Annotated in this window: 44 protein-coding genes, 1 tRNA gene, 3 rRNA genes and 1 riboswitch (1 of these 49 running past the window's edge); of the genes, 12 read left to right on the forward strand and 36 right to left on the reverse strand. The window is 55.2% G+C overall.

The genetic code is table 11. From position 1 onward, the window contains the following. Nucleotides 1-21: 21 nt before the first annotated feature. The 4 genes from aphA to dnaB all read right to left on the reverse strand — a co-directional run bounded on the left by aphA (nt 22) and on the right by dnaB (nt 4,777). A complete protein-coding gene (gene aphA, locus ACREYP_RS20820) occupies nt 22-735 on the reverse strand; it encodes an acid phosphatase AphA (protein ID WP_008455816.1) in 714 nt (237 codons plus the stop codon). 216 nt (nt 736-951) lie between these two features. Then, nucleotides 952-2,145 carry an amino acid aminotransferase gene (locus ACREYP_RS20825; protein WP_336818243.1) on the reverse strand — a complete coding sequence of 398 codons (1,194 nt, stop codon included), beginning with the start codon at nt 2,143-2,145 and terminating at the stop codon, nt 952-954. Nucleotides 2,146-2,203: 58 nt separating this feature from the next. Next, nucleotides 2,204-3,283 carry an alanine racemase gene (alr, locus tag ACREYP_RS20830; RefSeq protein ID WP_008455820.1) on the reverse strand — a complete coding sequence of 360 codons (1,080 nt, stop codon included), beginning with the start codon at nt 3,281-3,283 and terminating at the stop codon, nt 2,204-2,206. 87 nt (nt 3,284-3,370) lie between these two features. Then, entirely contained in the window at nt 3,371-4,777 is a 1,407-nt protein-coding gene (gene dnaB / locus ACREYP_RS20835; protein ID WP_008455821.1) for a replicative DNA helicase, read from the reverse strand. A gap of 79 nt (nt 4,778-4,856) precedes the next feature. Here dnaB and ACREYP_RS20840 point away from each other — a divergent pair, with 79 nt between their 5' ends. Then, nucleotides 4,857-5,840 (forward strand): quinone oxidoreductase, encoded by a 984-nt coding sequence (locus ACREYP_RS20840; RefSeq protein WP_008455823.1) that lies wholly within the window; start codon nt 4,857-4,859, stop codon nt 5,838-5,840. A gap of 208 nt (nt 5,841-6,048) precedes the next feature. On the opposite strand, the gene dusA is transcribed toward ACREYP_RS20840, so the two are convergent. The 3 genes from dusA to ACREYP_RS20855 all read right to left on the reverse strand — a co-directional run bounded on the left by dusA (nt 6,049) and on the right by ACREYP_RS20855 (nt 9,121). Then, entirely contained in the window at nt 6,049-7,053 is a 1,005-nt protein-coding gene (gene dusA / locus ACREYP_RS20845) for a tRNA-dihydrouridine(20/20a) synthase DusA (RefSeq protein ID WP_498881036.1), read from the reverse strand. An 85-nt stretch (nt 7,054-7,138) separates the two neighbouring features. Next, a complete protein-coding gene (locus ACREYP_RS20850) occupies nt 7,139-8,446 on the reverse strand; it encodes a conjugal transfer protein TraF (RefSeq protein WP_498881037.1) in 1,308 nt (435 codons plus the stop codon). A gap of 171 nt (nt 8,447-8,617) precedes the next feature. Further along, on the reverse strand, nt 8,618-9,121 hold the full coding sequence (locus ACREYP_RS20855; protein WP_008455830.1) for a cupin domain-containing protein: 504 nt from the start codon (nt 9,119-9,121) through the stop codon (nt 8,618-8,620). Nucleotides 9,122-9,216: 95 nt separating this feature from the next. On the opposite strand from ACREYP_RS20855, the gene zur reads away from it, so the two are divergent. After that, complete coding sequence (gene zur, locus ACREYP_RS20860) at nt 9,217-9,729, forward strand: zinc uptake transcriptional repressor Zur (protein WP_008455832.1); 513 nt, start codon at nt 9,217-9,219, stop codon at nt 9,727-9,729. Between the two features lie 75 nt (nt 9,730-9,804). Here the strand turns inward: zur and ACREYP_RS20865 are convergent, their stop codons facing one another. The 4 genes from ACREYP_RS20865 to ACREYP_RS20880 form a co-directional block, all read right to left on the reverse strand. Next, nucleotides 9,805-10,014: a CsbD family protein gene (locus tag ACREYP_RS20865; RefSeq protein WP_008455833.1), complete on the reverse strand. Its 210-nt coding sequence runs from the start codon at nt 10,012-10,014 to the stop codon at nt 9,805-9,807. A 235-nt stretch (nt 10,015-10,249) separates the two neighbouring features. Beyond that, on the reverse strand, nt 10,250-11,584 hold the full coding sequence (gene dinF / locus ACREYP_RS20870) for an MATE family efflux transporter (RefSeq protein ID WP_498881038.1): 1,335 nt from the start codon (nt 11,582-11,584) through the stop codon (nt 10,250-10,252). 78 nt (nt 11,585-11,662) lie between these two features. After that, nucleotides 11,663-12,271 (reverse strand): transcriptional repressor LexA, encoded by a 609-nt coding sequence (lexA, locus tag ACREYP_RS20875; protein ID WP_008455837.1) that lies wholly within the window; start codon nt 12,269-12,271, stop codon nt 11,663-11,665. 109 nt (nt 12,272-12,380) lie between these two features. Beyond that, on the reverse strand, nt 12,381-12,749 hold the full coding sequence (locus tag ACREYP_RS20880; RefSeq protein WP_008455840.1) for a diacylglycerol kinase: 369 nt from the start codon (nt 12,747-12,749) through the stop codon (nt 12,381-12,383). Nucleotides 12,750-12,880: 131 nt separating this feature from the next. On the opposite strand from ACREYP_RS20880, the gene plsB reads away from it, so the two are divergent. Beyond that, the gene (gene plsB / locus ACREYP_RS20885; protein ID WP_008455842.1) at nt 12,881-15,310 is read left to right on the forward strand and encodes a glycerol-3-phosphate 1-O-acyltransferase PlsB; all 2,430 of its coding nucleotides are present in this window, start codon (nt 12,881-12,883) and stop codon (nt 15,308-15,310) included. Between the two features lie 60 nt (nt 15,311-15,370). Here the strand turns inward: plsB and ubiA are convergent, their stop codons facing one another. The 5 genes from ubiA to malK all read right to left on the reverse strand — a co-directional run bounded on the left by ubiA (nt 15,371) and on the right by malK (nt 20,472). Beyond that, nucleotides 15,371-16,243, reverse strand: a complete 873-nt coding sequence (gene ubiA / locus ACREYP_RS20890) for a 4-hydroxybenzoate octaprenyltransferase (protein WP_008455843.1) — start codon at nt 16,241-16,243, stop codon at nt 15,371-15,373. Next, entirely contained in the window at nt 16,243-16,752 is a 510-nt protein-coding gene (gene ubiC / locus ACREYP_RS20895; protein WP_008455844.1) for a chorismate lyase, read from the reverse strand. Before ubiC ends, ubiA begins: the two co-directional genes overlap by 1 nt. Before the next feature lie 189 nt (nt 16,753-16,941). Continuing rightward, a complete protein-coding gene (gene malM, locus ACREYP_RS20900) occupies nt 16,942-17,898 on the reverse strand; it encodes a maltose operon protein MalM (RefSeq protein WP_498881039.1) in 957 nt (318 codons plus the stop codon). Nucleotides 17,899-17,997: 99 nt separating this feature from the next. After that, the gene (locus ACREYP_RS20905) at nt 17,998-19,320 is read right to left on the reverse strand and encodes a maltoporin (RefSeq protein WP_498881040.1); all 1,323 of its coding nucleotides are present in this window, start codon (nt 19,318-19,320) and stop codon (nt 17,998-18,000) included. 42 nt (nt 19,321-19,362) lie between these two features. Further along, nucleotides 19,363-20,472: a maltose/maltodextrin ABC transporter ATP-binding protein MalK gene (gene malK, locus ACREYP_RS20910; RefSeq protein WP_008455848.1), complete on the reverse strand. Its 1,110-nt coding sequence runs from the start codon at nt 20,470-20,472 to the stop codon at nt 19,363-19,365. Nucleotides 20,473-20,846: 374 nt separating this feature from the next. Here malK and malE point away from each other — a divergent pair, with 374 nt between their 5' ends. From malE to malG, 3 genes are all read left to right on the forward strand, one after another. Next, nucleotides 20,847-22,037, forward strand: a complete 1,191-nt coding sequence (gene malE, locus ACREYP_RS20915; RefSeq protein WP_008455851.1) for a maltose/maltodextrin ABC transporter substrate-binding protein MalE — start codon at nt 20,847-20,849, stop codon at nt 22,035-22,037. A gap of 198 nt (nt 22,038-22,235) precedes the next feature. Further along, a complete protein-coding gene (gene malF / locus ACREYP_RS20920) occupies nt 22,236-23,780 on the forward strand; it encodes a maltose ABC transporter permease MalF (protein ID WP_336818232.1) in 1,545 nt (514 codons plus the stop codon). Between the two features lie 11 nt (nt 23,781-23,791). Next, entirely contained in the window at nt 23,792-24,682 is an 891-nt protein-coding gene (malG, locus tag ACREYP_RS20925) for a maltose ABC transporter permease MalG (protein WP_008455854.1), read from the forward strand. Nucleotides 24,683-24,783: 101 nt separating this feature from the next. Here the strand turns inward: malG and psiE are convergent, their stop codons facing one another. The 6 genes from psiE to pgi form a co-directional block, all read right to left on the reverse strand. Further along, nucleotides 24,784-25,191 carry a phosphate-starvation-inducible protein PsiE gene (psiE, locus tag ACREYP_RS20930; RefSeq protein WP_008455857.1) on the reverse strand — a complete coding sequence of 136 codons (408 nt, stop codon included), beginning with the start codon at nt 25,189-25,191 and terminating at the stop codon, nt 24,784-24,786. A gap of 85 nt (nt 25,192-25,276) precedes the next feature. Next, nucleotides 25,277-27,373 carry a YjbH domain-containing protein gene (locus tag ACREYP_RS20935; RefSeq protein WP_008455859.1) on the reverse strand — a complete coding sequence of 699 codons (2,097 nt, stop codon included), beginning with the start codon at nt 27,371-27,373 and terminating at the stop codon, nt 25,277-25,279. Then, nucleotides 27,373-28,110, reverse strand: a complete 738-nt coding sequence (locus ACREYP_RS20940) for a capsule biosynthesis GfcC D2 domain-containing protein (protein ID WP_336818231.1) — start codon at nt 28,108-28,110, stop codon at nt 27,373-27,375. The genes ACREYP_RS20935 and ACREYP_RS20940 overlap by 1 nt, the downstream gene beginning before the upstream one ends. Beyond that, nucleotides 28,107-28,745: a YjbF family lipoprotein gene (locus tag ACREYP_RS20945; RefSeq protein WP_336818230.1), complete on the reverse strand. Its 639-nt coding sequence runs from the start codon at nt 28,743-28,745 to the stop codon at nt 28,107-28,109. The genes ACREYP_RS20940 and ACREYP_RS20945 overlap by 4 nt, the downstream gene beginning before the upstream one ends. Nucleotides 28,746-28,807: 62 nt before the next feature. Further along, nucleotides 28,808-29,059: an exopolysaccharide production protein YjbE gene (yjbE, locus tag ACREYP_RS20950; protein ID WP_008455862.1), complete on the reverse strand. Its 252-nt coding sequence runs from the start codon at nt 29,057-29,059 to the stop codon at nt 28,808-28,810. A gap of 367 nt (nt 29,060-29,426) precedes the next feature. Continuing rightward, nucleotides 29,427-31,076, reverse strand: coding sequence for a glucose-6-phosphate isomerase (gene pgi / locus ACREYP_RS20955; RefSeq protein ID WP_008455864.1), 1,650 nt, complete (start codon nt 31,074-31,076; stop codon nt 29,427-29,429). Nucleotides 31,077-31,315: 239 nt separating this feature from the next. Beyond that, nucleotides 31,316-31,535: riboswitch (Lysine riboswitch) on the forward strand. 102 nt (nt 31,536-31,637) lie between these two features. On the opposite strand from pgi, the gene lysC reads away from it, so the two are divergent. From lysC to ACREYP_RS20970, 3 genes are all read left to right on the forward strand, one after another. Then, nucleotides 31,638-32,987 (forward strand): lysine-sensitive aspartokinase 3, encoded by a 1,350-nt coding sequence (lysC, locus tag ACREYP_RS20960; RefSeq protein ID WP_008455866.1) that lies wholly within the window; start codon nt 31,638-31,640, stop codon nt 32,985-32,987. Nucleotides 32,988-33,080: 93 nt separating this feature from the next. Then, nucleotides 33,081-34,013, forward strand: a complete 933-nt coding sequence (gene panS, locus ACREYP_RS20965; RefSeq protein ID WP_498881041.1) for a bile acid:sodium symporter family protein — start codon at nt 33,081-33,083, stop codon at nt 34,011-34,013. A gap of 91 nt (nt 34,014-34,104) precedes the next feature. After that, entirely contained in the window at nt 34,105-34,377 is a 273-nt protein-coding gene (locus ACREYP_RS20970) for a YjbD family protein (RefSeq protein WP_008455871.1), read from the forward strand. Between the two features lies 1 nt (nt 34,378). On the opposite strand, the gene rluF is transcribed toward ACREYP_RS20970, so the two are convergent. The 5 genes from rluF to metH form a co-directional block, all read right to left on the reverse strand. Beyond that, nucleotides 34,379-35,257, reverse strand: a complete 879-nt coding sequence (gene rluF, locus ACREYP_RS20975) for a 23S rRNA pseudouridine(2604) synthase RluF (protein ID WP_008455873.1) — start codon at nt 35,255-35,257, stop codon at nt 34,379-34,381. A 65-nt stretch (nt 35,258-35,322) separates the two neighbouring features. After that, nucleotides 35,323-35,637 carry a CcdB family protein gene (locus ACREYP_RS20980; RefSeq protein WP_008455875.1) on the reverse strand — a complete coding sequence of 105 codons (315 nt, stop codon included), beginning with the start codon at nt 35,635-35,637 and terminating at the stop codon, nt 35,323-35,325. Beyond that, nucleotides 35,637-35,900, reverse strand: coding sequence for a type II toxin-antitoxin system CcdA family antitoxin (locus ACREYP_RS20985; RefSeq protein WP_336818229.1), 264 nt, complete (start codon nt 35,898-35,900; stop codon nt 35,637-35,639). The genes ACREYP_RS20980 and ACREYP_RS20985 overlap by 1 nt, the downstream gene beginning before the upstream one ends. Nucleotides 35,901-35,936: 36 nt before the next feature. Next, entirely contained in the window at nt 35,937-37,568 is a 1,632-nt protein-coding gene (locus ACREYP_RS20990) for a Na/Pi cotransporter family protein (RefSeq protein WP_008455880.1), read from the reverse strand. A 144-nt stretch (nt 37,569-37,712) separates the two neighbouring features. Beyond that, complete coding sequence (gene metH, locus ACREYP_RS20995) at nt 37,713-41,396, reverse strand: methionine synthase (protein ID WP_336818228.1); 3,684 nt, start codon at nt 41,394-41,396, stop codon at nt 37,713-37,715. A gap of 193 nt (nt 41,397-41,589) precedes the next feature. On the opposite strand from metH, the gene iclR reads away from it, so the two are divergent. Beyond that, a complete protein-coding gene (gene iclR / locus ACREYP_RS21000) occupies nt 41,590-42,423 on the forward strand; it encodes a glyoxylate bypass operon transcriptional repressor IclR (RefSeq protein WP_008455884.1) in 834 nt (277 codons plus the stop codon). Here iclR and aceK read toward each other — a convergent pair. The 8 genes from aceK to ACREYP_RS21040 all read right to left on the reverse strand — a co-directional run bounded on the left by aceK (nt 42,420) and on the right by ACREYP_RS21040 (nt 53,808). Further along, on the reverse strand, nt 42,420-44,162 hold the full coding sequence (aceK, locus tag ACREYP_RS21005) for a bifunctional isocitrate dehydrogenase kinase/phosphatase (protein WP_336818227.1): 1,743 nt from the start codon (nt 44,160-44,162) through the stop codon (nt 42,420-42,422). The two genes, iclR and aceK, sit on opposite strands and share 4 nt — an antisense overlap. Before the next feature lie 57 nt (nt 44,163-44,219). Further along, nucleotides 44,220-45,527, reverse strand: a complete 1,308-nt coding sequence (gene aceA, locus ACREYP_RS21010) for an isocitrate lyase (protein ID WP_336818226.1) — start codon at nt 45,525-45,527, stop codon at nt 44,220-44,222. 30 nt (nt 45,528-45,557) lie between these two features. Beyond that, nucleotides 45,558-47,156 (reverse strand): malate synthase A, encoded by a 1,599-nt coding sequence (aceB, locus tag ACREYP_RS21015; protein WP_039299404.1) that lies wholly within the window; start codon nt 47,154-47,156, stop codon nt 45,558-45,560. Nucleotides 47,157-47,401: 245 nt separating this feature from the next. After that, the gene (gene metA, locus ACREYP_RS21020; protein ID WP_008455894.1) at nt 47,402-48,331 is read right to left on the reverse strand and encodes a homoserine O-acetyltransferase MetA; all 930 of its coding nucleotides are present in this window, start codon (nt 48,329-48,331) and stop codon (nt 47,402-47,404) included. A 434-nt stretch (nt 48,332-48,765) separates the two neighbouring features. Then, nucleotides 48,766-48,881: ribosomal RNA gene (rrf, locus tag ACREYP_RS21025) — 5S ribosomal RNA — on the reverse strand. 98 nt (nt 48,882-48,979) lie between these two features. Next, nucleotides 48,980-51,886: ribosomal RNA gene (locus ACREYP_RS21030) — 23S ribosomal RNA — on the reverse strand. Between the two features lie 221 nt (nt 51,887-52,107). Then, nucleotides 52,108-52,183 (reverse strand) — tRNA-Glu (locus ACREYP_RS21035). A gap of 85 nt (nt 52,184-52,268) precedes the next feature. Beyond that, nucleotides 52,269-53,808, reverse strand: a 16S ribosomal RNA gene (locus ACREYP_RS21040). Together the 16S, 23S and 5S rRNA genes with 1 tRNA gene alongside form the textbook arrangement of a ribosomal RNA operon. A 618-nt stretch (nt 53,809-54,426) precedes the next feature. Between ACREYP_RS21040 and purH the strand changes: the two genes are divergently transcribed. Further along, nucleotides 54,427-56,016, forward strand: a complete 1,590-nt coding sequence (gene purH / locus ACREYP_RS21045) for a bifunctional phosphoribosylaminoimidazolecarboxamide formyltransferase/IMP cyclohydrolase (protein WP_336819853.1) — start codon at nt 54,427-54,429, stop codon at nt 56,014-56,016. A gap of 18 nt (nt 56,017-56,034) precedes the next feature. Continuing rightward, nucleotides 56,035-57,327, forward strand: coding sequence for a phosphoribosylamine--glycine ligase (purD, locus tag ACREYP_RS21050; RefSeq protein ID WP_166869326.1), 1,293 nt, complete (start codon nt 56,035-56,037; stop codon nt 57,325-57,327). Nucleotides 57,328-57,373: 46 nt separating this feature from the next. Here the strand turns inward: purD and ACREYP_RS21055 are convergent, their stop codons facing one another. Then, a protein-coding gene (locus ACREYP_RS21055) for a DUF1481 domain-containing protein (protein WP_008460166.1) crosses the window boundary here: on the reverse strand, nt 57,374-57,671 show its end. It continues 395 nt past the right edge of the window; 298 of the gene's 693 nt are visible here — the last part of the coding sequence; its start codon lies beyond the right edge, outside the window; its stop codon occupies nt 57,374-57,376.

A 57,671-nucleotide genomic window follows, 5' to 3' on the forward strand; every position in this document is an offset into this window, starting at 1 on the left:
CTGCCGCTTTTCTGGCCGGGATCAGTACTCGGAGTTGACGATAACCTCTTCGCCAAACGAGCCTGCTTTCGGCAGCGGCTGGTAGCTGGAGTTGGAGGCTCGCAGGATACGAATGCCGCGCGCGCCGACGTCCTGGGCCGCGGTGATGTCGTTGTCTGAATCGCCGTAGAAGATTTTGATTTTCTTCTCTTTCAGCCACTGGGTTTTGGTGTTCTGGCCTTCTTTATCGCCGGCAAAGATCACCGGATTGACGCTCGGCTCCGGGATCAGGAAGTCGTTTTGCAGGGTTTTGGTGACGGTTTCGGTTTTGGTCTGGCTGCGTCCGGTCACAAAGTACACGCTGTCGCCGCGCTTGAGGTGCATGGTGATCAGGCTTTTTGCGACCTCTTTAGGCATGCTGAAGTCATCCCAGCCGTTGTTCATCTTTTCCCAAAAAGCCGGGTTTTTCAGGTAGTCCTGCTTACCCGGCGAGAACTCTTTTTGCCCGCGATAAAAGCCCGGGCTGGAAAACAGCACGGTATCGTCGATATCAAACCCGACGGCGATAGGCGCGCGGCCAAGCAGGCTATTTTCAATTTGTGCCACGGAAACCCAGTGGATTGGCACCTGTTGCGCCAGCTGCGCCACGGTGACGCCAGGATTCAGCGGAGCGGGGGCGGATTCGGTTGCCAAAGCGGCATGATTGAAGCCTGCCAGCAGGCAGACGGCACTGAGTGCCAGGGCGATCTTACGCATTGTTTTCCCTTTATTTTCTGTTTTTAATCGTTGTTAAAATGAGCAGCCTTGCCATAAAGCCTTCCGACCATACCTGCCGGGGACCGATCGACAAAGATTTTTTTCAGTTTTATGTCAGAGAAAATAGGCAGGGTCACAGAATAGAGCAGGAATTTCCTCTCCCAAACGGGAGAGGAAAAAGAGAACATGCGGTAACCAAATAAAGTTAGCGAGTACTTACATCACTGCAGCGAACGCCTGCGCCACGCGCTGAACGTTGCTGTGATTAAGCCCGGCAACGCAGATACGACCGCTGGTGAGCAGGTAAATGCCAAACTCATCACGCAGGCGGTCGGCCTGAGCCGCGCTTAGCCCGGTGTAGCTAAACATGCCGCGCTGTTTCACCAGGTAGTCAAAGTTGCGCCCCGGCACCGCTTTAGTCAGCACTTCCACCAGCACCTGGCGCATTTCCAGAATACGCACGCGCATGGTTTCCACTTCCGCAATCCAGCTCGCTTTCAGCTTCTCGTCATTCAGAACGGTCGCCACCACCTGCGCCCCAAAGTTCGGCGGGCTGGAGTAGTTGCGGCGCACGGTAGCTTTGAGCTGACCCAGCACTCGCCCTGCGGCATCACTGTCTTCGCAAACTACGGAAAGCCCGCCCACGCGTTCGCCATAGAGAGAGAAGATTTTAGAGAAGGAATTGCTGACCAGCATCGGCTGCCCGGAGGAGGCGATGGCGCGGATGGCATAGGCATCCTGCTCCATGCCCGCGCCAAAGCCCTGATAGGCGATGTCGAGGAACGGGATCAGGTTGCGTGCTTTAAGAATTTCCGTGACGGCATCCCACTGGCTGTCGGTGAGATCTGAGCCGGTTGGGTTGTGGCAGCAAGGGTGCAGCAGCACGATGCTAAGTTCAGGCAGCGTATTCAGTTTTTCCAGCAGCGCCTCAAAGCGCACGCCGTTGGTTTCGCTGTCGAACCACGGGTAAGTATTCACGGTGAAACCCGCGCCTTCAAAAATGGCGACGTGGTTTTCCCAGGTTGGATCGCTGACCCATACCTGTGAATCAGGGAAATAGGTTTTCAGGAAGTCAGCGCCAATTTTTAAGGCACCGGACCCCCCGAGCGTTTGCACGGTGGCAATGCGACCTTCCACCAGCGCCGGGTGGTTAGCACCAAACAGCAGCGGCGCGATGGCGCTGCGATAGCTGTTCAGGCCCTCCATCGGTAAATAGAGAGAGGCGCCGTGAGCCTGCGCATTCAGGCGAGCTTCTGCTTCTGCCACGGCCTGTAACTGCGGGATCACCCCATCTTCATTGTAATAGAGGCCGATGCTGAGGTTGACCTTGTCGCTGCGCGGATCGACTTTAAAGCGTTCCATGAGGGAAAGGATCGGGTCGCCAGCATAGGCGTCAACTTTTTGAAACACGGTGAGGTTCTCCTGGTTTACAGTTCGCGGATTTCCACTGTAAACCAGGCGAGGACACTCAGTCCAGATACTTCATTGTTACCCTTGAAGTCAGGCGAGTGATAAGTTCGTAAGCACTTACATTCGAATATTCGGCGATGCGTTCGACCGGCAAACCTTCACCCCACAGCACTGCACTATCGCCCGGTTTATCGGCGGCATCCGGGCCTAAATCGACGCAAATCATGTCCATGGCAACGCGCCCCACAATGGGCACTTCGCGACCATTGATCAGCACCGGCGTGCCGGAAGGCGCGCTGCGCGGGTAGCCGTCACCGTAGCCCATAGCCACCACGCCAAGGCAGGTGTCGCGCTCGGCAGTCCAGGTCCCACCGTAGCCGACCGGCTCCCCGGCTTTATGGCCGCGAACCGCGATCAGGCTTGAGGTTAAAGACATCACCGGCTGGAAACCAAAGTCTTCACCCCACGGCTTTTGTTCCAGCGGCGAAACGCCGTACAGGATGATGCCGGGGCGAACCCAGTCCATATGCGAGTCGGGCCACAGCAGAATGCCGCCCGAGGCGGCGATAGAGCGCTGACCCGGCTTGCCTGCAGTGAAAGAATTAAAGATATCGAGCTGGCGCGGGGTGGCGTCGGACTCCGGCTCATCGGCACGGGCAAAGTGGCTCACCACGTTTACCGGCTGGCTGACGTTTTTGCAGGCGGCCAGGCGCTGATAGAAAGCTTCGGCCTCTTCCGGGCGCACGCCGAGGCGGTGCATCCCGGTGTCCAGCTTCATCCAGACGGTGATGGGCTGGCTGAGATCGGCCTGCTCTAGCGCTTCCAGCTGTTGAATGCTGTGGATCGCCGTCTGGAAGTTCTGGGCGGCAATCGTCGGCAAGTCTTCAGCATTGAAGAACCCTTCCAGCAGCAGAACGGGTTTAGTGATGCCACCTTCCCGCAGGCGCAGGGCTTCTTCGAGGCGGGCCACGCCGAAGGCATCGGCGTTTTCTAAGGTGCGGGCGGTCTCCAGCAGACCATGCCCATAGGCGTTTGCTTTCACGACTGCCACCAGGCGACTGTTCGGAGCCAGTTCGCGGAGGCGTTGCAGGTTGTGTCGCAGAGCGCGGCGGTTAATGACGACGGTTGCCGCTTGCATGTTCTTTCCTTGCTTAAAAAGTAACAAAAACCTACCCCCTGAATCTTTCAAGCCCCGGCAAGGTGGCTTGAAGGATGACGAGGATTTTTATTCTTCGTCGTACTGCGGCCCGGCATAGTTATCGAAGCGTGACCACTGGCCGTTAAAGGTCAGGCGTACGGTACCGATCGGGCCGTTACGCTGCTTACCGATGATGATTTCCGCGATGCCTTTCAGGTCGCTGTTTTCGTGGTAAACCTCGTCGCGATAGATAAACATGATCAAGTCGGCATCCTGCTCGATGGAGCCAGATTCACGCAGGTCGGAGTTGACCGGGCGTTTGTCGGCGCGCTGTTCCAGGGAGCGGTTAAGCTGCGACAGCGCCACCACCGGAACCTGAAGTTCTTTTGCCAGCGCCTTGAGCGAGCGGGAAATCTCGGCGATCTCCAGCGTACGGTTGTCGGACAGCGACGGCACGCGCATCAGCTGCAGGTAGTCAATCATGATCATGCTTAAACCTTCATGCTCACGGTAGATACGGCGGGCACGCGAGCGCACTTCGGTTGGTGTCAGGCCAGAAGAGTCATCGATGTACATGTTGCGCTTCTCGAGCAAAATGCCCATGGTGCTGGAGATACGCGCCCAGTCCTCATCGTCCAGCTGGCCGGTACGGATTCGGGTCTGGTCCACGCGCGACAGCGACGCCAGCATACGCATCATGATCTGCTCGCCGGGCATTTCGAGGCTGAAAATCAGTACCGGTTTGTCCTGCAGCATGGCGGCGTTTTCGCACAGGTTCATCGCAAAAGTGGTTTTACCCATCGACGGACGAGCGGCCACGATAATCAGGTCAGAGCGCTGGAGGCCCGCTGTTTTCTTGTTCAGATCCTGGTAGCCGGTATCCACCCCCGTGACGCCGTCGTGCGGCGTCTGGTAGAGGGACTCAATTCGGGAAACCGTGGCTTCCAGAATCTGGTCGATGCTTTTCGGGCCTTCATCTTTGTTAGCGCGGTTTTCGGCAATCTGGAAAACGCGGGATTCTGCCAGATCCAGCAAATCTTCACTGGTACGCCCCTGCGGGTCGTAGCCGGCATCGGCAATTTCATTGGCGACCGCAATCATTTCGCGCACAACCGCACGTTCGCGCACGATATCCGCGTAAGCGCTGATGTTCGCCGCACTTGGCGTGTTTTTAGAGAGTTCCGCGAGATAAGCAAAACCACCGACGCTCTCGAGCTGCCCCTGGAGCTCCAGGGATTCAGAAAGCGTAATCAGGTCGATGGGTTTGCTCATTTCGAGCAGGCGCTGCATTTCGGTAAAGATCATGCGGTGCGGACGGCTGAAGAAGTCGTTAGCGACCACGCGCTCGGCGACGTTGTCCCAGCGTTCGTTATCCAGCATTAAACCGCCCAACACCGACTGCTCCGCCTCAAGCGAGTGCGGCGGCATCTTCAGCCCTTCTACCTGACGGTCGCGGGGTTCTTTCGGTTTGTTGAAGGGTTTATTTCCTGCCATAGTGAGGGAGCTACCAAATTCATAGTGAGAGACCGGGAAGTATAACCATTCTTGTCACTCTTCGACACAAGGAGTTTCCATGGCAACGCGCATCGAATTTAGCCAACACGGCGGGCCTGAAGTATTGAAAGCCGTTGAGTTTACGCCGAAAGATCCGGCGGAGAACGAAGTTCAGGTTGAGAATAAAGCGATAGGTATTAACTACATTGATACCTATATCCGCAGCGGGCTCTATCCGCCACCGGCGCTCCCGAGCGGGCTGGGTACCGAAGCGGCTGGCGTTGTCAGCAAGGTCGGCAGCAAAGTCACTCACCTGAAGGTTGGCGATCGCGTTGTTTACGCGCAGTCTGGCCTGGGCGCATACAGCAGCGTTCACAATGCGCCAGCCGATAAAGTCGCTAAAATCCCGGATGCTATCTCTTTCGAACAGGCAGCAGCTTCTTTCCTGAAAGGCCTGACCGTGTTTTACCTGCTGCGTAAAACCTACGAAATTAAAGCCAATGAAACCTTCCTGTTCCACGCGGCGGCGGGCGGCGTGGGCTTAATTGCCTGCCAGTGGGCGAAAGCGCTGGGCGCCAAACTGATTGGTACCGTCGGTTCAGCACAAAAGGCCGATCGCGCTTTGCAGGCAGGGGCGTGGCAAACCATCAACTATCAGCACGAAAATATCTCTGAGCGCGTCAAAGAGCTGACCGGCGGCAAGAAAGTGGCAGTCGTGTATGACTCCGTCGGGAAAGAGACCTGGGAAGCGTCGCTGGATTGCCTGCAGCGCCGTGGGCTGATGGTGAGCTTTGGTAACTCTTCCGGGCCGGTGACCGGCGTGAACCTGGGCATTCTGAACCAGAAGGGATCGCTGTACGTGACTCGCCCTTCTCTGAACGGCTATCTCACCACCCGCGCCGAGTTCGATGAAGCCTGCCACGAGTTGTTTTCGCTGATCGCCAGCGGCGCGATTAAGGTGGATGTCGCGGAAAACCAGAAATTTGCGCTGAAGGATGCGGTGCTTGCACACCAGACGCTGGAGAGCCGTGCCACGCAGGGTTCAAGCCTGTTAATTCCGTAACCCACTCAAAATTCAGAAAGAATTAGGGCTTCCCGGAGGAAGCCCTTTCTTTTTTGTTCGTGCTGTATGTAGGGTACAGCGCGATGAATTCTTGTTACTGCGAAAGGATAGTCGCAGATTTAATAAGTAAAAGAAATGACGCCACCGGGATTAAGTTCAGGCTTGTGATCGGCTCCGCAATACCTGAATTCTCCCGGTGGCCTTAAGGCTAAAGCTGGCGCTTATCGGCAACCAAAGACAGCGCGTGTTCAACCACTTCAATGCCTGCCCTGGCTTTATGAGCGTTTTCGCTTAAGTAACGGCGCCACTGACGCGCGCCCGGTATTCCCTGGAATAAACCAAGCATATGCCGAGTTACATGGCCCAGGTAGGTGCCGTTTGCCAGTTCGCGTTCAATGTATGGATACATCGCTCGCACCACGGCAACGGGGTCGCTGTCCGCAACATCTGCCCCGAAAATTTCGCGGTCAACCGTCGTCAGCAAGCCCGGGTTTTGGTAAGCCTCGCGCCCGACCATCACGCCATCGAGATGCTCGAGGTGGGTTTTCGCTTCTTCCAGCGTCTTAATCCCGCCGTTAATCGCCATGGTGAGCTGCGGGAAATCACGCTTGAGCTGGTACACGCGCGGGTAATCCAGCGGTGGAATTTCACGGTTTTCTTTTGGGCTCAGGCCAGAGAGCCAGGCTTTACGCGCGTGGATGATAAACATCTCGCATTCGCCCTTGCCTGCCACCGTGCCAATGAAATCGCAGAGAAATTCGTAGCTGTCCTGATCATCAATGCCGATGCGGGTTTTTACCGTCACCGGAATAGAAACCACATCGCGCATCGCTTTAATACAATCGGCAACCAGCTGTGCTTCACCCATCAGGCAAGCACCAAAACGCCCGTTCTGCACCCGGTCAGACGGGCAGCCCACGTTCAGGTTAATTTCATCGTAGCCGCGCGCTTCGGCGAGTTTCGCACAGTGTGCCAGCGCCTGAGGATCACTGCCGCCAAGCTGCAGCGCAATCGGATGTTCTTCTTCGCTATAGGCCAGATAGTCCCCTTTACCGTGGATGATCGCCCCGGTGGTCACCATTTCGGTGTACAGCAGCGTGTGGCGGGACAGCTGACGCAGGAAATAGCGGCAGTGGCGATCGGTCCAGTCGAGCATCGGCGCAATGGAGAAACGGTGCGGCTGGAAAGGAGTCTGGTTGCTTTGTGAGGACATACGTTTACGCAGGCTACGATTAAAAAAGGGTCGTTACTATAGCATAAAGCAGCGCCGGGGCATCAGGCTGCCCCGGCATTCAGCATCAGAAGGCCACGCTCAACTGCGCCCCCGCGCCCCAGGTTTGGTCTTCGCCGTACAGGCCCATCAAATCGATATTGACGTGTTTGCCTGCCGCGAACCCTACCCCGCCGGTAAAGACGTTGCTGTCATTGCTTTTCACATCCGCACGATAGCCGGCACGCAACGCCAGCCAGGAAAGCGGCCTCACCTCAGCGCCAACACCCACATACTGAGAGTTGGCTTCGCTTTTAAAGCCTTTGGTTTCGGTCAGATCGCCGTCCGCGCTCAGGGTCACCAGCTCGTTATGCCAGGCTACCCCGGCGGTCACCAGCGGGCTGATTTGCCAGGTATCTTTGTAGTTCCGTACTTCGCCGGTACGCCCGTTAGTGATGCGAATATCTTTCGTGTCGATATCGCGGGACACCAGGTTCTGGCCGCTCAGGCCAACTGTCCAGTTCTCGCCAAAATCGGCCGCCACGCCTGCGTCAAGGTTGAATCCAGTGTCATCGTTGCGGTACTGACTGTTCTTCCAGTCGCCGCTGCGATAGTCGTAAATGGACGTGGTGTAGTTATACAACCAGGTCTTCTGCAGCTTAGGCGTGACGCCAACTGACACCGGCACGCCGCTAACGTCAAACTTGTGGGCAAGAGCAATCCCATAATCAGAAACAATGGCCGCGCGACCGGAAGCGGTTGAGTTCAGGTTACGGGTAATCTGACCGGAACCATTTTGCAGCGCATCAAACGCCACCTCTCCCGCTACCGCGCTGGAGTTTTGGATACTTCGCAGGTAATTGATGTCGTTCTGATCGATATCAGAGCTGACTTTCGCTCGGGCGTAAGCTTTAGTGACGAAAGCTACGGAGAGAGTGTCATTTGGGATGCTAACCGCAATCCCCGCGGCGGCTTTGGCCCTTGCCGTATCGCCCCGCAAATCTTCGAGTTCCCCTGCTAAATCTCCTGCTGCGCTGCGAAACTGATTTAACGTTCCGTTCGGATTAAAAAGAATATCCCGCAGCGTTAACGACCCAATAGATTGTTTATAGTTATCAACTTTGTCGCTGATGCCGTCGATGCGATCCTGAAGGTTGTCTTTATCCGTTATTTGCGCCCCGACAGACGGTAAAATAACGGTAATATTGTCGTCTGATTTGGACCGGGCTAATAGCGCCGGGTTGATTAATACGCCGCTGCCATAATTAGCCGAAGCCACGCCGGTGCCCCCCATCGCATCGTTTCGCGCTTCGGACCAGGTCCCTGCCGCCCCGGCCTGATGGGCAATAAAGAAGGTTGCGGCGAGTGTCGCCACCGAAGATTTTATTTTATTCATTCACAGCACGCCTGTCTGATTGTCAGATGAAGTAATTCGCCCCTGACAGTTATGACTGAACAGAGGCAGACTATTGCTGTGAATAGCGCGATAAAAAGATGGATATTTGAACCATCAGGATCCCAGATATATCCTTAGGGTTAACGTCTTATTGTTTCCATGCTAATTAATTTATAGTTTACCCTTCGGCTTTCGTGAAGGAAGACCGTTGTGCGGGCCAAAGAATTGAGGCGGATGATCTATCCAACGATCCTGCCGCTGCACGGCATAAGACTGATTTAGCGGGTAATAAATTTTATTTTCGGCTTTATTGGCTTCACCTACGACTAATAGCCGCACATCCTGTTCGGTATTATTAATAAAGGTATGGCAAATGCCGGTTCCGGCAGGAAATCCCACGCTATCGCCCGGCTCGAGCGCCCAAAGATGACCGTTGATCCACACTTCGGGGTGCCCTTCGAGCACATACGCAAACTCTTCTTCGCTGCTTTCCGCGTGGGGATAAGAGGTTCTGCGGCCCGGAGGAATACGCTCATGGTGAATTCCAAGGCGGGTTAAACCGAAATTACGGGCCAGAGGAGCGCCAATAGAAAACAGCTCCGCGCTGTCCGGGTAAGTTGCGTCATCCTCGCCTTCCAGCTCGCGCCAGTGACGAATACAATCAGGTTTTTGCATCACTTCCTCCTGGGTAGATAGGGTCAGTATGTACCAGGATTCGGCGTTTTATCCGCATTATGGTAAAGTATTGCGTCAATGACCGGGAGAGGCTGATGGATACCACAACTTCGCAAAACGTGTTAGCTCAGGCTGAAAAGCTCTGCCTGCAACGCAATGTACGCCTGACGCCACAGCGTCTCGAGGTTTTGCGCCTGATGGCCGAGCAAACCGGGGCCATCAGCGCTTATGATCTGCTGGATCTCCTGCGCGTTAGCGAGCCACAGGCTAAGCCTCCAACGGTTTATCGCGCGCTGGATTTTCTGCTGGAGCAGGGTTTTGTGCACCGCGTGGAATCCAACAACAGTTACGTGCTGTGTAATTTTATCGATCATCCAACCCACTCTTCCGCCATGTTTATCTGCGACAGATGTGGGGCCGTGAAAGAGCAGGCCGCTCAGGGTGTGGAAGATATTATGCAGAAACTGGCGTCCAAAATGGGGTTTGCCCTGCGCCATAACGTGATTGAAGCCCACGGATTGTGCGCTGATTGCTCGGAAGTTGAAGCCTGTAGCCACCACGGCGCCTGCGATCACGATCATTCAGTGCAGCCGAAGAAAAAGCGTTAAGAGGGAGTGGTACATCCCTGTACCCGGGCAGGATTGGTCTTACTTACTGATTAGCACATTTGAGGGTCCGCCAGATTACCAGCGGTAATTGCTCCCGGACTCCCAGTCCTTCACTTCTTTCTCTGCCTGGTCTTTGGCGTAGCCATAGCGTTCCTGGATTTTACCCACCAGCTGGTCACGCTTCCCTTCGATGACGGTCATATCGTCATCGGTCAGCTTACCCCATTTCTCTTTGATCGTGCCTTTGAACTGCTTCCAGTTACCGCCGATTTCGTCCTTATTCATCATCATCTCCTCATCGTTCGGTTTAGATTTTCGCATCCGGGCTGCAGGATGCTGACTTTCTGGAAAACATCCACTGTCTGCTGGATGTAAAGGTAATTGTAGACAAGGATTCCGAGTTATATTTAAAACTCAGAATCTTTAACCATTCTTAAAAGCGATGGAACGCTGATTCCTCGTCTTAGAAACGAGAAATCAGCACGACAGGAGCAGGGTTAACGAAGGCCAGGAGGTTCGATCAATGGCCGCCCGATGCAGCGAACCAGGTGTTATTACGCCAGTGGCGCCGCCAGATGACGCCCAGCGACAGGCCACGCAAGGCCAGAAACACCGCCAGAGACAGCCACAGGGCGTGGTTACCCCACAAAGGCAGCGTAAGCATCGTCACGCCAAAGCCCAGCGCCGCAACCGCCATGCTGTTACGCATTTCGGCACCCCGCGTCGCGCCGATAAACATACCGTCCAGCAGGTAACACCAAACGCCCACGACCGGCAAAATAACCTGCCAGGCAAGGTAATGATTTGCCAGAACACGAAGCTCCGGCAGGGAGGTAAGCAGCGCGACAATTTGCTCCCCAGCAAAAGCATAAATAGCGGCAAATGCTATCGCAACCAGCCCCGCCTGCCTGCACGCAGCCCCCCAAACTTCGAGCAACTGCCCACGGTTACGCGCCCCGTAAGCCTGCCCTGAATGGGCTTCTACGGCGTAAGCAAAGCCGTCCAGCGCATAGGCGGTAAAGGTCAACAGCGTCATCAGCACGGCGTTAACGGCAACAATTTCGCTGCCGAGACGCGCACCAAAAATGGTGATTGAAGCAAAGCAAATTTGCAGCAGCAGCGAACGCAGCATGATATCGCGGTTGAGGGCCAGCAGCTTGCGTAAGTCCCCTTGCCAGGCCGTTTTGAGACGAGCCCAACTGATGCCCCGCAGCTTCAGTACCTTCCGCACCATCACCAGGCCGATGATAAACGTCGCATATTCGGACACCGCCGTGGCCAGCGCCGCCCCCTGTACGTTCATGTGCAGCCCCATCACCAGCCAGAGGTCGAGCACGATATTAATCAAATTGCCGACGACCAACAGGATGACCGGCGCCCGCGCATACTGAACGCCCAACAACCAGCCTAACAGCACGAGGTTAGCCAGTGATGCCGGGGCGCTAAGCCAGCGGATCTCCAGGAACCGCCTTGCCTGATATAACACCTCGTCATTGCCGCCAACAACGTGCAGCGCAAGATTGATCAGTGGATAACGTAGGACCACGATAGCCAGCCCGGCTATCATCGCCAGCATCAGGGGTTGAACCAGCGCGCGCGCCAGCCGCTGTGGATCGTTCGCACCAAACGCCTGTGCCGTTAACCCGGTGGTGCTCATGCGCAGAAAAAGCAGCAGCATAAAGAGGAAACTGGTCGCCGTGGCGCCGATAGCCACCCCGCCGAGATAGGTCGGGCTATCAAGATGGCCAATGACCGCCGTATCGACAAGGCCCAGTAACGGAACGGTGATATTGGAAAAAATCATCGGCAGCGCAAGCCGCCACAGCGCACCATCCGTTGACAAAAAGAATCGCATGGGAATGATCCAGAGGAAAAAAAGAGAGGTGTTTAAGGCAGGTGGCACGGCAGAGTTACCGCACCACCGGAAGAGGTGTTACAGCCATTCACCGTTGCGGATCACCCCGACGGCCAGGCCTTCAATGCTAAAATTCTGCTCGCGAAGATCGACCACAATAGGCTGGAATTCGCTGTTTTCCGGCAGCAGGTGCACGGTATTGCCCTGCTTTTTCAGGCGTTTTACGGTCACTTCATCGTCGATACGCGCGACAACGACCTGGCCATTACGCACGTCCTGGGTTTTGTGAACGGCTAATAAATCACCGTCCATGATGCCGATATCTTTCATCGACATGCCGCTGACGCGCAGCAGGAAATCGGCATTCGGCTTGAACAGAGAAGGGTCAACCTGGTAGTGGCCTTCGATGTGCTGTTGCGCCAGCAGCGGCTCACCGGCGGCAACACGGCCCACCAGCGGCAGGCCATTTTCTTCTTCAACCAGCAGACGAATGCCGCGTGATGCACCAGAAACAATCTCGATGGCACCTTTACGTGCCAGCGCTTTAAGATGCTCTTCCGCGGCGTTTGGAGAACGGAACCCCAGACGTTGTGCAATTTCGGCGCGCGTAGGTGGCATGCCGGTCTGGTTGATATGATCCCGAATGAGATCAAACACCTCTTGCTGCCTGGTAGTTAGTGCTTTCATTCCGCCCCCTGGGTGTTTATACAGTTATGCTGTGAGTATATACAGCCCCGGGCGATTTTGAAACCACAAATTAAGCAAAAAACCAGCGACTTAAACTATTCTGGAAGGGCTATCGCAAATGTGACCAAAGCAAGGTGGCCCAGGTTGCAACCGCAAGGATAATCGCTATCAATACGGCGGCGGAACCCATATCTTTGGCTCGCCCTGAAAGCTCGTGGTACTCGGTGCCGACACGGTCAACCAGCGCTTCAATGGCGCTGTTGAGGATTTCGACAATCATCACCAAAACAACCGAGCCAATCAGTAAAATACGCGTGATGGGGTCCACGTCCAGCCAGCAGGCGATGATGATAGCGATAACCGCCGCTACGCCCTCCTGACGAAAGGCGGCTTCGTTGATCCAGGCCGCACGCAACCCCTTCCACGAGTAGCCTGCAGCCTTAATAATGCGGGTGATGCCGGTGGTATTATTCGCCATTCAAGGAAACCTTTTTAAATATTGAGCGTCAATGCTCACTGAGTCTAAATCGCAGCGCCACAGAAATTCCCCAGAGTTTCTGATATCCTTGCGGCGCATTTGCATTATTAACCTGAGGCTTTACATCATTTATGTCAGGCTGGCCAAGAATTTACTACAAATTACTGAATTTACCATTAAGCGTTCTGGTAAAGAGCAAGTCTATCCCGGCGGATCCCCAAACCGAACTCGGTCTGGACCCTTCACGCCCCATCATGTACGTCCTGCCCTACAATTCTAAGGCAGACTTACTGACGCTGCGTGCTCAATGTCTGGATCACGATCTGCCCGACCCGCTGGAACCTCTGGAAATTGACGGCGTACTGCTGCCGCGCTACGTGTTTATCCACGGCGGGCCGCGCGTCTTCACCTATTACACGCCAAAAGAAGAGTCGGTAAAACTGTTCCACGATTATCTGGATCTGCACCGCAGCAATCCCGATCTCGATGTACAGATGGTGCCGGTTTCCGTGATGTTCGGCCGCTCGCCAGGGCGCGAAAAAGGGGAAATCAACCCGCCTTTACGCACGCTGAACGGCGTCCAGAAATTCTTTGCGGTTTCCTGGCTGGGTCGCGATAGCTTCGTGCGTTTCTCGCCGCCGGTTTCGCTTCGCCGCATGGCAACCGAACACGGCACGGACAAGATTATTGCCCAAAAATTGGCTCGCGTGGCGCGCACTCACTTTGCCCGCCAGCGTCTGGCCGCCGTTGGCCCGCGCCTGCCGGTCCGCCAGGATCTCTTCAACAAGCTGCTGGCGTCAAAAGCGATTGCCCGCGCGGTAGAAGATGAAGCCCGCAGCAAGAAAATCTCCCACGAAAAAGCGCAGCAAAATGCCGTCGCGCTGATGGAAGAGATTGCCGCGAACTTCTCCTACGAAGCCGTACGTCTGACGGACCGCGTTTTAGGGTTAACCTGGAACCGCCTCTATCAGGGCATTAACGTGCATAACGCCGAACGCGTGCGCCAGCTTGCCCATGATGGCCACGAAATCGTCTATGTGCCCTGCCACCGCAGCCACATGGACTATTTGCTGCTTTCCTACGTGCTTTATCACCAGGGGCTGGTTCCGCCGCACATTGCCGCCGGGATCAACCTGAACTTCTGGCCAGCCGGCCCGATTTTCCGCCGCCTGGGCGCGTTCTTTATTCGCCGTACCTTCAAGGGCAACAAGCTTTACTCCACGGTATTCCGCGAATATCTGGGCGAGCTGTTCAGCCGCGGCTATTCCGTTGAATACTTTGTCGAGGGTGGCCGCTCCCGTACCGGCCGTTTGCTGGATCCTAAGACTGGCACGCTGTCGATGACCATTCAGGCCATGCTACGCGGCGGCACTCGCCCGATCACTCTGGTGCCGATTTACATCGGGTACGAGCACGTCATGGAAGTGGGCACTTACGCGAAAGAGCTACGCGGTGCGACCAAAGAAAAAGAGAGCTTCATGCAGATGGTGCGCGGCCTGAGTAAGCTGCGCAACCTCGGCCAGGGTTACGTTAACTTCGGCGAACCGCTGCCGCTGATGACCTACCTGAACCAGCATGTTCCGGAATGGAAAGACTCTATCGATCCGATAGAAGCAATTCGCCCGGCCTGGCTGACGCCAACGGTGAATGATATCGCTGCCGATATCATGGTGCGTATCAACAACGCAGGGGCCGCTAACGCCATGAACCTGTGCTGTACCGCGCTGCTTGCTTCACGCCAGCGTTCGCTGACCCGTGAACAGCTTACCGAACAGCTCGACTGCTACCTGAACCTGCTGCGTAACGTGCCGTATTCTCCGGATGCCACCGCACCAACGGTTTCCGCTGACGCGCTGATCGACCACGCGCTGCAGATGAACAAGTTCGAGGTGGAGAAAGACACCATCGGTGACATCATCATTCTGCCGCGCGAGCAGGCCGTGCTGATGACCTATTACCGCAACAACATCATGCACATGCTGGTGCTGCCGTCGCTGATGGCGTCCATCATCACTCAGCATCGCCACATCTCGCGCGCAGAGCTGCTGCGTCAGATAGAAGTTGTTTACCCGATGCTGAAAGCCGAGCTGTTCCTGCGTTGGGAAAAAAGCGAGCTGGGCAGAGAAATTGATGCGCTGATCGCGGAGATGGAGCGTCAGGATCTGGTCATGGTTGTCGGTGACGAAGTGCAGATCAACCCTCACCGTTCACGCACTCTGCAGCTTCTGGCGGCGGGCGTGCGCGAGACAATCCAGCGGTATGCCATCACCTTCTGGCAGTTGAGCGCCAACCCATCGATCAACCGCGGAACGCTGGAACGCGAAAGCCGCACGGTGGCGCAGCGACTGTCCGTTCTGCACGGCATTAACGCCCCGGAATTCTTTGATAAAGCGGTCTTTACCTCGCTGGTGCTTACCCTGCGCGATGAAGGCTATATCAGCGATACCGGTGATGCAGACGCGACCGAAACCATCAAGGTTTACCAGATGCTGGCCGATCTTGTGACCTCGGACGTACGTCTGACGATTGAGAGCTCCGCTTCCCAGGACGCGGTTTCTTAATTCAGCATAAACGAAAAAGGCGGGTGATTAACCCGCCTTTTTTATTGCCTGAAGACTGACTCAGAAATGCAGGTAGCTCAACGCCAGGCCCAGGAACAGCACCAGCCCGACATAGTTATTGTTCATAAACGCTTTAAAGCAGCCTTCGCGCTCGCGTTTGGCGATCAGCTTCTGCTGGTGCACAAACAGCCCGCCCGCCAGCAAAATTGACCAGTAGAACGTGCCACCCAGCCCATTGAGCCAGCCCACAACGCCCATCAACAGCATGGTGGCGATTTGCAGCAGGCCGATGATCAGCTTATCGTTGCGGCCAAACAGGATCGCCGTCGACTTAATGCCAATCTTCAGGTCGTCGTCGCGGTCGACCATCGCATACTGCGTGTCGTACGCCACGGTCCAGCAAATGTTAGCGAGGAACATCAGCCAGCAGCTTAACGGCACCGATTCGCTGGCGGCGGCAAATGCCATAGGAATGGACCAGCCAAAAGCCGCACCCAGCACCACCTGAGGCAAATGGGTGTAGCGCTTCATAAACGGATACACCCATGCCAGCGCAAGGCCGGCCACGGACAGCAAGATCGTCATGGTGTTGAGCGTCAGCACCAGCAGGAAAGCCAGGCCCACCAGCACCGCGAACAGCGCCTTCGCTTCTTTCTCAGAAACTGCGCCACTGGGCAGCGGGCGCTGCGCGGTACGCTTTACGTGACCATCAAATTTACGGTCGGCATAATCGTTCACCACGCAGCCCGCGGCGCGCATCAGCCAGACGCCAGCGATAAAAACAACCAGATTCAGCAGCGAGGGTAAGCCCGGGGTGGCCACCCACAGCGCCCACAGCGTGGGCCATAGCAGCAACAAAGCGCCAATGGGCTTATCGGTACGCATTAACCGGTGATAAGCCAGCAGTTTTCCCTGCTTAAGACTCCACTCCATTATTTTTCCTCTTCGTACAGCGGAGATGCCGGCAGGAACAGTTCGGTCAGCAACAAAGGCTTACCGGAAAGTCTCAGTCGGGAACGACGTCCCCACAGTTCGGCGCTGCGGCCAATCTCAATATAGTCACGCGTCAGGGTTGATGAACTAAAAAGGTAGCGCCCGAGCGGCGTATCGCCAAGCTTTTGCAAAGCCAGCTCAGGGCCATCAAGCGTGCTTTCAGGCACCACGGTGCGCCCCAGCAGCCAGGGTTCGTCATCCCCGCAGAGGATAATTTCCCGCAGCCAGTAACGCGCAGAGGCAGGTAATAAATCGGCTTCGGGCAAATCATTGCCAGCAGGGACAAAACCTTCGCGCACGATGCGGACGGTGACTTTTTGGCAGTGCTGTTCGAAGCGTTTAGTCATCGAATCTTCCAGCAATAACCAGTCGAGATAAGCGGAGCTAAGCCCTTGCGGGACCTCCGTGTAGAAATTCAGGGCGCGCAACGGCGACAGCGCGTCGGACATGGGAATACTCTCCGATACATAACCTGATGGCATTGTAACGCAGAACATCTCTGTGCGGGCAGACAATGGCAACACACGCGGCAAATACCGCAACAATTGAGCAACAGCAACTTAAAGTTTTTAGGCTACAGAAAAAAAGGTGCGCCTGAGCGCACCAATACTTCAAGCATCAGCAACGTGGGGAAATGGTTACCCCTTGCCTTTTACACTGCTGATAAAAGTTTTACGGGCGGAGGTGGAACCCAGACGCTCGGCTTCATTCAGCAGTTTCAGGGCTTTATCGATGTCGCCTTTATCCACCGCCTGTTTAATGGCGCGGTTAAAATAGCTTTCCGTATCATTGAGCATTGGCTCGCTTTTCGCGGCAGGCGCCGGAGCTGGCGCTGCCACTGGTGCTGGTGCTGGTGCAGCGGCCGGTGCAGAGTAGGCCGTCGGTGGCGCTACGTTACCGACCACAACAGGTTTGGCATCGGATCCACCAAAGATCTTACCGATCATGATGTTGCCGCTGTTTTGTTCGGTTTTCAGCTTCACCGTCAGGGTACCTTGCCCACTGTGGCTAGCAATCGGATCGGCCACATCAGGAATGGCGTTGCTTGCCCCTTCAGCATAAAGCTTCGCCGGGTTGATCATGCGGGTCGTTTCCGTCAGATCGTGTTTCGTGGTGTACACCAGCATGTAGATCTGTTTTTGCCCCATCATCGGAGTCAACTTCATGACGTTTTCCAGACGGTTGCCGGAGGTCATGCCCGGTTTCTGGTACTGGAAGTAACTGCTCGGGAAGAAAGCAGAAGGCTGCATCTGCCCGTCGAGAATAAGTACGTTTGGCGCATAAACGCTCAGGTCTTTTACCAGGCTGGTCAGCGTGATTTCCAGTGAGCCCTGATCGGCTGGCAGCACAAATGACGCCACGCTCCCGGTGAGTTCCCCGACGTTAAGGCTGGCCGAAGAAGTGGTCAGCACCACGTCCTGGCTAACGGGTGGCATCAACGGAATCCACGGCAGACTTTGTAATTTTTCCGTAGGAATAGACGGTGCGGTAGAGACATTCTGTGGGTTAATCGCCGTGTTGGCAGCAAAAGCAGCCGGCACGGACGATAAGCCCAGAACGGGAAGCAGGCAAAGCGCGAGAAGATGTTTTTTCATTGTTTTATCCTCGAAGCGAACCCGTCTCCTTCAGGCAAAAAAGAGACGGGTCAGGCATGTGAAACCGGCGGGCGCTAAGCACCCGCGCGGCGGGTTAACTTACCACCAGACTTCCATCTGAGCACCGAAGGTAACTTCGCTGTCGTTGCCGCGGCTGAAAGTACGGGCGCTGGTATCGCTGAAAGCAATGCCGGATGGCGTGCCAGCTACGTAGTTAGCGTCGTTGGAATCACTGGAGGAATAGCCCCATTTCTCATCCCACTTGGCGTAGGTTGCAAAGACACGGATAGCCGGACGAGACCAGATGCTGTTCCCCGCCTGCCACTGCTGTGCCAGGGTAATTTTGTACTGGTTGTTGGATTTGTCTGTCAGCTGAGACTTCACGTTGTCGTAACCCACTTCCAGCAAGGTGCTCATGATTGGCGTCCATTTGTACATAGGACGAACGCCCACGGTCCACCACTGGGTACCGTTCTTATCATCACGGTTGATATCCTGGTACATACCCACGTACATCAGGCCCCAGGTATCGTTGAAGTCGATCGCCCCGTGGTCGATCACGCGCAGCATTTTACCGTCGTTGTTTTGGAAGGTATTTGGGCGTCCGGTACCGTTGGTTTGCGCCATCGCGTTAGTGCCGTACTGCACCACAAATTTGTTCAGGCTGGTGCCGAGGAAGGTCTGGGTATGCTCTAAGGTACCCAACCAACCATTTTTGGTCGGATCCACGACGCCGAAATCGTAGTGCTTGCTGGTATTGGCGCGACCGTAATCAAAACCAACTTCCAGAGAACCGCCTGGGTTCACTTCCATTTGGCCTAAACGGATATCAAAGATATCGTTCGCCAGATCTTGTTTTTTGGTCGTGCCGTTGATGAAGGCTTCTGAACCGCCCGCTTCACCGTTACGGGTTGCGGCCAGGGAGAGTTTACCGAAGCCCAGGTTAATATCTTCCAGGCCAGCACCCGGGCCAGAAACGTCCCAGTAGTAGAAGTCGATCATATGGACGTCATGGCGTTTGTAGTAACGCTTACCTGCCCAAATATTCGCGCCTGGCAGCGCGTCAATCAGGTTTTTACCTACCACGTTCATCTGACGTACGCGCGGGCCACCGTTGGTGTCCTCGTCATCGTTCAGTTGGTTAGTGGCGTAACCAATCATGGTGTCAACGTAGAAGCTTTTCTCGCCTTCCTGCCAAACTTGCTGACCTAATTCAATTTCAGCATAAGTTTCACATTCGTTACCCAGACGGTATTTAGAACCGGCACCTGTCGCTTTAAAACACTGCTGCTGACCGCCGCTGCCTGTCCAGCCAATACCAGAACGTGCATAGCCCTTGAAGTCAACGGCGCCGGCCTGTGCAGACACGATGCCTGCAATCACGGCGACCGCCAGTGGGAGTTTGCGCAGAGTAATCATCATTCTATCTCCTGAGATCATTGCTTTTCTTTTTTATGGGAATGCTTAAACGCCGGGCTCTTGATGCAACCGACGACATGCGGTGCCATCTTCTCGGAACAGATGACAGCGCTCTGGCGGCAGGCCAATAGCGAATGTGGCACCCTCTTTTACCAACACCACGTCGTTCTGGCGGTAAACCAGGTTTTGACGAATGGCGGGGATTTGGATGTGAATCTGAGTCTCATGTCCCAACTGCTCAACGACCTGCACTTCCCCTTCAAGGGTGACATCAGCAATGTCGCTCGGCAGCAGGTGTTCCGGGCGAATGCCAAGTGACATATTGGCCCCCACCTGAACGTTGCGGCTTTCCACCGGCAGCCAGACATGCTGACGGTTAGGCAATTCCACCTGCACCTGATCAATGGCCGTCGCGGTCACTTTTACCGGCAGGAAGTTCATTTTTGGCGACCCGATAAAGCCCGCCACAAAGCGGTCTGCCGGGTAGTGATACAGTTCTAGCGGTTTCCCGACCTGCGCAATCCGACCGGCATCCAGCACGACGATTTTGTCGGCCAGGGTCATCGCCTCGATCTGGTCGTGGGTCACGTAAATCATCGTGCGGCCCAGGCGCTTGTGCAGGCGGGAGATCTCAATGCGCATCTGCACGCGCAGCGCGGCATCCAGGTTGGAAAGCGGCTCATCCAGCAGGAACACTCGCGGCTCCGCCACCAGGGTTCGGCCAATCGCGACGCGCTGACGTTGCCCACCGGACAGCGCCTTAGGGCGGCGCTCCAACAAATGCGCGAGCTGTAAGGTTTCGGAAACCTGATTCACGCGCTGATTGATCTCGTCTTTTTTTGCCCCGGCAAGCTTCAGGCCAAAGGACATGTTTTCGGCGACGGAGAGATGGGGATAGAGGGCGTATGACTGAAAGACCATGCCCACGCCACGCTCGGCGGGAGGGGTGTCATTCATCCGTTTTTCACCAATCAGCAGCTCGCCGCTGGTGATGGTTTCAAGGCCTGCGATCATTCGCAGCAGCGTTGATTTACCGCAGCCAGATGGCCCGACAAAAACCACAAACTCTCCCTCATTGATGTCGAGATTGATGTCTTTCGACACCACCACGTCACCCCAGGCTTTTGTTACGTTCCGTAGCTGCACGCTCGCCATTACCACTCCCTCATTACTGCCGCCTGCCGTCGGACAGGTGATTCAAGATGTGTCCGACTATGAGGGATAGCTACATTTGGTAAATCCTCCGCCCTATGGCTTTTTTATGGGGGAGGAGGCGGGAGGATGAGAGCGTGGTATCTGCAACCGGTTGCAGGCGACACAAGGGATTTTCGTGATCGCGGCTTCAGTTTTCGCTGCGTTTTTATGTGCGCCAGGACACATAACGCTGAGTTATGCAAAGCAGATCACAGATAACTGCCCAGGGGCGTAGAGCAAAGGAGGATGAGAAGCGCTTGCCATCTCCGCAGACTTAGCACCGTGAATCTGCACTCCCCTATGAAGCGCACACCACCACTCAAAAGGATGGGAACATGAAAATGAAAACCGGCGCCCGCGTTCTCGCTTTGTCAGCCCTGGCAACGATGATGCTTTCCGCCTCTGCACTGGCAAAAATCGAAGAAGGCAAACTGGTCATCTGGATTAACGGCGATAAGGGCTACAACGGCCTGGCCGAAGTCGGTAAGAAGTTTGAGAAAGATACCGGTATTAAAGTCACCATTGAACATCCTGATAAGCTTGAAGAAAAATTCCCACAGGTGGCGGCAACCGGCGATGGCCCGGACATTATCTTCTGGGCTCACGACCGCTTCGGTGGCTATGCGCAGTCCGGCCTTTTAGCCGAAATCACCCCAGACAAAGCCTTCCAGGACAAACTCTATCCGTTTACCTGGGATGCCGTACGTTACAACGGCAAATTCATCGCTTACCCGATTGCGGTAGAGGCGCTGTCGCTGATTTATAACAAAGACCTGGTTCCAAACCCGCCGAAAACCTGGGAGGAGATCCCCGCCCTGGATAAAGAGCTGAAGGCCAAAGGTAAGAGCGCGCTGATGTTCAACCTGCAGGAACCGTACTTCACCTGGCCGCTAATTGCGGCAGACGGCGGGTATGCCTTCAAGTTCGAAAACGGCAAATATGATGTGAAAGATGTGGGTGTAGACAGCGCGGGGGCGAAAGCCGGCCTGAGCTTCCTGGTCGATATGATCAAGAACAAGCAGATGAACGCCGACACCGACTACTCCATTGCCGAAGCCGCGTTTAACAAAGGCGACACGGCGATGACGATCAACGGCCCGTGGGCCTGGTCTAACATCGACAAGAGCAAAATCAACTACGGCGTGACGCTGCTGCCTACCTTTAAAGGCAAGCCGTCTAAACCGTTTGTCGGCGTCCTGAGCGCCGGTATCAACGCCGCCAGCCCGAATAAAGAACTGGCGAAAGAGTTCCTTGAGAACTACCTGTTGACCGACCAGGGTCTGGCGGATGTGAACAAGGACAAACCGCTCGGTGCCGTGGCGCTGAAATCGTTCCAGGAGCAGTTGGCGAAAGATCCACGTATTGCCGCCACCATGAATAACGCCCAGAAGGGCGAGATTATGCCTAATATTCCTCAGATGTCTGCCTTCTGGTATGCCGTACGCACCGCGGTTATCAACGCCGTTAGCGGCCGCCAGACCGTTGATGCGGCGCTGAAGGATGCTCAGGGACGTATCACTAAGTAAATCTTGCCCCTCACCCCGGCCCTCTCCCGCAGGGGAGACGGAATGCGGACTGAGTCCGGTTCTCTCCCACTGGGGAGACGGAATTCGGATTGAGTCCGCTCCCCCGCTGGAGTGAGAAAACAGGCCCTTTCTGTCCCCTCTCCCCCCTGGGGAGAGGGTTAGGGTGAGGGGAAATAACACGCTGTAGAGGAACACCCCATGGATGCAGTTAAAAAGAGCCGCTGGTGGCAAAGCGAGGGACTGAAATGGTCACTCATCGGGGCATTAGGCCTGCTGGTTGGCTATCTTGTGGTTTTAATGTACGCCCAGGGGGAGTACCTGTTCGCCATAATGACGCTGATTTTAAGCTCACTTGGCCTCTATATTTTTGCTAACCGTAAGGCATACGCCTGGCGCTACGTTTATCCCGGCATGGCCGGCATGGGGCTGTTCGTCCTCTTCCCGCTGATCTGCACTATCGCTATCGCTTTTACCAACTACAGCAGCACCAACCAGCTGACGTTTGAACGCGCGCAGCAGGTGCTGATGGACCGCCAGTATCAGGCAGGCAAAACGTTCAACTTTGGCCTTTACCCAGACGGCAATGAATGGACGTTAGCGCTCACCGACGGGGAAAGCGGGAAAAACTATGTCTCGGACAAGTTTACCTTTGGTGGTGAACAAAAAATCCGGCTGAAAGAAGCCGATGCGTTGCCAACCGGCGAGCGCGGCAACCTGCGCGTGATCACCCAAAACCGCCAGGCGCTGAGCCAAATAACCGCTGTGTTGCCGGATGAAAGTAAGGTGGTGATGAGCTCGCTTCGCCAGTTTTCCGGCACACGCCCGCTCTACACTTTGGCGGAAAACGGCGAGCTGACCAATAACCAGACCAGCGTAAAATACGCCCCGAACGACCATATTGGTTTTTACGAGTCGGTAAACGCCGACGGCAGCTGGGCCGGAGAACAGCTAAGCCCGGGCTATACGGTCACTATCGGCTGGAAAAACTTCCTGCGCGTTTTTCACGATGACGGGATCCAAAAACCGTTCCTGGCTATCTTCGTCTGGACGGTGATTTTCTCGGTGCTGACGGTAATTCTTACCGTCGCGGTGGGGATGGTGCTGGCCTGCGTAGTGCAGTGGGAAGCGCTCAAAGGCAAGGCGGCTTATCGCCTGTTGTTAATTCTGCCCTACGCCGTGCCTTCGTTTATTTCCATTTTGATTTTCAAAGGCTTATTCAACCAAAGCTTTGGCGAAATCAATATGATGCTGAGCGCACTGTTCGGCATTAAGCCCGCCTGGTTCAGCGACCCAACCACCGCTCGCTCAATGATCATCATCGTCAATACCTGGCTGGGTTATCCCTACATGATGATTCTGTGCATGGGGCTGCTGAAAGCGATTCCTGACGATCTTTATGAGGCGTCGGCAATGGACGGCGCGGGCCCGTTCCAGAACTTCTTTAAAATCACGCTCCCGCTGCTGATTAAGCCGCTCACGCCGCTGATGATTGCCAGCTTCGCCTTTAACTTTAACAACTTCGTTCTGATTCAGCTGCTGACCAACGGCGGCCCGGACAGACTCGGGACGACCACGCCAGCGGGTTATACCGACCTGCTGGTGAGCTACACCTACCGCATCGCCTTTGAAGGCGGCGGCGGTCAGGACTTTGGCCTGGCTGCAGCTATCGCAACGCTTATCTTCCTGCTGGTGGGCGGCCTTGCGATTGTGAACCTGAAAGCCACCCGCATGAAGTTTGATTAAGGAGACCGACGATGGCCATGGTGCAACCCAAATCTCAAAAGCTGCGTCTGTTTCTCACGCACTTTCTGCTGCTGCTGTTTATCGCGGCAATCATGTTCCCGCTGCTGATGGTCATCGCCATCTCGCTGCGTCCGGGTAACTTTGCCACCGGGAGCCTGATCCCGGACCAGGTATCATGGGAACACTGGAAGCTGGCGCTTGGTTTTAGCGTTGAGCACGCGGACGGTCGCGTCACGCCGCCACCGTTCCCGGTGCTGCTCTGGCTGTGGAACTCGATAAAAATTGCCGGGATCACGGCGATAGGTATCGTTACCCTTTCTACAACCTGCGCCTACGCTTTTGCCCGTATGCGTTTCCCCGGCAAAGCCACGCTGCTGAAAGGGATGCTGATTTTCCAGATGTTCCCGGCGGTGCTGTCTCTGGTGGCGCTGTATGCCCTGTTTGATCGTCTGGGCCAGTACATTCCGTTTATTGGTCTGAACACGCACGGTGGGGTGATCTTTGCGTATTTAGGCGGGATAGCGCTTCACGTCTGGACGATTAAGGGCTATTTCGAAACGATTGATGGCTCGCTGGAAGAGGCTGCCGCGCTGGATGGCGCGACGCCCTGGCAGGCATTCCGTCTGGTGCTGCTGCCGCTGTCGGTACCGATTCTGGCCGTGGTCTTTATTCTGTCGTTTATTGCCGCGATTACCGAGGTGCCGGTGGCTTCGCTGCTGCTGCGCGACGTGGACAGCTACACGCTGGCCGTGGGGATGCAGCAATACCTTAACCCGCAGAACTACCTGTGGGGCGATTTTGCCGCCGCGGCGGTGCTCTCCGCGATACCGATTACCGTTGTGTTCCTGCTGGCCCAGCGCTGGCTGGTGAGCGGCCTGACCGCTGGCGGGGTGAAAGGTTAACGTTTATCCCTGAAGTCATTTGCTTCATCTTTATGCCATACCACTGCAACCCTCACTTTGACCTTAGCACTTTATTCAGGCGGCCCCAGGGCCGCCCTTTTTTATTCCCGCTTCAGGCGCTGGCTGTTACACAACCAAAGCGTAATCACCAACACCAGAATCGCGGCCGAGTAGATCAGCACGTCCAGCGGCGAACTGTGGTCAATGATAATCAGGCGCACAACTGCGGTAATGCCGATGTAGATAAAGTAGCGCAGCGGGAAGTGATAGCCCGACTGAAAATACTTCACAATCAGCGCGATAAACTCGAAATAGAGGAAGTAAACCACCAGCCCCTCGATAAACAGATACGAGCTGGCGTCATCTCCCGGCGCAAACAATACGGTGGCCAGGTGAATGGTCTCTTTGCCGAGGAAGATAATCAAAATCAGCCCAAGGGCTAACAGCCCCAGATTAAGCACCGTCTGCATGACGGTAGAAATCCAGGAAAAACGCGGTGTCGCAGGCATAACGGCCTCTCATTTTTATTGTGGTCTTGAGAGGCTGTTATACGTCTAAAATGTGATCTTGATCTAGTTTATTTACTTACCTTCGTTAGCGGAAATTTTCGCTGCGGTCGCTGGTCACCCCATACAGGTCAAACTTACGGCCCAGCATCTGCCCGCCGTCACGCGTCAGCGGTGTCCAGGTCACCTGCGCCCGGCTGCGGGTTGGGTAAGCCGAGAAGATATCCAGCGGCACATTGATGTAGAAACCTTTGGTGAAGTCCCCCTCGCCGTACTCTTTCTTCGACACGTTGGTGATGGTGGCGTAGGTGCCCACCACGATCCCGCTGTCAAAGTGTTTGGAAATCTCCAGCGTGCCGCCTTTATCCTGCGCCAGATACTGGCCGATACTGAGTTTAACCAGCACATCCTGAGCAAACGGTGGCGTCCAGTAGCCGGTGATATGCCCGGTCTTCGCGCTGTAGTCGGTAAATTTCATCATGTCCTGCGAACTGCGCCAGTCACGCTGTTTGACGTAGTTGCCGTTGACGCCGATCGCCCAGTTGCTGTCCACCGGACGGTAAAGCAGCTCGGCCCCCGCCCCGCCGTACATGGTTTCCAGATAGCCCGCATAAACCTGGCCGTAAATCCCATGCCCAAAGTACTGGAAGTAGTTGGCCTGCAGGTTGTTGATGTAAACATCGTTTTCTACATATTCGCGAACGTGGGTACGCACGCGCGGCAGCGTAGAATCCATTGGCGGATTGGTGTAGTTAAATTTGTCGTAGTTATTGGCGACGTTGGCAAACAGGCTGCCGCTGGTTAACAGATGATCCGTCAGCCAGTAATCGACGTTCCCCATCACCCCGACCTGGTACATATAGAAGCTTTCTGGGCCGCCGATAGACTGGTTGAGAATCGGATCAATTGAATAATTAAAGCGCGACTTCTCGATGTAGTATCCCTGTTCGGTGCTTTCTGGCACCACCGGCTCAACGCGTTTTTGTACCAGCGTCGTTTCCTGCCCCAGCGGTTCCCCCTCAAGGTGCCGACGCAGGCTGGCCACGTCCGTTTCAGTGGTAACCTGCGGCATATTAATCCGGCTTTCGGTAATGCGGATGGTGCGAATATTATCCGGCAGGTCATTCATCACGATGCGGTTGGCGCGTTCGATGCCTTCGCGGGAATTGCGGTATTTCACCTGCTCGCCCGTGACGTAGAGCGTATCCCCTTTGACCTGAATGTTCGGGTTGATCAGCCCGGCGTTGTATTTCAGGTCGGTCAGTTGATTGGCCACCACGTTGTGCTGCAGAATTTCGTCCTGCGGGTGCGGCTGATACTCAGGACGACGGGAATCGTTGTACCCCGGCTTGAGGTCATTGAAGTTGGTGCGGAGCGTCACGCCAAACATAAAGGTGTTGCCGCGCTCGTAGCTCATGTTCACGTCGGCCCAGTCGGTCACCCGGTAGATAGCGCCGACGTTAACGCTGCTGCGCTGGTCTATTTTCCCCGCAAACTCATGGCTGTAGTTGTTGCCCTCATATTCAACCTTCAGCCTGAGTGGCTGCCACGGCGTCTGGTACTCTACGCCGCCAAACAGCGACGTCGGGCCGTGGAACATGCCGCTAAAGTTGAAGGAGCCCGCCATTTGGTAGCTGTTATCCCGGTGGCAGTACTTGTCGCTGTATTCACAGAGCGGGTTTTTGATGTTGCCGCTGGTGCCTAAATACCCCCAGCCCATGCCAAGGCTGAAGTCGAACGGCCCCCAGGCTTTGCTCGCCACCACATATTCACCGTCAAACAGCCCGGTGCCGCCCAGGTCACGAATACCGGCAGAGACCTGAGGCAGCCAGTAGCCCTCTTCCCACAGGCGGAATTTCACGTCAAACGCTTTGTCTTTATAGGTTTGGTCACCCGAGAAAGCCTTCACGCTACTGTAGTGACGTGTGCGCACGTCGGTATAGCGCAGCGTGGCCTCCATCCAGGGGAAAAGCTGCATGGAGGCGGAGTAGAAGCGGTACTGATCGTTGTCGCGGTAGTTGAGATTAAATTCGCCCTCAGGCGCCATGCGCGCCGTCGGCGTTTGCAGCAGACCCGCGCCGCCAAAGTCTGCCTGCGAAGGGCCAACGGGAGCCGGATACGTTTCGGCGCGGCAGGCGGAAGTCACCGCCAGCGCAATCAGGCTATACAGGTAACGTTTTTTCATTAATCCGGTATCCGATGGGTCAGGGTATTAAGAATCTGCTGGTTCAGCTCATCAAAGGTGGCGCTGAAAAGGCGGTCAGAGAATCCCACAAAGATAAGGCTACCTGGCGACGGTTCTCTATGGCGTTTATTCCAGTAAGCAACTGGCGCTTTTTCGATTTTGCCGTCCGGGTAAATCACCCAGGCATAACTTCTTTCGGCCCCGCTCAACAGGCTGACGTCGTCCAGATAGTCATCCACGCTGCGTCCGGGAGTAAAAGGTTTCACGCCGGGCGAAGTGACTAATCCCACCAGGGTGATGGTTGTGGGCTGCGGGCCGGCCCAAAGGCTGTATTCCCCCTGAAGCGGCACGTTTGATTGTGGGCGAAGGCGAACCCAGTCGGGGTCCAGATTGACAAACTGCCGCCCGGTCACATGCATAGCGCTGAGCTGCTGGCGCAGTCCGTTGATTGCCGCCCCGTCGTCTCCGCCTTCGTCCGCCGCCACTTCAGCCAGGCGCGCCAGAAGCTGCTGGTGTTTTTGCTCTTCTGCGGCGCTTGCCTGCCGGGTGCTAATCACCGCCGCAGGCCACCAGGTGCGGCTTAACGCAGGGTTAGTCACCAAATCCGCCAGCCGTGCAGCATCTTTAATCACCCGCGGCTGCGTTTGCGGTTGGGTATAGACCGTCACGGTACTTTCTGCGTGGGTAAAGGCGCTGGCAAAAAGCAGAGCCATAAACGTAAAGGGGAGTTTTTTCATTGTTTTGCCGCCTTCACAAGAAGCGTGGTAATGGGCCAGTAGCCGGGGCCAAGGTACTGTTTTGATTTGCGGATTTGGCCTTCATCATCCACCCAATAGCGGTTCGTCCAGCTTTTCCCGAGCGCGGTTACCTCTTCTTCCAGGACGCGTACTTTGGTCACGCTACTGCCAAGCTTCACCGTGTCGGTGCCGTCAAATTCAAAGGTGGACGTTGCGGTGGCGTAGCGAATCTGCTGGCGTTCAGTCCAGGCCATCTGCCGGGTCCAGCTCGCGCCATCCTTAATCTGTTTCACGTTCGCCAGCGGGTCACGGGCCAGGTTGGTCACTTCCGTCAGGTTGTCGCCCAGCCCGGAGGTTTTCACAATGCGGCCGTTCTGCGTGACGATGACCGATCTGTCCTGCGTCACCCACTTCTGCTGGCCGTCTTCGTTATAGGCCAGCACCACAAACAGCTGCGGGCCGTTGTTGATGCTCATGTACTGGCTCGCGTAGCGCATCTCGGCAATTTCATCGTCGGTAAGCTGCACGCCCCCACCTCCGGCAATACTGTTCCAAAGCGAGGTGCCAAGCCCTCTGGTGGTCGCTGAGCACGCCTGGAGTAACAGACAGACAAAGAGTATTGCGAGTCGCTGCACGGTGATTCCCCGATTTAAAATAACCACACCGAAGTGTGGTTATGGTTAAAAACACCCAAACGTTAACGGGTGGTGGTGCTGGTCGTCGTGGTTGTGGTGGTTCCGGTGTTTGAACCGTCGCCGCCACCGGTTGCGGCTAATGCCACACCAACCGCAGACCCAACAGTGCTGGCGCTGGTTGCAGCAGAACTGCCTGCAGACACAGACGTCGCCTGCGCGCCGGCCGCATCACCCACAGCTACAGGGTCAGCATTCGCCGCGCCGGCGGCAGCCAGCGTAAATATGGCTAAAGCGCCATAAAGGGTTTTTCTCATTACAATTTCCCTTCATTGAATGAATGGAGATTTACCTGAAAAGGTTTCAGGCGCGATCGAGTATACACAACACAATGTGATGAATTAGCCTGCAGAAAATAAGGAATGAATTTTAAGAAAAAGAGTAAAAATCAAGACTTGAGTTATATTTAAATAAAAATAATTCAAATAAAAACAATTATTTATCAAGATGAATTGGAAATATCAATTCAATATAATCTTAAATTAAAGACCTGACAAAGCGGCGGAAAAATCATTTTTAGGATTAACCTCAGGGTAGCAATATCGAGAATTATGACGACAAGGGGATAACTCTTATAAAAAATATGCCAGCACGGGGCTGGCATATTTTCATCACGCGGTTTAATTAATCACGCCATGCTTTATAGCGGTTAATCAGGCCGTTGGTTGAGCTGTCGTGGCTGGCGATTTGTTTGTCGTCACCCAACTCTGGCAGGATGCGGTTAGCCAGCTGTTTGCCCAGCTCCACGCCCCACTGGTCGAAGGTGAAGATGTTCAGGATCGCGCCCTGGGTGAAGATTTTGTGTTCGTAAAGTGCAATCAGCGCGCCCAGGCTGAACGGGGTAATTTCGCGCAGCAGGATGGAGTTGGTTGGGCGGTTCCCTTCGAACACTTTGAACGGCACAACGTGGTCCAGCGTGGCCGGATCTTTACCCTGGTCACGGTATTCCTGCTCAACCACTTCACGGGATTTCCCGAACGCCAGCGCTTCGGTCTGTGCGAAGAAGTTAGACAGCAGTTTTGGATGGTGATCCGACAGCGCGTTATGGCTGATAGCCGGTGCGATGAAGTCGCAAGGCACCATTTTGGTCCCCTGGTGGATCAGCTGGTAGAACGCGTGCTGCCCGTTGGTACCCGGCTCACCCCAGATAATTGGGCCAGTCTGGTAGTCCACGGCGTTGCCGTTGCGGTCAACGTACTTACCGTTGGACTCCATGTTGCCCTGCTGGAAGTAGGCGGCAAAGCGATGCATGTACTGGTCGTATGGCAGAATCGCTTCAGTTTCAGCACCGAAGAAATTGTTGTACCAGATGCCGATCAGCGCCAGCAGAACCGGCAGGTTTTGCTCGGCAGGCGTGGTGGAGAAGTGTTTGTCCATCGCGTGCGCGCCGGACAGCAGCTCAACAAAGTTGTCGAAGCCCACGGACAGAATGATGGACAGGCCAATCGCGGACCACAGAGAGTAGCGCCCGCCAACCCAGTCCCAGAATTCGAACATGTTTGCGGTGTCGATACCAAACTCACCGACGGCTTTCCCATTGGTGGACAGCGCAGCGAAGTGTTTTGCCACGTGCTTTTCATCGCCAGCGGCACGCAGGAACCAGTCACGCGCGCTGTGGGCGTTAGTCATCGTTTCCTGAGTGGTGAAGGTTTTAGAGGCCACCAGGAACAGCGTGGTTTCCGGGTTAACTTTCTTCAGCACTTCGGCAATGTGGGTGCCGTCAACGTTGGACACAAAGTGCATGTTGAGGTGATTTTTGTATGGACGCAGCGCTTCGGTAACCATGAATGGGCCGAGGTCAGAGCCGCCGATACCGATGTTAACCACGTCGGTGATGGCTTTGCCGGTGTAGCCTTTCCAGTTCCCGCTGATGATACTTTCAGAGAAGGCTTTCATCTTCTCAAGCACCGCGTTCACTTCCGGCATCACGTCTTTGCCATCGACCACGATAGGCGTGTTGCTGCGGTTACGCAGCGCAACGTGCAGCACGGCGCGGTCTTCGGTGCGGTTGATTTTCTCGCCGGCGAACATGGATTTGATCGCGCTCTGCAGATCGGTTTCTTTCGCCAGCGCCTGCAGTTTTTCGAGGGTTTCGGTGGTGATGCGGTTTTTGGAGAAGTCCACCAGCATCAGGTCATCGAAAGTTGCCGAGAACTTGCTGAAGCGGTCGTTATCTTTCGCGAACAGGTCGGAAAGCGTAACGTCTTTCATCTCATCGTAATGTTTCTGGAGTGCCTGCCAGGCAGAGGTCTGCTTCGGGTTGATGTTTTTCATAGCAATACTCTTCTGATTTGAGAATTGTGACTTCGGTCGATTGTAGCGCCTGCAGGCAAAAATTGTGATTGATTTTATGCCATTAACCGAGGGTTTCCCGTAACCCCCTAAAAAGCGGCAAAAATACCCTCTTATAAGTTAAATTCCTGATTACCGATTTAACATGAAAAATCCGCATAACCCCGCAGTTGACATGCCTTCGCCGAAGCTTTATTTATTAGGCGCTACCTGCGCGTGCGCAGGCCAGAAGAGGCGCGTTGCCCAGAAAATCGTATCCGAGAAACCAGTAACAAGGACGATACGTGAGGGGGAGCAACGCCGAGATGATGAAGCGGCTGGTCACGCTTATTGTCGGCTGCAGGGGCTGAATCCTCTGGGTTGTCACCAGAAACGTTCGCAGTCGAGCGTTTCATATCCGGCTTCAAAGCTGGATAGACAAGGTGGAGCACTTCTGGGTGATATCGTAGTTCTCCTGCTCTGCGCCCACCCGTTTACCGCTCTTCCCTTGTGCCAAGGCTGAATACTTTTTTGCCAGTTAATGGCCCCTGACACGAGGTAGTTATGTCTCAAACCGTAGTCGCCAAATTTGGTGGGACCAGCGTCGCCGATTTCGACGCGATGAACCGCAGCGCCGATGTGGTGCTGGCCGATAGCCACGTCCGCGTGGTGGTGCTTTCCGCCTCCGCTGGCGTGACTAACCTGCTGGTTGCTCTGGCTGAAGGCCTCGAAGCGACCGAGCGCTTCGTCAAGCTCGATGCCATCCGCAAAATCCAGTACAACATCGTTGAGCGTCTGGCGAATCCGGACGTTATTCGCGAAGAAATCGACCGCCTGCTTGAAAACATCACGACCCTTGCGGAAGCCGCCTCTCTGGCGACCTCCACCGCGCTGACCGATGAACTGGTCAGCCACGGCGAACTAATGTCCACCCTGCTATTTGTGGAAATCCTGCGTGAACGTCAGGTGGAAGCGCAGTGGTTCGACATTCGTAAAGTCATGCGCACCAACGACCGCTTCGGCCGTGCCGAACCGGATATCGCCGCGCTGGCGGAACTGGCAAGCCAGCAGATGCTGCCGCGCCTCGCGGAATCCCTGGTGATCACTCAGGGCTTTATTGGGAGCGAAGAAAAAGGCCGAACGACCACGCTTGGCCGCGGCGGCAGCGACTATACCGCCGCGCTGCTTGGTGAAGCGTTAAATGCCGCGCGCGTAGATATCTGGACCGACGTGCCGGGCATCTACACCACCGATCCGCGTATGGTACCTGCGGCAAAACGCATTGACCGCATCGCCTTTGAAGAAGCCGCTGAAATGGCGACCTTTGGCGCAAAAGTCCTGCACCCGGCCACGCTGCTGCCCGCCGTGCGCTGCGACATTCCGGTGTTCGTTGGCTCCAGCAAAGATCCTGCTGCTGGCGGAACTTTGGTATGCAAAAAAACGGAAAATCCACCGCTCTTCCGCGCCCTTGCGGTACGTCGCAAGCAAACGCTGCTGACGCTGCACAGCCTGCATATGCTCCATTCCCGTGGTTTCCTGGCGGAAGTGTTCAGCATTCTGGCTCGCCATAATATTTCCGTGGATCTGATCACCACCTCCGAAGTGAGCGTGGCGTTGACCATGGACACCACCGGCTCTACCTCCACTGGCGACAGCCTGCTGACCACCGCGCTGCTCACCGAGCTTTCATCGCTGTGCCGCGTGGAAGTCGAAGAGAACCTGGCGCTGGTGGCTATCATCGGCAATAAACTGTCCCAGGCCTGTGGCGTAGGCAAAGAAGTGTTCGGCGTGCTCGACCCGTTCAACATCCGCATGATTTGCTACGGCGCTTCCAGCTACAACCTGTGCTTCCTGGTGCCTGGCGACGATGCAGAGCAGGTCGTGCAGAAACTGCACCGCAACCTGTTTGAATAACCGTCCAATCCATGCCATGAATACAGAAAGCCGGGCTCGCACCCGGCTTTTTTTATAACCATAAAACAACACAAACTCTGCAAGGACACCGCTATGATCGCCACCCTAACCCGGCTGTTCCCGCTTTGGGCGCTGCTGCTCTCCGTCGCTGCGTATTATACCCCCTCAACCTTTATCCCGATTGGCCCGTGGGTCAGCACGCTGCTGATGCTCATTATGTTTGGCATGGGCGTCCACCTGCGGCTTGAAGACTTTAAACGCGTGCTGTCGCGCCCGGCCCCGGTAGCTGCAGGCATTTTTCTGCATTACCTGGTGATGCCGCTGGCGGCGTGGCTGCTGGCAATGTTGTTCCATATGCCGCCCGACCTGTCAGCCGGGATGGTGCTGGTCGGCAGCGTAGCCAGCGGCACGGCGTCCAACGTCATGATTTACTTGGCCAAAGGTGATGTTGCGCTCTCCGTAACAATATCTTCTGTTTCTACGCTGGTCGGCGTATTTGCCACGCCGCTGCTCACCCGTCTCTATGTCGACGCCGACATTAAAGTCGATGTGATGGGCATGCTGGTCAGTATTCTGCAAATCGTCATCATCCCGATTGGCCTTGGCCTGATTGTGCATCATCTGTTCCCACGCCTGGTGAGGCGCGTGGAGCCCTGGCTGCCTGCGTTTTCTATGCTTTGTATTCTCGCCATCATTAGCGCAGTTGTGGCAGGTTCTGCGTCACACATAGCTTCCGTTGGCCTGGTGGTGATTGTCGCGGTGATTCTGCATAACACCATTGGCCTGCTCGGCGGTTACTGGGGCGGACGCCTGTTTGGGTTTGACGAGTCGACCTGTCGGACGCTGGCCATCGAAGTGGGAATGCAGAACTCCGGTCTTGCGGCCACGTTGGGTAAAATTTACTTCTCGCCGCTCGCAGCACTGCCTGGCGCGCTGTTCTCCGTCTGGCACAATCTGTCCGGCTCTCTGCTGGCTGGGTATTGGTCCGGCAAAGCGATAACGCCGAAGCCAGACGGCAAAAAATAATCGCTAAAAGCCTGCTGATGCAGGCTTTTTTGTCTCGTCGGCGCGGTGGGTTTGTTTTACACTGAGAGTCCTTTCCTGGGAGATTGCAACGATGGCTACAGCCAGACTGACACAGCAAGACATGACGGAAAGCGAACAGCGTGAGCTAAAAACGCTGCTGGATCGCGCCCGCATTGCCCACGGTCGTACGTTGACCAACTCAGAGACTAATCAGGTAAAAAAAGAGTACATCGACAAGCTGATGGCGGAACGAGCGCTGGCGGCTAAGAAAGCTCGCCAGCTGAAGAAACAAAATGCCTTAAAGCCGGATACGACGACGACTTATTCATGGTCAGCCAACAACCATACGCGAGGCAAACGCTAGTTTAACGGCCCTTTTTCTTCCGGCCTGGAGAAGCAAAGCGTTTACGCGAGGCAAGCTCAGCGGGCGTTTTGGCTGAGCTTTTCGGGCCACTTACCAACGGTTTTTTCGCCGCCGGGCTGGCCGCTTTTGGCTTCGCTTTTTTAGCCGGCTTCGCCTCAGAGGACGAATCCTCAATCAGCTTAAACAGCTCAATCAGTTCATCATCCGTCAGGTCGCGCCATTCCCCAAGCGGGATCCCAGTGAGATTAACGTTCATGATGCGCGTACGCTCCAGCTTCGTCACTTCATAGCCAAAGTGTTCACACATGCGGCGAATCTGGCGGTTCAGCCCCTGAACCAGGGTGATGCGAAACGCAAACGGCGCTTCTTTTTTAACTTTGCATTTCTTGGTGACGGTGCCCAGAATCGGCACGCCTGCCCCCATACCACGAATAAACTCGTCGGTAACCGGCTTGTTCACCGTGACCACGTACTCTTTCTCATGGTCGTTCCCGGCACGCAGAATTTTGTTCACCAGGTCGCCGTGGTTGGTGAGGAAAATCAGCCCCTGAGAATCTTTGTCCAGGCGGCCAATGGGGAACACGCGCTTGCTGTGGTTCACATAGTCCACGATGTTGTCTTTCTCGCCGTCTTCCGTGGTGCTTACAATTCCCACCGGCTTATTCAGCGCAATGAGCACCAGGTCTTCTTCGTTGCGGGGTTCGATGAGCTGACCATTCACCTTCACGCTGTCGCCGGCAAAAACCTGATCGCCAATTTTGGCGCGTTTGCCGTTAATAAAAACGTTGCCCTGTTCGATGTAGCGATCGGCGTCACGGCGTGAGCAGATCCCGCTCTCGCTGATGTATTTGTTAAGACGAATAGATGAATTAGTCAGCATGGCTCCTCCGAAAACCCAGGACTATACCTTACCCGCAGGGCGTTGCGAACCGCAAAATGGGCTTGTTAGTAACCCTGAATCATAAAATCAACGGCGCCACACAGCTCATCTCTGTAATGCGTCAAATCCGCGACTGAAGCACCGAGTTCTTTAAGCGGAATACCTGCCATCATGTGAGTCATCGCCACGCAAGGCTGCCCCTCAATCGTCACGATGGGGCAGATTTTTTCTGGAGGCATGGCACCCAGTAATTCGCGTTCAATAACGGGAATGACCAGGACATGCTTTAAGGCATCAGCAATGGGGTGCTGCATATTGATGAGATAAGGATACGTTTTCTTCCCTGCGCCAGTATTTTCGTAGGCGTGAAACTGTTCCATCAGAAGCTCCTCTGAAAATCACTGAACGAGCCGTGCTCCTCAACAAACTCATTAAGCGCGGCAATCTTTTCCTGATTATCCTTGAGCCACTCAGCCCGAGCGTTTTCGCGAAATTTCTCGATTAATGCCTCGGTCAGTACCGCCGAGATATTTAGTTTCAGCCTACGGGCCTCATCCAGAATCTCCGGCGCTAGCGTGACATTCACCGATTTTTTAGCGGCCGCATTTTCAACACGCATATTAACCCCCATTGTAATGCGCATACATTATTCAATTATAGAGCGATGCCGGGTTGACGATCAATATTCATCCCGCTCGTCGTCATCGTCCGGTTGGTCCAGCACGCTGTAGGCAACGGAACAGAACAACGAGTTCAGGCGCTTCATGTCCCCCAGCAGCCCGAGGTGCAGCGAGCTGGTCTCGATGCTCTGCACGTTCTGCTGGTGCAGGCGATCAACGTGGGCATGGGAGTAGCGGCGGTTCATGATGCGGAAGCGGTGTTTGTTCCGGCGCAGCCGGCGGGCACTGCCCAGGTCGCTCGAGAAGAACACCGACAGGCTCAGCTGCAGGTTGCTGATCAACTGCTGGAGCAGGTTATCCAGCTCGGTCAGGCCGTCCGGCGAGAAGGCCCGGCGAGCGGCGAGAGATTTATCCGCCACCTCGCTGCCCATACGTTCGATGATGTCCGCTGCCTGCTCCAGGTTCAGCGACATTTCGATGATTTCCGCCCAGCGGCGCGACTCCATTTCCGCCAGATCTTCCTTCGGCATCTGCGCAAGATAAAGTTTGATGGCGGTATACAGCACGTCCACGTCGTCGGCCAGCTTGCGCAGCTCTTTTTCCTGGCGCGGCTCGCCGTGCATCACCTTGCTCCAGGTTTCCAGCATCTGCTCCAGCACGTCGCCCATTCTCAGGGTTTCCCTCGCGGCGTTAGATAACCCCAGCGCGGGAGTATCCAGCGCCGTAGGATCGAGGTGCTTCGGCTTCATTCGGGCGTCGACTTCCGGCGCTTCGCTGATCACCCGGCGGCAGAAGCGTGCCATTGGCTCGGCAAACGGCACCATCACCAGGCAACGAATCAGGTTGTAGAACACGTGGAAGTAGATAACCAGTTCAGACTCCGGCAACGGCAGGTGGTGCATCAGCCGGGCCAGGACATGCACAAACGGCAGCACCAGCAGGCTGCCCACCAGCTTGAACAGCAGGCTGCCCAACGCCACACGACGGGCGGCAGCATTCGCAGCGCTGTTATTGATCATTGCCAGCAGGCCGGAGCCGAGGTTAGCCCCGATGACCAGACACAGCGCCACATCAAACGAGATCACGCCGGTGGAGGTCAGCGTGGCCGTCAACAGGACGGCAGCCAGGCTCGAATAGCTGATAATGGCAAACATCGCGCCAATCAGCGCGTCGAGCATGATGTCGCCGGTCAGGGAAGCGAAGATCACCTGGACGCCGTTCGCCTGGGTAATCGGCGTAACGGCTCCCACAATCAGCTCGAGCGCCAGCAGAATAAGACCCAGGCCAATCCCCACGCGGCCAAGCTGCCCGGCGCGAGTCTGCTTGCGGCTGAGGAAGAAGATTACGCCGATGAAAATCAGCAGCGGCGAAAGCCACGAAAGATCGAAGGTCAGGATACGCGCCATTAGCGCTGTACCGACATCAGCTCCCAGCACAATCACCAGCGCAGGGGCGAGCGCCACCAAATCCTGGGCAACGAACGAGGTCACCAGCATGGTGGTGGCATTACTGCTCTGCACCAGCGCGGTCACGCCTATCCCGGCGCAGAAGGCGAGCGGTTTCTTTTCTACGCTGTGGCTAAGCACACTGCGCAGGTTGGCACCGTAAACGCGCATGATACCGGTGCGCACAATGTGCGTACCCCAGACCAGCAGCGAAACGGCGGACAGCAGGTGTAACAACGTCAGCACGGATTCTTGTTCTCCTTATCGTTTTTAGGGTTCCCGAAGCAAAAATAGCCACCATCCTTCAGTATAAGGGTTTAACTTCAATAAAGAGACAAGGCGCCCCCAGAGCGCCTTGTAAGTTGTAAGGAAAGATAACAGGTTTGTGAGTCAGTCGGCGTCGTACCCGAGGTTCGGCGCAAGCCAGCGTTCGACCTCGCTGACCGGCATGCCTTTGCGTCGGGCGTAATCTTCGACCTGGTCGCGCTGAATTTGCGCGACGGCGAAGTACTTGCTGTCCGGGTGGCTGAAGTACCAGCCGGAAACAGACGCACCGGGCCACATGGCGTAAGACTCGGTGAGCTTCATGCCAATCACGTTTTCGACGTCCAGCAGCGCCCAGATGGCCGCTTTTTCCGTGTGCTCCGGGCAGGCCGGGTAGCCCGGTGCCGGGCGAATGCCTTGGTAATTCTCGCGAATCAGTTCCTCGTTGCTGAGGTTTTCCGTGGCCGCGTAGCCCCAGTAAACTTTACGCACGCGCTCGTGCAGATATTCAGCAAAAGCTTCGGCCAGGCGGTCGGCAACCGCTTTCACCATGATTTTGTTGTAATCATCGTGCTGCGCATCATAAGCGCCCGCCAGCGCGTCTTCTTCAATACCGCCGGTGACCGCAAAAGCACCGATGTAGTCGGCTTTACCGCTGTGTTTAGGCGCCACAAAATCGGCAATGCAGTAGTTCGGGAAGCCGTTCTTTTCCGTTTGCTGGCGCAGATGGCGGCTGAAGCCTTTCACCTGAGAGCGTGTTTCATCGGCATAAATCTCCACGTCGTCCCTCACGCGATTCGCCGGGAACAGGCCGACCACGCCGCGCGGCGTCATTGTTTTCGTCCGGTGGAGCATATCCAGCATGTCGTTAGCGTCTTTAAACAGCCGTTTTGCCTCCTCGCCAACAACCTCATCTTCCAGAATGCGCGGATATTTTCCGGCCAGCGACCAGGTCATGAAGAACGGCGTCCAGTCGATGTAGTTCCTCAGCGTTTCAATGCTGGCGGTCACTTCCTGCACGCCCAGCCAGTGCGGAACCGGAGGCGTGTAGTTTTCCCAGTCGAAAGGCAGATCGTTATCCCGCGCGACTTCCAGCGTAACCGGCGGCGTGCGCGGTTTTTTACGCGCGTGCTGCGTACGAACAACTTCGTATTCTTTGCGGGTGCGGGCGACAAATTCATCGCGCTGGGTTTCTGAAAGCAGAGCAGAAACCACGCCGACGGTGCGCGAGGCGTTCTGCACGTAGACGGTTGGCCCGCTGTAGTTCTGCTCTATTTTCACCGCCGTGTGGGCTTTTGACGTAGTTGCCCCGCCGATCAGCAGCGGCAGCGTAAAGCCCTGCCGCTCCATCTCTTTGGCCACGTTGACCATTTCGTCCAGCGACGGGGTGATAAGCCCGGACAGGCCAATGATATCGGCCCCCACTTCACGGGCGGTTTTCAAAATTTTCTCGCCGGGCACCATCACGCCAAGATCGATAATCTCGTAGTTGTTACATTGCAGCACTACGCCGACGATGTTCTTGCCGATGTCATGGACGTCGCCTTTGACAGTCGCCAGCACGATTTTACCGTTGCTGCTGCCCTGCTCTTTGCTGGCTTCGATGTACGGCTCAAGGTAAGCCACCGCCTGCTTCATCACGCGAGCCGATTTCACCACCTGCGGCAGGAACATTTTCCCTTCGCCGAACAAATCCCCCACCACGTTCATTCCCGCCATCAGCGGGCCTTCAATCACTTCTATTGGGCGAGTCGACTGCTGGCGGGCCTCTTCGGTATCCGCTTCGATAAACTCGGTGATGCCTTTCACCAGCGAATACTCGAGACGTTTCACTACGTCCCAGCTACGCCACTCCGCCAGTTGAGCATTGGCGCCGTCATCGCTTTTGCTGCCGCGATATTTTTCGGCCAGCTCCAGCAGACGTTCGGTGCTGTCGTCGCGGCGGTTGAGAATGACGTCTTCGACGGCATCCCGCAGTTCAGCCGGAAGATCGTCGTATATCGCCAGTTGCCCGGCGTTGACGATCCCCATGTCCATGCCGTTGCGAATTGCGTAGTAAAGGAATACCGCGTGGATGGCCTCGCGCACCGGCTCGTTGCCGCGGAAAGAGAAGGAGACGTTAGACACGCCGCCGGAGATCATCGCATGGGGCAGCTCGCGCTTAATATCTTCGCAGGCGCCGATAAAATCCTGGGCGTAGTTGTTGTGTTCTTCGATGCCGGTCGCCACCGCGAAGATGTTCGGGTCAAAGATGATGTCTTCCGGCGGGAAGCCCACCTCTTCGGTAAGAATTTTATAGGCCCGGCGGCAAATCTCGATTTTACGCTCTCGCGTATCGGCCTGGCCCATTTCATCGAACGCCATCACCACCATCGCCGCGCCGTAGCGGCGTACCAGCTTCGCATGATGGATAAACGGCTCAGTGCCTTCTTTCATGGAAATAGAGTTAACGATGCCTTTGCCCTGAATGCACTTCAGCCCTTTCTCGATCACCTCCCATTTCGAGGAGTCGATCATGATGGGCACCCGGGCGATATCCGGCTCACCGGCAATCAGGTTCAGGAAACGCACCATCGCCGCTTCGGCGTCGAGCATTCCCTCGTCCATGTTGATGTCGATGATCTGCGCGCCGCTGGCGACCTGCTGCAGCGCCACGTCCAGCGCTTCGCTGTATTTCTCTTCTTTGATCAGACGCTTAAACTTTGCCGAGCCGGTAACGTTGGTGCGTTCCCCGACGTTAACGAACAGGCTATCCGCGCCGATATTCAGCGGCTCAAGCCCGGCGAGGCGACAGGCAACCGGCAGATCGGGGAGTTTACGCGGCGCAACGCCTGCTACCGCCGCGCTCATTGCGGCGATATGCGCAGGCGTCGTCCCGCAACAGCCGCCGACAATGTTCAGGAATCCGGCCTGCGCCCATTCCCCAATCTGCTGCGCCATCACGTCCGCATCAAGGTCGTATTCACCAAAAGCGTTTGGCAGACCAGCATTAGGGTGAGCCGTCACGTAGCACTCAGCAATGCGTGACAGTTCAGCCACGTACTGTCGCAGTTCGTCCGGCCCCAGCGCGCAGTTAAGTCCGAAAGAGAGCGCGTCGGCGTGGCGCAGGGAGTTATAGAAAGCTTCCGTCGTCTGACCGGAAAGCGTACGGCCTGACGCATCGGTAATGGTGCCGGAAATCATGATCGGCAGATCAACGCCAAGCGCTTCAAACTCCGCCTTTACGGCGAAGATGGCGGCTTTGGCATTCAGGGTGTCGAAGACCGTCTCGATCATGATCAGATCGGCCCCGCCCTCCACCAGCGCTTTGGTCGATTCACGGTAAGCGGCGACCAGCTGATCAAAGGTGATGTTGCGGAAGGCCGGGTCGTTCACGTCTGGAGAAATTGATGCCGTGCGGTTGGTCGGGCCAAGCACACCGGCGACGTAACGCGGTTTTTCCGGCGTACGGGCCGTCCATTCGTCGGCACAGGAACGCGCCAGCTTAGCGGCTTCGTAGTTAATTTCCGCCGACAGCGACTCCATTTGGTAGTCCGCCATTGCAATGGTGGTGGAGTTAAAGGTGTTGGTTTCAACGATGTCGGCGCCAGCTTCAAAGTAGGCATAGTGAATCGCGGCGATAATTTCCGGTTTGCTGAGCACCAGCAGGTCATTGTTGCCTTTAAGATCACACGGCCAGTCGGCAAAACGCTCGCCGCGGAAATCACTCTCATCAAGGCGGTAGCTTTGGATCATGGTCCCCATACCGCCGTCCAGCACCAGAATGCGCTCACTCAGTTGTTGCTTCAGCTTCTCTACGTTGTTGCTCACGCCTCACTCCCACCTGTTTTCCCTGCCTGACGGATATGCCATCCCATACTTGCACAATCTATAGGGTCGTAAAAGCCGCATATCGGGAACATGAGAGATGTTCAGCATCACTCATCCGATCAGTCTGAGTAGCGGTTGCAAATTCGCCAAATAAAACGAAAATGATTTCCACGATACGAAAAAGGAGTCCGGTATGGTTGCTACAGTCCCCGCTAAACGAGGTAAGAAACCCCGCACCGCCGCCGCTGCGGCTCCGGCTGCCACCGGGCAAGTGCAGTCCCTGACCCGCGGCCTTAAGCTGCTGGAGTGGATTGCCGAATCTGACGGCAGCGTGGCGCTCACCGAGCTTGCCCAGCAGGCTGGTTTGCCCAATTCCACCACCCATCGCCTGCTCACCACGATGCAGCAGTTAGGCTTTGTGCATCAGGTGGGCGATCTTGGCCACTGGACGATTGGCGCGCACGCATTTGTCGTCGGCAGCAGCTTCCTGCAAAGCCGCAATCTGCTGGCCATTGTGCACCCTATTCTGCGCAAACTGATGGAAGCCTCCGGCGAAACCGTCAACCTCGCGGTACTCGACAAGAGCGATCACCAGGCAATTATTATCGACCAGGTTCAGTGCACGCAGCTGATGCGTATGTCAGCACCTATTGGCGGCAAGCTGCCGATGCACGCATCCGGCGCGGGCAAGGCGTTTCTGGCTCAGCTAAACGACGACGAACTGACGGGCCTGCTGCACCGCAAAGGTCTGCACAGCTACACGCCAGCCACGCTGACTTCGCCGCTGCATTTAAAAGAAGATTTAGCGCAAACCCGCAAGCGCGGTTATTCATTTGACGATGAAGAGCATGCCCTGGGGCTGCGCTGTGTGGCTTCGTGCATCTACGATGAACACCATGAGGCATTCGCGGCGATCTCTATTTCTGGCCCGATTTCACGCATCACCGATGACCGCGTGACCGAGCTGGGTGCGCTGGTGATCAAAGCCGCGAAGGACATTACTCTGGCTTACGGCGGCGGGCGCTAGCCCGCTCGCTTCACTTCCCCAAACCGCTGGCTGAAGCGCTGGCGGCGGCGATAAGCATAAACATCTTCGACATAGCCACCGCGGATGCGAGTTTGCAAAGCGCGCCAAAATTCAGCGCGGAACAGGTCGGCGTGCATTTCATCGAATAGCGGGCGAATGCGTTTGTCTGCACAAAGATAGTGCCGGAACTCTTCCGGGAAAACATCTCCGGGCGAGATGCTGTACCACGGCTCCGAAGAGAGTTCATCTTCCGGGTAACGCGGCGGCGGAATATCCCGGAAATTCACCTCGGTCATGTAGCAAATTTCATCGTAATCGTAGAACACCACCCGCCCGTGACGCGTCACGCCAAAGTTTTTAAATAGCATGTCGCCAGGGAAGATATTGGCTGCCGCCAGTTGACGAATGGCATTGCCGTACTCTTCCACCGCATCCCTTAACTGCTGGCCTTCTACCTGCTCCAGCCACAGGTTAAGCGGCACCATTCGCCGCTCAATGTAGAGATGGCTGATGGCAATGCGGTCGCCAAGATCGGTCAGTTTTTCAGGCACTTCTTCAAGCAGCAGCGACATGAGGTCGGCACTTATCTGCCGCTTATCCAGCACGAAGTTTTCAAACTCCTGCGTATCCGCCATGCGCCCCACGCGGTCGTGCTCTTTTACCAGTTGGTAGCAGGCACGGACCCTTTCGGCGGTGACTTCTTTTTGCGGCGCGAATTTGTCTTTTATCACTTTAAACACGCGATCGAAGCCCGGCAGCGTGAACACCAGCATCACCATGCCGCGTATGCCGGGTGCCTCAATAAACTGCTCGGCCGTGCTGTGAATGTAGGTCAGATATTCGCGATAGCTTTCGGTTTTGCCGTGCTTCTGGCAGCCAATCGCCATGTACAGTTCGGCGGTAGTTTTTCCCGGTAGAATCTCGCGTAGCCACTCCACGAGCGCGACGGGGAAAGGGGCATAAACCATGAAATAGGAACGCGCAAAGCCGAAAACGATACTGGCTTCGGGGGAGCTGGTCAGGCAGGTGTCTACCATTAACCGGCCATCATCGGTGCGATGGATCGGCAATAAAAAGGGAATTTTTCCTCCCGGCAGAACCAGTTTGCCAACCAGCCAGGCGGCTTTATTGCGGTAAAACAGTTCATTAGCCACTTCCAGCGTGGCCGTCCGCAATGTTTCTGCGCCGAAGGTTTCATGCAGATGGGCGAGGATAAACCCTACATCCCGCGCAATATCCTGCCAGGGCAGGCGCAGCGGGAGATCGGAGAGCAAGGTCGTGAGCAACGTCGTCCAGCCTTGCTCCGGGAAAAAAGTTTTTGCCAGTGGGCGAGGCAGCGGCCGAAGCTGTTTGCCTGCCTGGGAGCTGAAGATAAAAAGCCGCTCGGGAGTAAGCGAGCGGTGGTCGAAGAGCCGACAATAGACAGAATTAAAAAAGCTTTCGGCAATTTCAAAACGCGGGTAATCCGGCAGTAGCCGGGTGTATTGCTCTTTCACGCGCAGTAAAAAGGCCGCGTCGGTGTTCTGCCCGCCGGTAATGCAGCGAAGCTGTTCTACGACGAGACCTACGTGGTGATCGTACAGGTTGATGCGGCTTTTCATCGCCTGTTGAACGGCGTGCCAGTCGGCCTGTTCAAAGCGCTGCTGGGCACCCGCGGTGACCTCCAGAAATCGACCGTATTGCGCGTCAAACCCCTGCAGGATGGTGTGGGCAATTAACAGCTCCAGCCTGTGTGACATTTATTTCTCCCCTCACCCCGGCCCTCTCCCAAAGGAGAGGGGGAAAATAAAGTTTGTTCAGAACTGCTCTTCTTCCGTCGAACCTGTCAGCGCCGTGACGGAAGAAGCGCCGCCCTGGATGACGGTGGTTACGCGGTCAAAGTAGCCGGTGCCCACTTCCTGCTGGTGAGAAACGAAGGTGTAGCCTTCAGAAGCGGCGGCAAATTCAGGCTGCTGTACCTTCTCAACATAGTGGCGCATGCCCTCCCCCTGCGCATAAGAGTGCGCCAGATCGAACATGTTGAACCACATGCTGTGGATCCCCGCCAGGGTGATGAACTGGTATTTGTAACCCATGTCCGACAGTTCTTGCTGGAAGGACGCGATGGTTTTGTCATCGAGGTTTTTCTTCCAGTTAAACGACGGCGAACAGTTATAGGCCAGCAGTTTGCCTGGGAAGCGCGCATGGATGGCTTCCGCGAAACGGCGGGCCTGGTCCAGGTCGGGTTTAGAGGTTTCACACCAGACCAGGTCGGCATAAGGCGCGTAGGCCAGGCCGCGACTGATAGCCTGCTCAATGCCAGCGCGTGTACGGTAGAAACCTTCCTGCGTGCGCTCACCGGTGATGAATTCGCGGTCGTATTCGTCGCAGTCGGAGGTGATCAGATCTGCCGCATCAGCATCGGTACGGGCGATCAGCAGCGTTGGAACCCCCATCACGTCAGCCGCCAGACGAGCGGCAGTCAGCTTCTGGATAGCTTCCTGAGTTGGGACCAGGACTTTGCCGCCCATGTGGCCGCATTTCTTCACGGAAGCCAGCTGGTCTTCAAAGTGCACCGCAGCGGCACCCGCCTGAATCATCGACTTCATCAGTTCGAAGGCGTTCAGCACGCCGCCAAAACCGGCTTCTGCATCGGCAACGATAGGCAGGAAGTAGTCAATGTGGCGTGGATCGCCCGATTCAATATTGGATGCCCACTGGATCTGATCCGCACGCTGGAAGCTGTTGTTGATCCGATCGACAACCGCAGGGACAGAGTTCGCCGGGTAGAGCGACTGATCCGGGTACATACTGGACGCCAGGTTAGCGTCCGCCGCAACCTGCCAGCCGGAGAGGTAGATGGCTTCGATACCCGCTTTCGCCTGCTGTAAAGCCTGGCCGCCGGTTAACGCCCCCAGACTGTTTACGTAGCCTTTTTTCGACTCGCCGTGCAGCAGGCGCCAGAGTTTAGCCGCCCCGTGCTGCGCCAGAGTACACTCCGGGGTCAGCGAACCGCGCAGTTTCACGACGTCTTCTGCGCTATAGGTACGCTTAATGCCTTCCCAACGCGGCTGTGTCCAGTCTTGTTGTACTTGTTGAATCTGTTGGCTACGAGAGGTTTTCATTTCAGATGCTCCATTTTTATAGGGTTAGGTTCAGGCAAGCAGGCGGTAGCCCGGCAGCGTCAGGAAGTCGATTAACTCTTCTGAGGTGGTAATTTGTTCCATCAGCCGCGCAGCTTCATCGAAGCGTCCCTGGCTAAAACGCTGGTCGCCCAGCTCGTCCTGAATCACCAACATCTCTTCGGCAAGCATCTGGCGGAACAGCGCTTTCGTTACGGTCTGGCCGTTGCTTAGCGTCTTTTGGTGATGGATCCATTGCCAGATGGAAGTACGGGAAATTTCAGCGGTCGCAGCATCCTCCATCAGCCCGTAAATCGGTACGCAGCCGTTGCCGGAGATCCACGCCTCGATGTACTGCACCGCAACGCGGATGTTGGCGCGCATACCTTCTTCGGTGCGCTCGCCAGGGCAAGGCTCAAGCAACTGCGCCGCGGTGATGGGGGCATCTTCGCTGCGGCTGATGTCCAGCTGGTTCTGGCGTTCACCCAGCGCTTTGCCAAACACCTCAACAACCGTGTCCGCAAGGCCCGGATGCGCAATCCAGGTACCATCATGGCCGTTATTGGCCTCCATCTCTTTGTCCGCTTTGACTTTGTTCAGTACCCATTCATTGCGAGCGCTGTCTTTGCTCGGGATAAAGGCCGCCATGCCGCCCATTGCAAATGCACCGCGACGATGACAGGTCTTGATCAGCAGCCGCGAGTAAGCGTTCAGGAAAGGTTTATCCATCGTCACGGACTGCCTGTCCGGCAGGACGCGATCCGGGTGGTTTTTCAAGGTTTTGATGTAGCTGAAGATGTAGTCCCAGCGACCACAGTTCAGGCCCACGATGTGATCTTTCAGGGCGTGCAGGATCTCATCCATCTGGAATACCGCTGGCAGCGTTTCTATCAATAAAGTCGCTTTAATGGTGCCGCGTGGCAGATCGAAGCGATCTTCCGTGAAGCTGAATACTTCGCTCCACCAGGCCGCTTCCTGCCATGACTGGGTTTTGGGCAGATAGAAATAAGGGCCGCTGCCTTTAGCCAGAAGGGCATCCACGTTGTGGAAGAAATAGAGCCCGAAGTCGAACAGGCTGCCAGGGATCGCTTCCCCGCGCCAGGTCACGTGTTTTTCAGGCAGATGCAGGCCGCGCACGCGGCAAACCAGTACCGCCGGGTCTGGCTTCAGCTGATAGATTTTTCCCGCTTCGTTTGTCCAGCTGATGGTGCCGTTTATCGCGTCGCGCAGGTTGATCTGCCCGTCAATGACTTTGCTCCAGCTCGGCGCCAGGGAATCTTCGAAGTCGGCCATAAAGACTTTTACGTTAGCATTCAGCGCGTTGATCACCATTTTTCGCTCAACCGGCCCGGTAATTTCTACCCTGCGGTCGAGCAAATCCTGCGGAATACCACGAATCTGCCAATCACTTTTACGAATGGAATCTGTTTCCGAATTGAAATCAGGAAGCTTTCCACCGTCGATGGCCTGCTGTTCAGCAATGCGAGATGCCAGCAGCTTATTGCGCTGTGGAGTAAAGCGGCTCACCAGCTCGCCGAGGAATTCTACGGCTTCCGGGGTGAGGATCTGCTTCTCTTGCTCGCCAAACGGCTGGCTAAAGGCCAGCTCTTCGCTAACTGTCTGTTGTGTCATTCGGTTACTCCTTCGTCTTATCCCGTCGAGACGGCCAAAAGTGAATCGCGCACGGCTGTGCAGTTTTCATGCAACAGAATTAAGACTACTTGATGATTTTTTAAAATCAAAAACAATTTCCATTTTTGATTTTAAATTGATTTATCATATTGATATTTATGAGATTAAAGTTTAATCAAGGCGGGAAGTGATTTTCAGAATAGAAAAAAGGCGCCGAAGGCGCCTGAAATGGGAAGCTGAAACGCTTAATCGAGCGTCGGGTTCATGTGGCGAAGGTCGAATGGCGTAATCTGGTAGACGTAGTAGTTCAGCCAGTTGGTGAACAGCAGATTGCCATGGCTGCGCCAGGTCGCGTGAGGTTTCTTCGCCGGATCGTCTCCTGGGAAGTAGTTATACGGCACCTCTGGCTGAAGCCCCGCATCGACATCGCGGAAATACTCGCCGGACAGCGTCAGCGCATCATATTCCGGGTGACCGGTTACGAACGCGATGCGCTTATCCCTGCTGCCAAACAGGTAGGCATCGCCCTGTTCTGTTTCGGCAAAGATCTCCAGATCGGTGTAATCCCGGATCAGCTGCGCAGGGAAGTCGGCATAACGAGAATGAGGCGCCAGGAATGAATCATCAAAGCCGCGCGTCAGTAAAGCATGAGGCTGAGTAACATTGTGCTCGTAGACGCCAGAAAGTTTTTCATCTCGAGTTTGCTTTGGAATGCCGTATAAAATATTCAGCGCGGCCTGGACGGCCCAGCAGACAAACAGCGTCGAGGTAACATGATCTTTGGCCCATTCCAGCACCTGCTGGATCTGCGGCCAGTAAGCCACATCATTAAATTCAACCAGCCCAAGCGGAGCGCCGGTGACGATCAACCCGTCATAGTTGTCGTGTTTAATGTCATCAAAATTACAGTAAAAGTTATTGAGGTGCTCGCCAGGCGTATGGCGAGATTCACGGCTGTCGATGCGCAGCAGCTGGATATCCACCTGCAGTGGAGAGTTGGAGAGCAGCCGCAGGAACTGGTTTTCCGTCTCAATTTTCTTCGGCATCAGATTCAGGATCAGCACCTTTAACGGACGTATTTCCTGATTGCTGGCGCGCGATGTCGTCATCACAAAGACGTTTTCTTCACGCAGGAAATTGACGGCTGGTAGCTCGTCCTGCACCCGAATCGGCATAACCTTATATCCTCAAAGCATACGTTTAAACGTTTAGACATCCAGACACCTGACGATACCGAGTTTATGATTCAATGTCGAGTCAGAAGCGAAAAGGTGAAAATGTTTCATTTAAGAGTGATAGCCAAGAGCAGATGCTTACGCTGGATTGAAGACAGGAACTCAGAGAATAACTCTGTCGTAGAAAGCTAAAAATATGAAGGGTACAAAAAGCAAAAAACCCCGGCCTTTCGGTCGGGGTTAATGCTGATTTGATGCCTGGCCGTTCCCTACAATACGCGCATCATCCTGATACTCGCCCCTCCGGGGCCGCCGCACGCGGCGTTCAAAATCATTACTAATGATTTTGTTCTCCTCTGGAGAGTGCTCACCAACAAAAAACAGACAAAACAAAAGGCCCAGTCTTTCGACTGAGCCTTTCGCTTTTATTTGATGCCTGGCAGTTCCCTACTCTCGCATGGGGAGACCCCACACTACCATCGGCGCTACGGCGTTTCACTTCTGAGTTCGGCATGGGGTCAGGTGGGACCACCGCGCTACGGCCGCCAGGCAAATTCTGTTATTGACCGTTATATTTCCATATAACCATCAATCTAATCCTGAACTAAGCTGAAAATCTTTCGTCTCTCAAAACACCTTCGGTGTTGTAAGGTTAAGCCTCACGGATCATTAGTACTGGTTAGCTCAACGTATCGCTACGCTTACACACCCAGCCTATCAACGTCGTAGTCTTCAACGTTCCTTCAGGACCCTTAAAGGGTCAGGGAGAACTCATCTCGGGGCAAGTTTCGCGCTTAGATGCTTTCAGCGCTTATCTTTTCCGCATTTAGCTACCGGGCAATGCCATTGGCATGACAACCCGAACACCAGTGATGCGTCCACTCCGGTCCTCTCGTACTAGGAGCAGCCCCCCTCAATTCTCCAGCGCCCACGGCAGATAGGGACCGAACTGTCTCACGACGTTCTAAACCCAGCTCGCGTACCACTTTAAATGGCGAACAGCCATACCCTTGGGACCTACTTCAGCCCCAGGATGTGATGAGCCGACATCGAGGTGCCAAACACCGCCGTCGATATGAACTCTTGGGCGGTATCAGCCTGTTATCCCCGGAGTACCTTTTATCCGTTGAGCGATGGCCCTTCCATTCAGAACCACCGGATCACTAAGACCTGCTTTCGCACCTGCTCGAGCCGTCACTCTCGCAGTCAAGCTAGCTTATGCCTTTGCACTAACCTCACGATGTCCGACCGTGATTAGCTAACCTTCGTGCTCCTCCGTTACGCTTTAGGAGGAGACCGCCCCAGTCAAACTACCCACCAGACACTGTCCGCAACCCGGATCACGGGTCTACGTTAGAACATCAAACATTAAAGGGTGGTATTTCAAGGTTGGCTCCACGCAGACTGGCGTCCACGCTTCAAAGCCTCCCACCTATCCTACACATCAAGGCTCAATGTTCAGTGTCAAGCTATAGTAAAGGTTCACGGGGTCTTTCCGTCTTGCCGCGGGTACACTGCATCTTCACAGCGATTTCAATTTCACTGAGTCTCGGGTGGAGACAGCCTGGCCATCATTACGCCATTCGTGCAGGTCGGAACTTACCCGACAAGGAATTTCGCTACCTTAGGACCGTTATAGTTACGGCCGCCGTTTACCGGGGCTTCGATCAAGAGCTTCTCCTTGCGGATAACCCCATCAATTAACCTTCCGGCACCGGGCAGGCGTCACACCGTATACGTCCACTTTCGTGTTTGCACAGTGCTGTGTTTTTAATAAACAGTTGCAGCCAGCTGGTATCTTCGACTGCCTTCAGCTCCACCCGCGAGGGGCTTCACCTGATGACAGCGTGCCTTCTCCCGAAGTTACGGCACCATTTTGCCTAGTTCCTTCACCCGAGTTCTCTCAAGCGCCTTGGTATTCTCTACCTGACCACCTGTGTCGGTTTGGGGTACGATTCAATGTTACCTGATGCTTAGAGGCTTTTCCTGGAAGCAGGGCATTTGTTACTTCAGCACCGTAGTGCCTCGTCATCACACCTCAGCGTTTGATAAGCGTCCGGATTTACCTAAACGCTCCGCCTACATGCTTAAACCGGGACAACCGTCGCCCGGCTAACATAGCCTTCTCCGTCCCCCCTTCGCAGTAACACCGAGTACAGGAATATTAACCTGTTTCCCATCGACTACGCCTTTCGGCCTCGCCTTAGGGGTCGACTCACCCTGCCCCGATTAACGTTGGACAGGAACCCTTGGTCTTCCGGCGAGCGGGCTTTTCACCCGCTTTATCGTTACTTATGTCAGCATTCGCACTTCTGATACCTCCAGCAAACCTCACAGTTCACCTTCGACGGCTTACAGAACGCTCCCCTACCCAACAACACATAGTGTCGCTGCCGCAGCTTCGGTGCATGGTTTAGCCCCGTTACATCTTCCGCGCAGGCCGACTCGACCAGTGAGCTATTACGCTTTCTTTAAATGATGGCTGCTTCTAAGCCAACATCCTGGCTGTCTGTGCCTTCCCACATCGTTTCCCACTTAACCATGACTTTGGGACCTTAGCTGGCGGTCTGGGTTGTTTCCCTCTTCACGACGGACGTTAGCACCCGCCGTGTGTCTCCCGTGATAACATTCTTCGGTATTCGTAGTTTGCATCGGGTTGGTAAGCCGGGATGGCCCCCTAGCCGAAACAGTGCTCTACCCCCGAAGATGAGTTCACGAGGCGCTACCTAAATAGCTTTCGGGGAGAACCAGCTATCTCCCGGTTTGATTGGCCTTTCACCCCCAGCCACAAGTCATCCGCTAATTTTTCAACATTAGTCGGTTCGGTCCTCCAGTTAGTGTTACCCAACCTTCAACCTGCCCATGGCTAGATCACCGGGTTTCGGGTCTATACCCTGCAACTTAACGCCCAGTTAAGACTCGGTTTCCCTGCGGCTCCCCTATACGGTTAACCTTGCTACAGAATATAAGTCGCTGACCCATTATACAAAAGGTACGCAGTCACCCCATAAAGAGGCTCCCACTGCTTGTACGTACACGGTTTCAGGTTCTTTTTCACTCCCCTCGCCGGGGTTCTTTTCGCCTTTCCCTCACGGTACTGGTTCACTATCGGTCAGTCAGGAGTATTTAGCCTTGGAGGATGGTCCCCCCATATTCAGACAGGATACCACGTGTCCCGCCCTACTCTTCGAACTCACAGTATGTGCATTTTAGTGTACGGGAGTATCACCCTGTACCCTGCGACTTTCCAGACGCTTCCACTAACACACAAACTGATTCAGGTTCTGGGCTGCTCCCCGTTCGCTCGCCGCTACTGGGGGAATCTCGGTTGATTTCTTTTCCTCGGGGTACTTAGATGTTTCAGTTCCCCCGGTTCGCTTCATTACGCTATGTATTCACGTAATGATAGTGTGACGGATCACACTGGGTTTCCCCATTCGGAAATCGCCGGCTATAACGGTTCATATCACCTTACCGACGCTTATCGCAGATTAGCACGTCCTTCATCGCCTCTGACTGCCAGGGCATCCACCGTGTACGCTTAGTCGCTTAACCTCACAACCCGAAGGTGTCTCGTAAGACACAATCGCTGTTGTGAAAATTTGAGAGACTCGAACATGTCTTAACCTCATTCTTTATTACGGAAGAATAAGACGACATGTCGTTTCAATTTTCAGCTTGTTCCGGATTGTTAAAGAGCAAATATCTCAAACATGACTCTTTCAAGTCAGCTTTGAGATAGTTCGGCACGCAACTTTCACTTACATACCAGCAAGTGGCGTCCCCTAGGGGATTCGAACCCCTGTTACCGCCGTGAAAGGGCGGTGTCCTGGGCCTCTAGACGAAGGGGACACTGAAGTCTCAATCGCAAGACGCCTTGCTTCTCTACATCTATCAGACAATCTGTGTGAGCACTACGCGGGTTGTATCTATTAGGTAAGGAGGTGATCCAACCGCAGGTTCCCCTACGGTTACCTTGTTACGACTTCACCCCAGTCATGAATCACAAAGTGGTAAGCGCCCTCCCGAAGGTTAAGCTACCTACTTCTTTTGCAACCCACTCCCATGGTGTGACGGGCGGTGTGTACAAGGCCCGGGAACGTATTCACCGTAGCATTCTGATCTACGATTACTAGCGATTCCGACTTCATGGAGTCGAGTTGCAGACTCCAATCCGGACTACGACGCACTTTATGAGGTCCGCTTGCTCTCGCGAGGTCGCTTCTCTTTGTATGCGCCATTGTAGCACGTGTGTAGCCCTACTCGTAAGGGCCATGATGACTTGACGTCATCCCCACCTTCCTCCAGTTTATCACTGGCAGTCTCCTTTGAGTTCCCGGCCGAACCGCTGGCAACAAAGGATAAGGGTTGCGCTCGTTGCGGGACTTAACCCAACATTTCACAACACGAGCTGACGACAGCCATGCAGCACCTGTCTCAGAGTTCCCGAAGGCACCAATCCATCTCTGGAAAGTTCTCTGGATGTCAAGAGTAGGTAAGGTTCTTCGCGTTGCATCGAATTAAACCACATGCTCCACCGCTTGTGCGGGCCCCCGTCAATTCATTTGAGTTTTAACCTTGCGGCCGTACTCCCCAGGCGGTCGACTTAACGCGTTAGCTCCGGAAGCCACGCCTCAAGGGCACAACCTCCAAGTCGACATCGTTTACGGCGTGGACTACCAGGGTATCTAATCCTGTTTGCTCCCCACGCTTTCGCACCTGAGCGTCAGTCTTTGTCCAGGGGGCCGCCTTCGCCACCGGTATTCCTCCAGATCTCTACGCATTTCACCGCTACACCTGGAATTCTACCCCCCTCTACAAGACTCAAGCTTGCCAGTTTCGAATGCAGTTCCCAGGTTGAGCCCGGGGATTTCACATCCGACTTAACAAACCGCCTGCGTGCGCTTTACGCCCAGTAATTCCGATTAACGCTTGCACCCTCCGTATTACCGCGGCTGCTGGCACGGAGTTAGCCGGTGCTTCTTCTGCGAGTAACGTCAATCACCAAGGTTATTAACCTTAATGCCTTCCTCCTCGCTGAAAGTACTTTACAACCCGAAGGCCTTCTTCATACACGCGGCATGGCTGCATCAGGCTTGCGCCCATTGTGCAATATTCCCCACTGCTGCCTCCCGTAGGAGTCTGGACCGTGTCTCAGTTCCAGTGTGGCTGGTCATCCTCTCAGACCAGCTAGGGATCGTCGCCTAGGTGAGCCATTACCCCACCTACTAGCTAATCCCATCTGGGTTCATCTGATGGCAAGAGGCCCGAAGGTCCCCCTCTTTGGTCTTGCGACGTTATGCGGTATTAGCTACCGTTTCCAGTAGTTATCCCCCTCCATCAGGCAGATCCCCAGACATTACTCACCCGTCCGCCGCTCGTCACCCAGGAGCAAGCTCCCTGTGCTACCGCTCGACTTGCATGTGTTAGGCCTGCCGCCAGCGTTCAATCTGAGCCATGATCAAACTCTTCAATTTAAAAGTGTTTGATGCTCAAAGAATTAAAACTGTTTATAAAATCAGTAGTCACTCTTCAAGACTTGATATTTGTTTGCATCCGAAGATGCTGAGATATCAATCCTGCGAGTGCCCACACAGATTGTCTGATAAATTGTTAAAGAGCAGTGAGTCAGTCGCTTTCGCTTGCTAACTCGAGGTGGCGTATATTACGCTTTCCTCTTTCAGAGTCAATCCTTAATTTCAGGATTTTTCACTCTCATCGCCGCCGTTACTCTGTGATGTTGTTCACATGTTCCGTGTCGATGGAGGCGCATTATAGGGAGTTCTCCCGGCGCTGCAACACTAAAATGACAGAAAAATGACTGACTGCTGCATTCCACAGCAAAACCCCGCCTTATACCCTTTTGCACACAGACTTATCCACAATCCGGATTTGAACTTAAAATTCGCGAGCGCGACGCAAACGTTTTCGCTACAATGCACCGCGATAAAATGGACACCCCCGATGGGGGCGTTAGCTGAGTTTTCGTCTCTTCTTTTCCTCAATTACCCTTTTCTGCGCCGCCAGAACTAAGGTGAAGACTAAAATTCAGCTAACGCTCTTCTATATGCGAACCAAAGCCAAGGGATAAAACCATGTCACAACGTCGTCCTGTACGCCGCGCACTGCTCAGTGTTTCTGACAAAGCCGGTATCGTCGAATTCGCTCAGGCCCTCTCCCAACGTGGAGTGGAGCTGCTGTCCACCGGCGGAACCGCCCGCCTGCTGGCAGAAGCAAACCTGCCGGTAACCGAAGTCTCCGACTACACCGGTTTCCCGGAGATGATGGACGGACGCGTCAAAACGCTGCACCCGAAAGTTCACGGCGGCATTCTGGGCCGTCGCGGTCAGGACGATGCCATCATGGCGGAGCACGCCATCTCTCCTATTGATATGGTCGTCGTTAACCTTTATCCATTTGCCCAGACCGTTGCCCGCGAAGGCTGCTCTTTAGAAGATGCCGTTGAGAACATCGACATTGGCGGGCCAACCATGGTTCGCTCCGCAGCCAAGAACCATAAAGATGTGGCGATCGTAGTAAAGAGCAGCGACTACCAGGCGATCGTTGCCGAGCTGGACGCCAACGAAGGATCCCTGACGCTGGAAACCCGTTTCGATCTGGCGATCAAAGCTTTCGAACACACTGCGGCCTACGACAGTATGATCGCTAACTACTTCGGTAGCCTGGTCCCGGCCTATCACGGCGAAAGCAAAGATCCTGCCGGGCGATTCCCACGCACGCTGAACCTGAACTTCATTAAGAAGCAGGATATGCGTTATGGCGAAAACAGCCACCAGCAGGCCGCCTTCTATATAGAAGAAGAAATCAAAGAAGCATCCGTGGCAACCGCGGCCCAGGTTCAGGGCAAAGCGCTCTCCTATAACAACATCGCGGATACCGATGCGGCGCTGGAATGCGTGAAAGAGTTCGACGAACCAGCCTGCGTTATCGTTAAACACGCCAACCCTTGCGGCGTGGCCGTCAGCGGTTCCGTACTCGAAGCCTACAATCTGGCTTATAAAACCGATCCAACCTCTGCCTTCGGCGGCATCATCGCTTTCAACCGTGAGCTGGATGCAGAAACCGCACAGGCCATTATTTCTCGCCAGTTCGTCGAGGTCATTATCGCCCCTTCCGCCAGCGAAGAAGCGCTGAAGATCACCGCGGCCAAACAGAACGTTCGCGTCCTGGTTTGCGGCCAGTGGCAGAAACGCACGGCTGGCCTCGATTTCAAACGCGTCAATGGCGGCCTACTGGTTCAGGATCGTGATTTGGGTATGGTGACAGCAGGCGATCTGCGCGTAGTCACTAAACGTCAGCCGACCGAGCAAGAACTGCATGACGCGCTGTTCTGCTGGAAAGTGGCGAAGTTCGTTAAATCCAACGCCATCGTTTATGCCCGTGACAATATGACCATCGGCATAGGTGCAGGCCAGATGAGCCGCGTCTATTCCGCAAAAATTGCCGGTATCAAAGCCAGCGATGAAGGCCTGGAAGTAAAAGGTTCTGCTATGGCTTCTGATGCTTTCTTCCCATTCCGCGATGGGATTGATGCCGCCGCCGAAGCTGGCGTGAGCTGTGTGATCCAGCCGGGCGGTTCCATTCGTGATGATGAAGTCATTGCCGCCGCCAACGAGCATGGGATCGCAATGATCTTCACCGATATGCGCCACTTCCGCCATTAATTACCGGAGCGTTTATAGATGAAAGTTTTAGTTATTGGTAACGGCGGGCGCGAGCACGCGCTGGCCTGGAAAGCGGCTCAGTCCCCTTTAGTACGTACTGTATTTGTTGCACCAGGTAACGCAGGTACCGCGCTGGAGCCAGCGCTGCAGAACGTTGCTATCAGCGCGACAGATATTCCAGCTTTGCTTAGCTTTGCGCAGAACGAAAACATCGACTTAACCATCGTCGGCCCGGAAGCGCCGCTGGTGATTGGCGTGGTGGATGCCTTCCGCGCCGCTGGCCTGAAAATCTTCGGGCCTACCGAAGGGGCTGCACAGCTGGAAGGCTCGAAGGCCTTTACCAAAGACTTCCTGGCTCGCCACAATATCCCGACGGCGGAATACCAGAACTTTACCGAAGTTGAGCCTGCGCTGGCTTACCTGCGCGAGAAAGGGGCGCCCATCGTAATTAAGGCCGACGGCCTGGCAGCAGGGAAAGGCGTTATTGTGGCGATGACGCTGGAAGAAGCGGAAGCTGCCGTCAATGACATGCTGGCCGGGAACGCGTTTGGCGATGCGGGTCACCGTATTGTTATTGAAGAGTTCCTCGATGGCGAAGAAGCCAGCTTTATTGTGATGGTAGATGGCGAGCACGTTCTGCCGATGGCCACCAGCCAGGATCATAAACGCGTTGGCGACGGCGATACTGGCCCAAACACCGGCGGCATGGGTGCTTACTCTCCCGCTCCGGTTGTGACTGACGAAGTGCATCAGCGCACCATGGAACGCGTGATTTGGCCAACCGTGCGCGGTATGGCTGCCGAAGGGAATACCTACACGGGCTTCCTGTATGCCGGGTTGATGATCGACAAGCAGGGTAACCCGAAGGTGATTGAGTTCAACTGCCGCTTCGGCGATCCGGAAACTCAGCCCATCATGCTGCGTATGCAGTCAGATCTGGTCGAGCTGTGCCTCGCCGCCTGTGATGGCAAGCTGGATGAGAAAGACTCTAAGTGGGACGAACGTCCGGCTCTAGGGATCGTGCTGGCGGCGGGCGGTTATCCGGCCGACTATCGTAACGGCGACGTTATCCATGGTCTGCCACTGGAAGAAGTGGCCGATGGCAAGGTGTTCCACGCCGGGACTAAGCTCAGCGAAGATGACCGCGTGCTCACCAACGGCGGGCGCGTATTATGCGTGACTGCGTTGGGCGAAACGGTAGCCAAAGCGCAACAGCGCGCGCTGGAGCTGAAAAAGGATATTCATTGGGAAGGCAGTTTCAGCCGCTCGGATATCGGTTATCGCGCCATTGCGCGTGAAAACGCTAAGTGATCTCGACTGTACACACTAAACCGCCCGCGTGGCGGTTTTTTTATACCTAGAAATCGCCAGGCTTAGGCTGCCAACTGCAGAAGTTCTGGTTCGCCACCAGCAGCAGCTGTGAACCTTCCGGGGCTTCGAGCCAGGCAATACTGACGTCAAGGGAGGAGTTGCTCTGACGGCGCGCTATATGGCTCAGGGAGGCGCTATCAAGCTTTGGCGATAACGTTTCACCTTCGCAGGTCGTTACCGTGCCGTTCTGGTGCCAGCGCCCCTGGCGCAGCACAACGTGGCCGATGCGCAGCGCTTCGCTAGTCTCACGAATACGATTGGCGTTGAACTGGTACAAAGCAACC

This window comes from Enterobacter sp. TMH.L2, from assembly GCF_050847315.1.
Classification (GTDB): domain Bacteria; phylum Pseudomonadota; class Gammaproteobacteria; order Enterobacterales; family Enterobacteriaceae; genus Cedecea.

Bases quoted from the DNA above. Each gene is read 5' to 3' on its own strand.
- aphA (WP_008455816.1), bottom strand. From the start codon at position 735: ATGCGTAAGATCGCCCTGGCACTCAGTGCCGTCTGCCTGCTGGCAGGC.
- alr (WP_008455820.1), bottom strand. From the start codon at position 3,283: ATGCAAGCGGCAACCGTCGTCATTAACCGCCGCGCTCTGCGACACAAC.
- dnaB (WP_008455821.1), bottom strand. From the start codon at position 4,777: ATGGCAGGAAATAAACCCTTCAACAAACCGAAAGAACCCCGCGACCGT.
- ACREYP_RS20840 (WP_008455823.1), top strand. From the start codon at position 4,857: ATGGCAACGCGCATCGAATTTAGCCAACACGGCGGGCCTGAAGTATTG.
- dusA (WP_498881036.1), bottom strand. From the start codon at position 7,053: ATGTCCTCACAAAGCAACCAGACTCCTTTCCAGCCGCACCGTTTCTCC.
- ACREYP_RS20850 (WP_498881037.1), bottom strand. From the start codon at position 8,446: ATGAATAAAATAAAATCTTCGGTGGCGACACTCGCCGCAACCTTCTTT.
- ACREYP_RS20855 (WP_008455830.1), bottom strand. From the start codon at position 9,121: ATGCAAAAACCTGATTGTATTCGTCACTGGCGCGAGCTGGAAGGCGAG.
- zur (WP_008455832.1), top strand. From the start codon at position 9,217: ATGGATACCACAACTTCGCAAAACGTGTTAGCTCAGGCTGAAAAGCTC.
- ACREYP_RS20865 (WP_008455833.1), bottom strand. From the start codon at position 10,014: ATGAATAAGGACGAAATCGGCGGTAACTGGAAGCAGTTCAAAGGCACG.
- dinF (WP_498881038.1), bottom strand. From the start codon at position 11,584: ATGCGATTCTTTTTGTCAACGGATGGTGCGCTGTGGCGGCTTGCGCTG.
- lexA (WP_008455837.1), bottom strand. From the start codon at position 12,271: ATGAAAGCACTAACTACCAGGCAGCAAGAGGTGTTTGATCTCATTCGG.
- ACREYP_RS20880 (WP_008455840.1), bottom strand. From the start codon at position 12,749: ATGGCGAATAATACCACCGGCATCACCCGCATTATTAAGGCTGCAGGC.
- plsB (WP_008455842.1), top strand. From the start codon at position 12,881: ATGTCAGGCTGGCCAAGAATTTACTACAAATTACTGAATTTACCATTA.
- ubiA (WP_008455843.1), bottom strand. From the start codon at position 16,243: ATGGAGTGGAGTCTTAAGCAGGGAAAACTGCTGGCTTATCACCGGTTA.
- ubiC (WP_008455844.1), bottom strand. From the start codon at position 16,752: ATGTCCGACGCGCTGTCGCCGTTGCGCGCCCTGAATTTCTACACGGAG.
- malM (WP_498881039.1), bottom strand. From the start codon at position 17,898: ATGAAAAAACATCTTCTCGCGCTTTGCCTGCTTCCCGTTCTGGGCTTA.
- ACREYP_RS20905 (WP_498881040.1), bottom strand. From the start codon at position 19,320: ATGATGATTACTCTGCGCAAACTCCCACTGGCGGTCGCCGTGATTGCA.
- malK (WP_008455848.1), bottom strand. From the start codon at position 20,472: ATGGCGAGCGTGCAGCTACGGAACGTAACAAAAGCCTGGGGTGACGTG.
- malE (WP_008455851.1), top strand. From the start codon at position 20,847: ATGAAAATGAAAACCGGCGCCCGCGTTCTCGCTTTGTCAGCCCTGGCA.
- malF (WP_336818232.1), top strand. From the start codon at position 22,236: ATGGATGCAGTTAAAAAGAGCCGCTGGTGGCAAAGCGAGGGACTGAAA.
- malG (WP_008455854.1), top strand. From the start codon at position 23,792: ATGGCCATGGTGCAACCCAAATCTCAAAAGCTGCGTCTGTTTCTCACG.
- psiE (WP_008455857.1), bottom strand. From the start codon at position 25,191: ATGCCTGCGACACCGCGTTTTTCCTGGATTTCTACCGTCATGCAGACG.
- ACREYP_RS20935 (WP_008455859.1), bottom strand. From the start codon at position 27,373: ATGAAAAAACGTTACCTGTATAGCCTGATTGCGCTGGCGGTGACTTCC.
- ACREYP_RS20940 (WP_336818231.1), bottom strand. From the start codon at position 28,110: ATGAAAAAACTCCCCTTTACGTTTATGGCTCTGCTTTTTGCCAGCGCC.
- yjbE (WP_008455862.1), bottom strand. From the start codon at position 29,059: ATGAGAAAAACCCTTTATGGCGCTTTAGCCATATTTACGCTGGCTGCC.
- pgi (WP_008455864.1), bottom strand. From the start codon at position 31,076: ATGAAAAACATCAACCCGAAGCAGACCTCTGCCTGGCAGGCACTCCAG.
- lysC (WP_008455866.1), top strand. From the start codon at position 31,638: ATGTCTCAAACCGTAGTCGCCAAATTTGGTGGGACCAGCGTCGCCGAT.
- panS (WP_498881041.1), top strand. From the start codon at position 33,081: ATGATCGCCACCCTAACCCGGCTGTTCCCGCTTTGGGCGCTGCTGCTC.
- ACREYP_RS20970 (WP_008455871.1), top strand. From the start codon at position 34,105: ATGGCTACAGCCAGACTGACACAGCAAGACATGACGGAAAGCGAACAG.
- rluF (WP_008455873.1), bottom strand. From the start codon at position 35,257: ATGCTGACTAATTCATCTATTCGTCTTAACAAATACATCAGCGAGAGC.
- ACREYP_RS20980 (WP_008455875.1), bottom strand. From the start codon at position 35,637: ATGGAACAGTTTCACGCCTACGAAAATACTGGCGCAGGGAAGAAAACG.
- ACREYP_RS20985 (WP_336818229.1), bottom strand. From the start codon at position 35,900: ATGCGCATTACAATGGGGGTTAATATGCGTGTTGAAAATGCGGCCGCT.
- iclR (WP_008455884.1), top strand. From the start codon at position 41,590: ATGGTTGCTACAGTCCCCGCTAAACGAGGTAAGAAACCCCGCACCGCC.
- aceK (WP_336818227.1), bottom strand. From the start codon at position 44,162: ATGTCACACAGGCTGGAGCTGTTAATTGCCCACACCATCCTGCAGGGG.
- aceA (WP_336818226.1), bottom strand. From the start codon at position 45,527: ATGAAAACCTCTCGTAGCCAACAGATTCAACAAGTACAACAAGACTGG.
- aceB (WP_039299404.1), bottom strand. From the start codon at position 47,156: ATGACACAACAGACAGTTAGCGAAGAGCTGGCCTTTAGCCAGCCGTTT.
- metA (WP_008455894.1), bottom strand. From the start codon at position 48,331: ATGCCGATTCGGGTGCAGGACGAGCTACCAGCCGTCAATTTCCTGCGT.
- purH (WP_336819853.1), top strand. From the start codon at position 54,427: ATGTCACAACGTCGTCCTGTACGCCGCGCACTGCTCAGTGTTTCTGAC.
- purD (WP_166869326.1), top strand. From the start codon at position 56,035: ATGAAAGTTTTAGTTATTGGTAACGGCGGGCGCGAGCACGCGCTGGCC.